This is a genomic window from Nitrosomonas sp. PY1 (genome assembly GCF_022836435.1).
GTDB lineage: Bacteria > Pseudomonadota > Gammaproteobacteria > Burkholderiales > Nitrosomonadaceae > Nitrosomonas.
On the sequence record NZ_BQXC01000001.1, the window covers coordinates 2,422,203 to 2,479,873 of the forward strand.

Genomic DNA, 57,671 nt, shown 5'->3' on the forward strand with positions numbered 1-57,671 from the left:
TACGCGATGGCGAGGGCGCGACCAAATTTATCACAGTGCAAATCGAAAATGGCCGAAATTCAACCGAATGTAGCCAAGTCGCTTATGCAATTGCACATTCACCGCTCATCAAAACCGCCTTTTTCGCATCCGACCCGAATCTCGGCCGAATACTTGCCGCCATTGGTTACTCCGGCATTCAAGATCTCGATGTCAATAACATCCAATTGTATTTGAATGATGTATTGGTTGCAGAAAAAGGAGGCCGTGCGATACATTATCGCGAGGAAGACGGTCAACGCGTGATGCAGCAAGCGGAAATCACCATACGGGTAATATTGAACCGAGGTAGTGCTGCGACTACGGTTTGGACGTGCGATTTTTCCTATGATTACGTCAAAATCAATGCCAGCTATCGCAGCTAGCTTAGCCTTACTTCAATATTACCTATGTCAGATTTTAAAAAATTATCGCAACGGGCGAATAAATTGCTTGATCGCCTGGAAAAATTCCTACCACACGAACAATCAGAGCCGGATTGGCAAGCCGCGCATGCTTTTCGTTGGCGCAAATACAGTAACGCCTACCACACCGGAGGCTACATCCAAGCCGTTCATCATCCACACCCAATCACTTTGGATGCCTTACGCGGTATCGATGAACAAAAGCAACGGATTGAGCAAAACACCCGGCAATTTGTACAGGGATTTTCTGCTAATAATGTCTTATTAACGGGCGCACGGGGCACTGGGAAATCTTCATTGATCAAAGCGTTGTTGAATCAATTCGCACCAGACGGATTGCGTTTAATCGAAGTAGAAAAACACCACCTGGTCGATTTGCACGATATTGTCGAAAAAATTGATCAGCGCCCAGAACGCTTTATCTTATTTTGCGATGACTTGTCTTTTGAAAGCGACGAGCCCGGATACAAAGCGCTTAAAGTCGTGCTGGATGGTTCGATTGCCACAGTTTCGGATAACGTACTGATCTATGCAACTTCCAATCGGCGGCATATGGTACCCGAGTTGATGCGTGACAACTTGGATACCAAGCATATCGGCGAGGAAATTCATCCGAGTGAAACCGTGGAAGAAAAGATTTCCTTGTCGGAGCGCTTTGGTCTGTGGTTGTCTTTTTATCCTTTCGATCAGGATCATTATCTAGAGATCGCTTACTATTGGTTACGCCGTTATGGCATCCATAAAATGACGCCTTCCATCTATGCCGCAGCTTTGCAATGGGCTTTGCTACGAGGCTCGCGCAGCGGGCGTGTAGCGTGGCAATTTGCCCGTGACTGGGCGGGTCGACAACAATCGCTTAAAGCTTCCCGAAACGATTCATGAGCAGCGCATCTGCCGAAACCAAGGCGATTGTAGAAGTTGTTGCGGCTGTGATTATGCGGCCAGATGGAAAATTTTTGTTAACTCGCAGACCGGGTGGCAAATTATATTCCGGTTACTGGGAATTTCCAGGCGGAAAAGTTGAAACCGGTGAAACGCTCATTCAATCCATGGAGCGTGAATTGTGGGAAGAACTCGGCATTCAAGTGATACATGCCCAGCGCTGGATCACCCGTGTCTTTATGTACCCTCACGCCACAGTACGACTTAATTTTTTCCGCATCTTGGCTTGGAACGGCAAGCTTGAGCCCAGAGAAAAGCAAGGACTATTCTGGCAATCTCCAGAACATGTCAACGTATCCCCCATCTTACCGGCCAATACGCCCATTCTGCGCGCGCTGCGGTTGCCACCAATCTACGCCATTACGCACGCTTCTGAAATCGGGATTGAAAATTCCCTGATACAGATTCAAACAGCCTTTCAACAAGGATTACGCTTGCTGCAAATCCGCGAAAAAACCATGGAAAGAACATCGCTGCTAAATTTTTCCACCCAAGTGATTGCCTTAGCAAAGACCTTTCAGGCAAAAGTATTGATCAATAGCGATATCGAATTAGCGCATGAAGTAGGCGCTGATGGGGTGCATTTGCCTGCATCGCAATTGATGTCGATTTCGGAGCGCCCAACCACTACCGAATCATTCTTGTGCGGCGCTTCGTGCCACAATGCAGAAGAACTCTATGCAGCCGAAAAACTAGCTTTGGATTTTGTAGTGCTAGGCCCTGTGCAACCGACTTTAACTCACCCTAACGGGTCGACACTCGGCTGGAATCGATTTGCACGGCTCATACAAAATGCTTCAGTACCTGTCTATGCATTGGGTGGATTGCGTAGAAATAATTTAACCATGGCACAAGAATTGGGTGCGCACGGTATTGCTCTAATGCGCGGAATAGCTGCGGATGAATAGATATATACGACAAGAGCATTACCGCTTTCTGTTTGGCTAAGATAGTAATTCCTATCAAACCGGCAATACTCTTGTGTTCAAACACTATCTACGATTAATCAGCTAATCGATGTAAGGCGTTTTATTCAATGACATTCAAAGAACCAGGCAAGTGGATATTTTTAGGATGGAGTTGGCACCAAATGGTAAATGCACCTACTTTCTCAGCCACAAATGAAATCACTTTGGTTTCACCTGCTTTAATGGTCTCTTTGATTCCATATTCATCTATGGTGAACCCTTCACTGATCGGAGATTTGTTTTCTACCGTAACTTTGACTGAATCGCCTTTTTTAACTACTAAAGCTTCTGGTTCATTGAGCACGTTAAAGGCGCGAATGTTGTTTACAGTTACCCCTTCGACTTTTAATTCAGGAATTGAAGTGTCATAAGCATTCATAACAACTTTAAAATTCCGTTCGGCTGCATGTGTAACACCTGTCGCCAGCATCCCAAGAGTCGCTCCTAACAGCATGATTTTGGTTATTTTCATAGGTATTTCCTTCCCTCTCAAAAAATTATAATTTTAACAAAACAACAACTACACGCCTTGTGCATTTAGCACATAGCAACATCCACTCTAGTGTGGATGCTTACAGATGTCAACATCACATCATTCTAAAATTCAGAACAGATTCTGAGCGTTAGCCCAGCAACCTCAATTGAGCAAGATTATCAGGTTAGCGGTTGAATTTTTGCAAGCTTGCCAGGAATCCTCATGCAAAGCAAAATCTCTCCGAACCCACGTAACAGCTATATCAAACAGTAGCAGTGGAACTAAGTGCCGTGCGTATCTCTTTCAATGCCTGAATCGTTTTCTGATTATTGGATCCGGATTTTAGTTTTTTCTCCAACATGTTGATCAAGAAGCTGAGTTGTTTGCAGACAGAGTCGCGTTCTTTTGCATTGGCATTACCTTCCGTAAATGCTTGATGGTATTTCGTAATTAGCGATCTCACATTCTCTTGCATATCTGCTTGCTCAAAGCTATCTGACCAATAAGCTTGAATTAACGCGAAATCAGCAACCATGATTGCATCCCACACACAGCGATCCGACATAAACCGACCCTGAGCTATCAATAGACCTTTTGTGAGTTTTACTTGGACACCAGCATCATCCTTCTTTAATTTCCCAAGAATCATATCTACCATCAAAGCGTTCATGACAAAATAAGGATTTGGCGAATTCAATGCCTGTTGATGTTGCTCGCCCTGGTGATAGTAATGAGAAGATTTTTCCAAATATTTCGTTATTTCTTCTTCGTTCTCTCCCAGCTCCGCCAAACGCTTGTAGGCGCTTCCCATGATGCTAAGCCGCTCGCTTGTTTCACCAATTTTTAGTAGGTGTTCACCATATTCTATTGCCTTAATCAGCTCCGCTCTTTTGTTTTCTTCTTTTGCAGCGCGCACCTTGATGTTAATGAACTGCTCGACTGCACGCAATGTAGGTTTTTCTTCGTCGCTTTCACTGTGTATAGCGTCTTGGTAATACCGTATGGCTTCGGGGAACAGCTTGAAATTACCATACAATTGACCGAGGCGTTCCTGCACATTAGGTTGCTTAAACCACTCAACGGAAGATTGCTTCTGCAGTTGTTTCACTGCCTGTATAAACTTCTCGGCATCGTCCTGTGTATCCAACTGATCCAATTTAATTAATAATTCATCAGCGCAGACTGGCTCATCCAGACTCGCATCATAATACCCCGACGCGGTATCCAAATGGAAATCCGGATCTCCATAAGCCTGGTATGCGCCCCAAGTATTGGAATTTGGATATTGATTCCAGGTATCGTTACGCGCCTGCCAAACCGCATCACCGAACGATTTCCCTTTGAGCAAATAACTGTAGAATGCCTCCGCAAAAAGCGCTGCCGCCGCATCGTCTACCGGCCATCCCGCCGCAATCACGGCTCGCACGCCGCGCCGGATCAATTCGCGTGAAATACTCGCAGCAAGTTTGTGATAGGGTTGGTTAAGACGCTGATTTCCAGCGGTTTGGTCGATCTGACCGAGATAACAACAATTCAGAAAAACCAACTCGGGAATGGGATCAAGTTTGGCAATCTCTGCCGCTGTAATAAAAATCCCTCCGTTGAGCACGACACCGGCGCGCGCATCAGTAGAACCCAAAGCATTTTCATCATAGTAACCATGCCCGGCAATATGGATGATTCGATACGATGCTGCAAATAAATCGTTGAAAACTCGTATGGCATCAGCTTGATCGGGCGTTTGCTTCACCTCAAACTTTGTCTTTAATAACGCCGCAACCTTATCTGCTTCAATCTGCGCATTTTTGAGCGGTGGAAACTCGGTTGGTGTAGCCGGATTACCCAGTACATAAGCTGCATTCGTTGCGGTATCGCGGACATATGCATCGTAATCGTTCAACTCCAGTTGACGAATCATATGCATACGTATACACAGCGGTTGCTCATCCTCCGCCATTAGCTCCCAAGGATAATTCGCAGTGACATCATCGACAACCAACACGATACGATCTTGATTCAAGAGATTATTTTTCAAATCGATTGGTATCAGCAACTCGAACAGCGTTTTGGATAAATCACGCGCATGGACGGTATCCCGGGTAATCTGTTTCAACAATTGCCCCACTAATTCGGGCTGTGTCGCTTGCACCGTAGCTTCTGCACGCGCTCGATCGGAAAGCGCCAGAAATTTTAATTGGTGTGCTCCATGATTTTCTCGAATCGATTGCTGATAAGCCATCGTCATGAGTATTTCTGTCAACAACGGATCTTGTGTTTCCGGTTGCTCCAAAGCTTTGCGTAACCGGTCTTTCAGCACCGCTGGCAAGCGATGCGGCACACCAGTCGATTCTATCGGTAGCGCAGAAATAGTCCAACGCCGCCAATATCCACGGTTACTCGGAGAAGCCAAGCGTGTTTTAGATCCCTGGCCCCTAATCAGCCAAGGGGTAACAGTAAGCTGCACACCCAATTCATCCTTAAAACGATCTTTCAATCGATTCGTTGCTTTTACGGCATCAACCGCAGTATCCAGATACAACTCAACAAACTCGATATGTGCAATATAGGGGGCTGTTTCATCTTTTTCTAACAATGTCCGATTAGCCAATACGATGCCACGCACAATGGCATTCACGGAGTCTTCCACGGCAATGTTGCTGGATGTGTTCGACCCAATCAATAGACTGCAGATAGTCAATCCATCACTATCCGCTTGATTGATTTTATCTCGGCATTGCGCCGCGTGTAAGGCATATTCCAACCCTGCTTGTTGGACAACCTGTGTTAAACGGGTCGGTGTGAGTTCTCCCCATCGGCCCAGCCCAATTACGATTGCACCATGCTGAATCGCTTGATTCCGTTGGAATTGATTTTGCTGTGCCAGCGCTATCGCTACCGTTCCAATTCGACCGGGATAACGTCCAAGACGATAGCGTTCCGACAATGCGCCCCCCACTAAGTTGTCCACCACTTTTTCCGGTCCCGCAATGGTATCGCTTTCGTAATGGCTGACCATGATAGGATGTTGCGTATGATTAAGATCTCCATGACGAACGAATACCCCGAGTGCGCGAGTAAGTCCGGAATGCGAGGTTAGCTTGGTACGTCGTCCCAACAATCCTGATTCAAAGGATTCTGGGGTCGGGTATAGCACCTGCTCAGGCGTAACATCGAAGGTTTCTTCGAAACCACGCGATATAGGGGGTGACATAGGTAATAAAGTCGTTTCCCCTTGTTCCAATAATTCACGATAAGCTGGAAACGCTGCACTGTAAGATGACAAATCGCCGTGTTCCGCTTCCGCATACCACATCGGCACGTTCGGCAAACGTCCAGATTCATAGGTTACGCGACCATCCCCGGCTGTCGTGGCTTGAAATACTAACTTGTTCGATTCGATTCTCACCCCACTCAGCGTACGCGATGCCTGGCCTGCGACATACCGAATGCATTCCACATGGGGAATTTCTTCATGCAAATCTTCCACTGCCGACTTGGCGGCACTCAGATCTTTATCTCCCAATTGCACTTCTGATGGTGCACAACGCGACAACTTATTCCATTCTGCCAGCGTGAAATAGGACCATTGATTGTTGTCTCTAGGCAGCAATTCAAGCGCACCTTGGAATTGAGCTATGATTTCAACCACTTCTTTCAACGAGTGGTCAAAATCCAAGAAAGCCAAATGCTTGACCGTCTTGGCAACACCCGCCAGCGACGCTACCATATCGAACGAGCCGTGATTTGGCGTACCCAACATCAACACACGCGCACCTTTGCGCTGGCATAAGATATCCCAAAGATCGGGAAAATCTTGAATGAAACGACGCACAACCAGCCCCCCCATGCTGTGAGCAACAAACCGAACAGGTTGATCAGTTCGGTTTACGGCTTTATCAACCTCCTTAGCGAGTAATGCAGCGGCTTGCTTAATGGAGCGACGCCAGTCATAACCAAAAGGAATCACTTCATGCGAATCTGAGAGTGTTGAACAAAGCTGGCGATAATACGAGCCAACGAGCCCTGTTACGGTCACTGCTGGCGCGTTGATAGTCAACTTATCCAAACCACCCAGGGAAAGCCGTAGATAGTTCAACCAAACATCGGTGTCGTCCGCTTTTAATTCCGAGCCCATGATACCTGGCAATACAAACACGACTGGCTGCTTGGATCCGCTGCGCTTTTGCATGGCACGTAGCGTAGGCACAAGTTCAACCTTGCCTTCTTCCAGCGAACGAAACTCCGGTGGCCAATCGGAATTCGATTTATTCAAAGCCTGGACAATCAAGCGCCGTGTACGGGTATTGTCGAAGTAACGAAAATGAGAAACATCAGCACCCTTGTCAAAGATATATTGAGCGGATTCAGCGCGTCTCATGCCATGAAGCATAGAATCTGTATTGACTACCAAATCGTTGTCGCTATTTTCATAAATAAACGTATCCGAAATGAAAACACCCAAGCGTTTTAACCAACCCGATCCTTCGATATCTCCGGCAATCACGCCCAGATCTCCGGCTGCCTGAATCTCAGGATCATTCAACAACGCTACCAATGGCGATGATGGAATCATCGCTTCGATTCCGGGAATTTGCGTTGAGTCCCAACGTTGTTTGATGGCTTCTAAGGTAATACGTTTGATTACTTGATAGATCGGCGACTGTCCCAAAAAAGGGATCAAGCCGATCAAACTGGTAACGATAGAAAGAAATTGATCGGAATTTTCGGAAGCGAGCAGCGTTCCTCGCGAAGGACATGCAACACGAATCAGTCTTTTGATTCGGAACGCTTTGCTCTTCAGTATCTTGGCAAGTTCTGCAAGCTGTTCACGGTCATACTCGTCGATCACTTTAAACAAATCCTGGCGTCGATCGTAGCGATTCAATGCACTCGCCGAGAGGTTCTGAAGACATAATAATTCAGCCACTAGCCCGCCACGCGAATGAGACACGATCGATAAGTTGGCGCCTTCAGGCAGTGCTTTCGCGAGCATCAATGCGTTTTCAATGGGACTCACACTCAAGGTTGGATGTTCTAACGCATAAATCTCTTCAGCAAAAGCTTGTGTCAGTATTTTCCATTCTGAATCAGCCGCATCCTCTTGCAGAGCTCCAAAGCTGCCTTGTGTCGACGAACCTGTTCCATGAATAAACAACAATATCGGTTTTTCTACAGTAATGGACTCAGGCTTGACTAAACGGTCTTCTTTTTTTGAGGCTTTTCTCCAACGGTACAGTCCGGGTGCATTATTTGTGAAAGCCTTTTGTTCAATTAGCCACACAATCAACTTTGCAGCCAATTGCCCGCCCAATTGATCAAATGTTTTAAAGCCATACTTACTGATCCAGTCCGGCCAATTTTTTAGGTTTTTGGCTGTTTTGAAAATTTCATCTGCTTCAAGACGGAGCACTTGAACCACTCGAGCTTTCACATCACTCACCATGCCACGGCTGGTCACTTGATTGTTCAAAACAGGATTAATTTTTAATTCTGTTGACTGAACGCCAGTACCCATAATGCGCTGCTGCTGTTCCTGATAAGCAGCCACCGATATCCAGATCGAGATACCGGAATCTAAAACAAACTCGATGATGTCATCCGTTTGTACTTCCTGCTTAGAAAGCTCAGATTGGCTTTCACGAGCCAACGACGAAACATCAAATACACCAAGCACTTTCACCTTACTTAGCAATTGCGTATCGACTGTATTTTCATTCTGGTACTGGACAATCGCCCCGTTCCTAGCAATAGCTTTCGCAGCCTCTACCTCTAACAAGGTCGATTCTCCAGATTTGAGTAAGTTTTTACCGGGTATAAGCAATTGAATCGACATGTTATCGCCTCAAATTCAAATGTAACTTAAAATATTCTGCATTCACTACCATCCGCATAGTAGTTATACTTTCGCAATCTTCTTCCAGTATATTCCACAGCCCTATCGCATAGTAATTTTAGTGTCATTTCTGTTCGATAAGACTTCTACGCCAACGCTCTTAAAAATAACTGATGAAAAGGGATAAAGTGTTTCGGAGATTAAATTTAATACTTTTCACATCGTGCTCCTTTACTTGGCCATTCCCATTTTATTTCTCGCACTTATGCACTTTCAATACATGCCTCTACTTGCAACTATTTGCCAGTAGTTGGTGTAATTGGCGGAGCTGATTGAGCCGTTGTATTCGATTCTTTCTTTTGATCCTTCTGTTGATTATTCAGCTCTGGCGGAGTGGCTGGCGTTGGTGAACCAGTTGTATCCGCTTTAATATTAGCCAGGTGAGGAATTTCAGCATTAATAAGCTTTTCTGCTGACTCTAGTAGTTCTTTATACTTAGTTTTGTACTCTGCTGCATCGATTTGACCATTCAAATAGGCATTACACAAATGGAACGCGCCGTCTCTATAAAGCTGTAACCCTTGGGAGCGATAAAAAAGTTGTTTTGCAACGGACGAAACTGCAGTCGCTAACTTAGCTTGCACTTCAACATTGCCACTGCTTCCCGATAAAGCTGCTGATAATGACGAAGCTATGTTATCTGCGGCATCGGGTGGCGGCTCGGCACAAAATTTACCGTCTTCATATTTGACAATAGCCAAGCGCCTTTGAGCAACGGTTGCAAGCGTTCCAATCCTTTTGTCATTGGGGTTTGCAATATCACGTCCAACCTTATCTTCAATAACCGGAACAGACTGAGGAGGCGAAAAGAATGCGCATCCACTTACCATACTCACAAGAACTCCTGAAACGATCAGCTTTTTCATTATCTTTCCTTAAAAAATATCCAATAAAAAAATGCATCCATCTTTGATCGTACTATCGATAGCCTTGCGATGAATGTGATTATTGTCACTGATCGACTGTATTCAATGCTCACAGATAATTCGGCTCACTTCGCCAATCTGGCGCATCATCCATTAGAATGATGGGTATTTAAGTCCTGTAAACTTAGCTTTATATTTCTAATTCCAACGCTTAATGCTGCATTATTGAAAATTTTATGAAATCATTGCTTCGTATCCACTTCGTTTTATTCAGCGCTCTGTTTTTTCTCTTTAGCATGGGAGCATTAGCCTCCCCTGAAACCTTTCATCACCAGATGCACATTGTTTTATCTCCCAATACTTCTGAGATTGATGTCAAAGATCGCATTACTATTCCGGAAAGCATGCAAAATCAGCAAGCTTCCGTAAAACTAGATTTCATCTTGCATCAAGATCTGGCGATCAAGGCAGTACAAGGCGCTAACATTGAACCGCGGGAAACCAGCACTACGGCGCGTTTACATCCGAGTCTAATGAAACGCTATACCGTAACGTTGCCACCTCAAGCTAAGGATTTTGCTTTACAGTTTCAAGGAAAAATCCATCACCCGGTACAACAACCAGGAGAGGAATATGCGCGCAGCTTTAGCTACACACCCGGCACAATTTCACCCGAAGGCGTGTTTCTAGCCAACTCTACGGCTTGGTATCCTCAGTTTAATGAAGGCTTGGTATCATTTAAATTGGACATACAAACTCCGGTTGATTGGCATGTCGTCAGCCAAGGTGTTTTGCTGCAAGAGAACCAGTCCGATTCGACGCAATACACCGTTTGGGAAGAAACGCATCCACAAGACGATATCTACATCGTCGCAGGACGCTATCAACGCTACACACAATCATCCGGTCAACTGGACGCCATGGTTTATCTGCGCAGCCCCGATCCCGCACTAGCAGCAAAATATTTGGACGTCACCGCGCAATACATTGCGATGTATAACAAGCTGCTAGGCCCTTATCCGTATCGTAAATTTGCACTAGTGGAAAATTTCTGGGAAACCGGTTACGGGATGCCATCTTTCACATTGCTGGGTTCGAAAGTAATTCGGTTGCCTTTTATTTTGCATTCCTCGTATCCACATGAAATTTTGCATAACTACTGGGGCAATGGCGTATTCGTCGACTATACCCAAGGTAATTGGTCGGAAGGCTTGACTGCTTATCTTGCCGATCATTTGATCAATGAACAAAAAGGCAAGGGTGAGGAGTACCGGCGCGATGTATTACAAAAATATGCTGATTTTGTCGGCAAAGAAAAAGACTTCCCTGTTGCGCAATTCGTTTCGCGACACAGCGCCAGTTCGGAAGCAGTGGGTTATGGGAAAACCATGTTATTTTTCCATATGCTGCGTCAGGAATTAGGTGATGAAATATTTGTGAACGCTTTGCGAAAGTTTTACCAGCAATTTAAATTCAAGCAAGCTACCTTTAAGGATTTACAGACAACATTCAGCACCATCGCCGGCAAAGAACTCGCGCAATCCTTTACGCAATGGATAGAATACCCCGGCGCACCCGACTTAAAGCTTTCACACGTAAGATCAAAACGAACAAATGATGGATACGTACTGACAGCGCAATTGGAGCAAGTGCAACCCGGTCAACCCTATCAGTTACGCATCCCTATTGCAGTTACCTTGGAAGGTGAAAATCAAGCAATTCAATCGCAAATAGATTTGCAGCAAAAAATGCAAACAATCCAATTGCACTTTCACGCTCGTCCTGTGCGCATCGATATCGATCCACAGTTCGACATATTTCGGCGCTTAGACAATCGCGAAATTCCCGCAGCCCTATCGCAGGGCTTTGGCGCAGAAAAACCTCTACTAATATTGCCCGCCCAAGCAAGCCAGCCGATACTGCAAGCTTATCGCTCATTGGCAGAAAATTGGCAAAAAACCCAATCAGGTGATATCGAGATAGTGCTTGACGAAACAGTCTCCGAATTACCATCCGACCGAACTATCTGGATTATGGGTTGGCAAAACAGATTCCGTTCAGAAGTACTAGCAGCGGCAAAGCAACATGGTATTTCCTATGAATCCTCAGATTTAAAATTGAATCAGCAGATCTATCCATCAACTGAACACGCCATTGTAGTCACAGCGCGACAACCCGGCAATTCAGATAAAACCTTGCTGTGGGTGGCTTCCGATCACCCTCGATCGATTGCACAACTGGCAAGTAAATTACCGCATTACCGTAAATATAGTTATCTTGTATTTAAACATGATGACGAATTGACCAACATCCATAAAGGTCAATGGGCAATCACGCAATCGCCGTTAACACAGTGGATAGACCCACAAGAAACTAACCAACCACACCACATCGGCACCTTAAAACCGCGTCGCGCACTCGCCGAATTACCACCCGTATTTTCTGAAAGCCGAATGCTGGAAGACATTCGGCATTTGGCAGATGAATCATTGAAAGGGCGCGAACTCGGCAGTCCAGAGTTGGATATGGCAGCTTCCTACATCGCTGAACAATTTCAAAAAATCGGCTTATTGCCTGGTGGCGATGAAAACGGTTATTTCCAAATTTGGCAACAATCCGTTGGCGAACCCAAAGGAACCATTACCCTGCGCAATATCATTGGCATTTTGCCCGGTACCAATCCACAGCTGGCTGGACAAAGCTTGGTTGTTGGCGCACATTACGATCACTTGGGTATCGGTTGGCCGGACGCCCGTGCCGGGAATCAAGGAAAAATACATTCGGGAGCGGACGATAATGCCAGCGGTGTTGCCGTAATGCTCGAATTAGCACGTCATATTGTGCCAAAATGGCAACCGGAACGCAGCGTCATTTTTGTTGCTTTTACTGGAGAAGAGGCTGGATTACTGGGTTCTCGTCATTATCTTACTCAGACAAAAAAATATCCTGCCGATAAAATCACCGCAATGTTGAATCTAGACACCGTCGGAAGACTGAACAACAGTCCAGTCACGGTTTTTGGCACGGGTTCTGCGCGAGAATTGGCACATATTTTCCGCGGCGCAAGTTTTGTTACAGGCATTCCAGTAAACACTGTACCGGATGATTTTGGTTCCAGTGATCAAGCTGCATTCATTCGAGCCGGCATACCGGCAATACAACTATTTGCCACAGCGCACGAGGATTACCATACGCCTGGTGATACCATCGATAAAATAGACGCTGCCGGTTTGGTTAAGGTGGCAGCAATCCTCAAAGAAGGTGTTGAATATCTGGCCAATCGCATTGAACCACTGACTATCGCTTTACCATCCCGAACTAATGAATCAAAAACTACACCATCACAGGGTAAACGCAAAGCCAGTCTGGGTACCGTTCCCGATTTTTCATATTCAGGCCCAGGTGTTCGAATCGATGATGTAATACCAAACTCACCTGCACAACTCGCACAGTTGCAAAAAGGCGACATCCTGTTAAAACTTGCAGGACAATCCATTAGCAATCTAGCCAATTACTCTGCTGTATTAAAAACATTGACTCCAGGACAAACCGTGGAATTGCAATACCAGCGGGACAGTCAGTTAAAAACCGTTGAAGCCACACTGGTTGAACGTTAAAGGGAGTTTTCTAGAAGCCGACAATACGATTCGAAAAGTAAAACAAAATCAAAGAACACGAGTGCCAAAATTTTCAAAATAAGCCTGATCGACTTCTTCGCGGGTAAATTGATGATTTTGCCCGCCACGATAAGCAATCTTCAAGGAACCCAACAGCGAGCCTAACCGCCCAGTAGCCTGCCAATCCAAGCCTTTGACAATACCGTATAACAAGCCGGCGCGATAAGCGTCACCACAACCGGTTGGATCGACAATTTCACTAGGCTCGACGCAAGGAATCTCGATTTTTTTACCACCCACATAAATCACCGAGCCGCTTGCACCCAAAGTAATAATGAACACTTTATCTTTGTTTACCAAAGACTCGAGTTTGCAACCGGTACGATCTTGCAACAACTGCGCCTCATAATCGTTTACCGCAATGTAATTCGCTTGCTGTATAAAATTCAGTAGCTCATTCCCGTCATACATTGGCAATCCCTGCCCTGGATCAAACATGAACGGGATGCCCATTTCGTGGAATTCTCTGGCGTGTTGCATCATACCGTCCCGCCCGTCTGGAGCCACGATGCCAAGACGAATTTCACGACTATCTTTGACGGAATTGAGATGAGAAAAATTCATTGCACCAGGATGAAATGCTGTGATCTGATTATCATCCAGATCAGTCGTAATAAACGCTTGCGCAGTATAGGTATCAGGAACTTGATAGATATACTCTTGGGATAAATTCAATTGTTCAAAACGTGTGGCATAGGAGGCATAATCATCTCCAACGGTTGCCATCATAACCGGATCACCACCCAGCATTTTCAAGTTATAGGCGATATTACCCGCACAACCACCAAAATTCCTGCGCATTTCTGGAACCAGAAAAGCCACGTTCAATACATGTATCTTTTCTGGCAGGATGTGATTCTTGAAGCGGTCTTCAAAGACCATGATATTGTCATAAGCGATCGAGCCGCAAATCAATGTACGCATGACAATGATAAACTCTGACTACGAAGGTGGATTCCAAGCGAGATCCAATTCTCGCGCAGCTTTGACATCATCCAGTTTACGCACAGGCATGGTATGCGGTGCGCCTTTGATCATATCCGGTTGCGTTTCAATCTCTTGCAGAATCTCTTTCATCGATTGGACAAAAGCATCCAGAGTTTCCTTGGATTCCGTTTCGGCCGGCTCAATCAACAAACATTCCGGCACCAGCAACGGAAAGTACGTTGTCGGCGCGTGATATCCTTTATCCAATAATCGCTTAGCCAGATTCATTGCCGTTACGCCAGTTTTATCCTTGATATCTTTCAAGGTTACAATGAATTCATGACTGGCCCGCCGTGTCGGATAAGCAATTTCAAACCCAGCTTTGCGCAACTCTGCCATTAAGTAGTTGGCATTTAAAGTAGCAAATTCCGCAATGCGGTGCATGCCATGCATACCCAGCAAACGCACATAAATATAAGCGCGCAGCAACACACCCGCATTTCCCATGTGCGCTGATAAACGACCAATAGTCTGTGGACGATCTTTTTCGGTTAACCAACGATAACGATCGCCCTCTTTAGCAACATTCGGTATCGGCAAAAATGGCAACAATCGTTCCGCCACACCTACAGGGGCAGAGCCAGGTCCACCACCACCATGCGGAGTCGAGAATGTTTTGTGTAAATTAATATGAATCACGTCAAACCCCATATCTCCTGGCTTGACCTTACCTAACACCGCATTCAAATTTGCACCATCGTAATACAATAATCCACCGGCTTGATGCACTACGCGACTCATTTCAGCTACATTTTTTTCAAACACGCCCAGTGTCGATGGATTGGTCAGCATCAACCCAGCCGTTTTCGGCCCAACAGCCGCTTTAAGTGCCGCCAGATCAACATTGCCCTCTTTATCGGTCGGAATTTCCACAACCTTGAAACCACACATCACTGCTGTCGCCGGATTGGTACCATGCGCCGCATCCGGAACAATGATTTCAGTGCGCTCAAAATCACCACGCGCTTCATGATAAGCACGAATCATCATCACACCGATCAATTCGCCTTGCGCACCAGCCATCGGAGTCAAACTTACGCCCGCCATTCCAGTGACCGATTTGAGAATTTCCTGTAATTCATAAAGACACGCCATAAAACCTTGCCCGGTATCTTCCGGTGCCAACGGATGCCGCCCCAAAAACTGCGGCAGCATCGCCAAAGAATTGCATGCGCGCGGATTGTATTTCATCGTGCACGAACCCAGTGGGTAAAATTCCGTATCGATTGAAAAATTCTTTTGCGACAAGCGAGTATAGTGGCGCACGGTATCCATTTCGGAGGCTTCTGGCAACAGTACTGGCGACTTGCGCAACAAACCTTGTGGAATCTTCGATTTGTTAGCAACTTTTTCTGGCGATTGTGAATAATTGCGACGCCCTTTGCGCGAGTGTTCAAATATCAGCATGATTGGATTGGATTGGATAAAATGGATGAGCAAATTTGTTGTTATTTATTGTTTCTCAAAGCAGTCATCGCTGCATCGTAGTTGGGTTCATCAGCGATTTCCGGTACCAATTCGGCATGAATAATCTTGTCAGACTCATCAAGAACAATCACCGCACGCGCCGTAATGCCACCAAATGGGCTATCTCCGATTAGAACACCATAATCCTTCATAAAATTAGCACCGCGCATGGTCGAAAGCGTAACTACTTTATCTAAACCTTCGGCATCGGTAAAACGACTCATGGCAAACGGCAAATCCGCAGCAATGATCAACACTGCGGTATTTTCCATATCGCTGGCTTGTTGATTAAATTTCCGGGTCGATAGCGCACATACCGGTGTATCCAAGCTTGGCACAATATTCAACACTTTTTTCTTGCCCGCAAAGTTTGCTAGTGTGACATCATTTAAATCTCTATTTACTAGGGAAAAAGCCGGTGCCTTTTGTCCTACTTTAGGAAAAGTACCTTCAATTTTAATGGGCTTGCCTTTCAATGTAACCATAATTTTTACCTCTATCGATCAGTTAGCAGAATGTATCAGCTTAAAATTTGCTTCAATGCATGCGCATATTGCTGCAAATCCGCTGAAGTTTTAGTTTCGGTAACACATACCAGTAGTGTATTACCTAGCTCAGGATAGTATCCGTGCAAATCCAATCCGCCGAGAATACCTTGTTGTTTCAACTTGGATAGCACATCAGAAACCGTTTTAGGCAATGTCAGCAAAGTTTCGTGAAAAGTCGGCGTGTCGAAAGCTCTTTTCACGCCATTTATGGATTCAAGTTGTTCGACCAGATCCAACGTATTGGCATGCGATTGTGCAGCCACCCGACGTAACCCTTCTGGTCCAATCAAAGACATATAGATAGTTGCAGCCGTCACCATCAATCCTTGGTTGGTACAAATATTCGAAGTGGCTTTGGAACGACGAATATGCTGCTCACGCGCTTGCAATGTCAACACAAACCCTTCTTTACCATCCAAATCGGTCGTGCGACCAATGATACGACCAGGCATCTGGCGCACCAGTTCATTTTTACAAGCCATGAAGCCGAAATAGGGACCGCCGCTAGAAAGAGGAATACCCAAAGGTTGGCCTTCACCCACCGCAATATCTGCGCCTTTACTACCCCATTCACCCGGTGGTTTTAACAAAGCCAGCGCAGTTGGATTAACTACGCCAATTGCAAATCCATTATTGGTATGCGCCCAATCGGTAAGCTCATCGACTCGCTCCAGCACACCAAAAAAATTGGGTTGCGGAATAACCAATGCTGCAAACTCGTCTTTACCAAACTTCGACAAAGACTCAGGTAAAACTTGCCCCGATTGAATATCAAAAGGAATTTCCAAAACTTCAATCTTTTGATTGCTGACAATCGCTCGCACAACTTGACGATAAATTGGATGAACTGTTTTCGGAATCAGGATACGACGCGACGTCTTATGAGAACGTACCGCCATCAGAGCAGCTTCCGCCAGCGCAGTTGCACCATCATACATACTGGCATTGGACACATCCATACCCGTCAATGAAGCCATCATCGACTGATATTCATACAGTAATTGCAATGTGCCCTGACTGGCTTCGGCCTGATACGGTGTATACGAAGAATAGAATTCACCGCGGGTGGTTATCTGCCACACAGCCGCAGGAATATGATGTTCGTAAGCGCCGGCTCCAATAAAATTTTGATAAAAACCGTCTTTGTTGGCACGTTCCATCATCAATCGGGTAATTTCCATCTCGCTCAAACCGGCAGGAACACCCGTTAACTGGCCACTGACTAATTCCTTTGGAATTTCATCAAACAGTTCTTCAATTGTCTTTGCGCCAATGCTGTCGAGCATTTCGGCGACATCTTCTTCAGTATGTGGAATAAACGGCATAATGTATTAATAAGGATAAATTGATACTCAAGCAAACATAGATGCTACGTTGGCCTTAATAGGATTAGTGTTCTTCGTTTTCCACCAATTCAGTATAAGCCGAGGCGCTCAATAAACCGTCAAGTTCTGAAGGGTTGCTCGGTTTGATTTTAAAAAGCCAAGCTGAAAAAGCGTCTTCATTAATTTTTTCAGGTGTATCCGCTAAAGGTGAATTAACTGCAACAACTTCACCAGAGATCGGTGCGTAAACATCTGCGGCGGCTTTAACCGATTCAGCTACTGCACACTCCTCTTTTTGCCTCAAAGTGCGACCGACTTCGGGTAACTCAATAAACACCATATCTCCCAACAATTCTTGAGCATGGCTGGTGATTCCAACCGTCACGGTACCATCATTTTCGGATTTGACCCACTCGTGGGATTTACTATATTTTAAATCTGCGGGAACTTGCATTTATGACTCCAGGTTAAAGGTAATAGTTTGTCGTTATCGAATTAAATCAGCACTTTTCCGTTACGTACGAAAGGATATTTTACCACTTTAGCACGCAGCTTTTTATCGCGCACGACGACATCCACTTCGTCACCAACTGAAACTGCAATGGGCACACGCGCTAAAGCAATCGATTGATTCATTGTGGGTGAAAAACCACCACTCGTGATTTCCCCTTGATGTTCCACGTCGTCGCGCCGCATCACCACCTGTTGATGGCTGCGCAACACACCACGATCTAACAGCGCCAATCCGACAAGATGATGCGTGATTGGAGTATCTGATAACGCCTGCTTGCCGATAAAGTCACGATCCGCTTTCAAATCAACCGTCCAGGCCAAACCTGACTCCATCGGATGCTTGGTTTCATCCATATCCTGGCCGTATAAATTCATACCGGCCTCCAAGCGCAATGTATCTCGCGCGCCCAATCCAGCAGGTGCAACACCGACAGCATGTAAAGCTTGCCAGAATTTCGGCGCTTCAGCAGCCGGTAAAATAATCTCAAAACCATCCTCTCCAGTATAGCCGGTGCGAGCAATAAAATACGAACCCACTTCAACCGATTGGAATTGTTTTAATGTTTCGGTAGCAACTTGCGATCCAGCAATTACTTGCCAGACTTTTTCACGAGCGTTGGGGCCTTGTACCGCAATCATCGCCAAATCTCGGCGCGGTATAATTTCCAAGTCAGTCGCATAATCATCACGCTGTTTTTGTATCCAAGCAACGTCTTTATCCGCAGTACCGGCATTAACTACGATTCGAAACCACGTCTCGGATAAAAAATAAATGATCAGATCGTCAATAATACCGCCCTGTGGCGTCAGCATGCAGGAATAAAGTGCTTTGCCTGGAACAGTCAGTTTATCAACATTATTAGCGACCAACCGACGCAAAAAATCCCGAACATGATTACCTTTGATATCTACCGGTAACATATGTGACACGTCAAACATACCGGCATCCTGGCGTACTTTATGATGCTCATCAAGCTGCGAACCATAGTGCAGCGGCATATCCCAGCCACCAAAATCCACCATTTTGGCGTTCATGTCACGATGGGTTTGATTAAGAGGTGTCGTTTTTAACACGGATTATTCTCCCGAAAAATAAAAAGTCATTACGCTATGACGTAACGCCCCTCTGTCCTTTTTACCTGAGAGATTAGCAAATGATTATCTGCGTGCCCCTTCGGTGGCCAGAAATATATTCTCGGCACTCTCCAGATTGCCTCTTCTGAACGGTTTTTACGGAACGAAACATCGTACCTACCTGAGCGATTCCGGGGGGTTACGCCTTCGGCGGTGCTAAAATAAATACAGCACGCTCTTCTGTTCAGATGGAAATAGCAAAACGCGAACTATACCTTAAGAACAGTGGTTTATTCAAGATGATAAGAAAAACTTTATCCTAAATAACTAGGCATTACGCATGTGATAACGCTCCAGCCAGAATTTGTACTGATCAGGAAGTATTTGTTCAGGCTGTTTAATACCAAGATCGAGAGCTGCTCTGTAAGCCCAATGTGGGTTTGCCAAATGCGCACGACCAACGAATACGATATCCAGGTCTCCATTACGAATAGAAGCATCGGCAAGTGAAGGCGTATCAAAGCCCCAGGCTGATCCGACAGGTATACAGGCTTCTTCTTTTATACGTCTAGCGTAAGGCGCCAGGAAGGCCGGCCCCCAAGGAATTTTTGCTTTGGGTGTTGTAAAACCTATGCTTACGCTCATAAAATCAAGACCATCCTCTTTGAATTTTCTTGTCAAACTAATTGCTTCCTGAAGTGTTTCTTCATCGTGACCATCGAATTCCAGCACACCAAAACGCATCGTAAAGGGCAGATTTTCAGGCCAAACCTTGCGCACCGCTCTCACGGTTTCCAGTAAGTACCGGCCAAGATTTCCTGCTTGCCTGCCATATTCATCGGTACGTTGATTATTGTGACGAGAAAAAAAACTCTGTGCCAGATAACCATGCGCAAAGTGTAATTCCAACCACTCATAACCAACATCCAGAGACCGCCTAGCCGCTGCTACAAAATCATTTTGCACACGGGAAATATCATCTTTTGTCATGGCTCGTGGCACACGGTTTAGCGCCTCGGTTCCAAACGAAACAGCAGAAGGTGCAATCGTTCTCCATGCATCTGGATGATCGGCAGGAATATGATCATCTCCTTCCCAGGGCTTATTTGCACTGGCCTTCATACCTGCATGGGCAATCTGAATCCCGGGAACTGCACCCGCTTTTTTAATCGACTTAGCGATTTTTGCATGCTCAATAGCTTGTTCGTCATTCCATAGTCCTGTGCAGGCATTCGTAATCCGGCCATCCGAGGAAACTCCGGTCGCTTCTACAATAACCAACCCTGCTCCACCTCTTGCAAGCCCTGAATAATGCGCAAAATGCCAGTCATTAGGCACGCCATCAATAGCAGAATACTGACACATAGGCGGCACAGCAATACGGTTGCGTAAGGTTACATCTTTTAACTTAAACGATTCAAACAAAGAACTCATCGTTTTGGTCTCTCTAATTCTAAAACTAATTCGATATACATCATGGACACCATACGTTTATCATTTATCTCTGTCCCCACATACACTCTTACTGCCATAATCTTATCCGCAACAATATCAGTATCACTAATAAATCAAGTAACGCTCATCTATTAGCGCTTTCGTATGTTACTATAAAATGAAAAATGGAGATTAAAAGATGTCTAATGAAGGTTATCATGAACCCATTGATGAGCTATCCGAAAAAACCCGTGACATGCACCGGGCAATCGTATCGTTAATGGAAGAATTGGAAGCAGTCGATTGGTACAATCAACGCGTTGATGCATGCAAGGACCCAGAACTTAAGGCCATTCTCGCGCACAATCGCGACGAGGAAAAGGAACACGCCGCCATGGTCTTGGAATGGATTCGCCGACAAGATCCCAGATTTGATCAAGAATTAAAGGATTATTTATTCACCGACAAAGAACTGGGCGGACATCATTGAACCTGATGTCTATCGGGGTTTATTTAATCTATTATCAATTGGATAAGCCAGAGTTGTAGCGAAAGAGGGAAAATATTACTAAGGTCATAGATAACCGCACTGTTTAATCTCTTAGAGTACTACACAGAAAAAAGCTAGGTTACATTCAAGCTATCCCAACCAACCCTTCTCCGTAAGGCTCACTTTGTTAATTTGAAGGTACGAGCGAATCCTCAATGTTCAGCAATCTACGGATTTCATCCGTTTTAAAGCCAAGCGCCATGGGACAGCGTATCTCCGGCAGAGCAACTACATCATAGAGTTCTCTAACAACACCCTCCATGTGAAACCAATGAACAATATCGCCAGTACGTAAATCGACCACTTGGATACCGCATCGCGCTTCGATCCGGTGCAACCTAAGATTATTGTCCAAAGCCAAGCCACTAAAGGTTCTGTTTTCGCGTGATTTGGATAAACCCACCAATGCAAAATTACCGCAAAAACTCAATCCACGCATATAGCCTGGACAAAAGCACACTGATTCGAACCGCCCAGTATTCAAATCAACATAGCCAAAATCACCAGTACCTGAGTTCAATAACCATAACTTACCTTGATGCCAGCGTGGCGAATGTGGCATCGATAACCCTGAACAAACAATTTCGTTGCGCGCAACATCCATGACGATACCGCCGTTAGCGCGATGATCACGCCAACCATCCACAACATTGCTTTGACTGATCGCAGTAACATATGCAGGTTGTCCGTCTTTCATCGCCAAACCATTCAAATGACAACGGTCTTCCGCTGCTAATTTATTGAGAAAGAACGGCTGCCATATTGGCCTAAAGCTGTGTGTATCACTTAATGTAGCTAAACAACCAAAGAGCGTATTAACGAATATCAGTCGGCCATTGCTATCCACCGCCATATCATGAATATCCAGATCGCCGGTGGTATAACCTATTTGTGGTCTATAGAGTCGATCAAAGCCATCTTGCCGCTGCCCTGCTTGCAATATGTTTTCAAACCGCCATACTTGGTACAGAGCACTCATATACAATCCGTTGCTGGTAGTACACAAGCCCATGCAACGATTAAAACTGCGCTCAAAAACAGATAAAGTGCTATCCGGTTTCAAACCGATGAAATAAACTTTTCCGATTTGGTAAGTGGTAAATGCAATCGATAGACGCTGCTCCGCCAGCCACGATAAAAACTGGCGCGAGCCATTAATCTCAAGTATTGGTGTTGGTATCGTTGCTGAAATAGCTGGGGATTGAGCGGTATCATTTGAACTCACAAGAACTCCGGTTCGGTCTATTGATTGGAATCCAGTATACAGCTGATGATAAAAATAAAAAGCTACGCAACGATTAAACCGAAATCTACCGCGACATTGACCCCCACCAGCAATTGGGCATCTGCATTCGTATAGGTATGATAACCGTTATGAATTCCTTTATCGTGCCACCCATCGTCGGTTACATGCACATAATCGCCTGTATTACCTTCGACGATGAGCTTGTTAGTGGTGTTCGACAATGCTTTTAGCTGGATTTTATTCAAAGTCAAACCATTATCGCTACCGGAAGAGCCATACAAATTAATCTTCTCAATACCTTTAATCTTGCCAGAGAAGTTCGCCAAATCCAGGTTCGCATCGACCGCAGCTATCCCTAATGTATCGCTGCCTCTACCACCATCGACCAATTTGAAATTCAAATCGCTCACGCGAATGTAGTCGTTTCCGTTACCACCCAAATAGCTATCGGCTCCACCTCGTCCGATCATAGTATCGTTGCCATTGCCCGCTTCGAAACGCTCTGCAGCAGCGGTACCGATGAGCTTGTCGCTTTTATGGGTGCCTTTTATAAGCTTTTCAGTTTCTGTATTTGCGAAATCACTGCGGCCAAAAATGACATAGCTGGTTTGTGAACTCATACTCGCCACCATCAGATCGGAAAAACCGTCTTTATTGATGTCGCCTGCTGCACTAACAGCATCTCCCGTGTTAGTCGAACCCAAACGGTCTCCAGCATTCTGTCCATCAATACGGAATCCCGCATTGCTCGCCAAATTCGCCAAATCCAACACTCCAGTAAAACCGGTAGATTTACCGAAAACGACATACACAGAACCCGAATCGGTACCATGATTATCGGCCCCTGACGCCGATATCAACACATCAGAAAAACCATCACCGTTGACATCACCAGCATTGCTGACCGAGCTTCCTAAATAGTCCCTTTCTGCCAGACCGTCCAGACGAAAACCATTGCTACCATCGAGATCGGCCAAATCGAAAGCTGCATCAAAACCAGAGGATTTACCAAACACGACATAACTCGAACCCGAATCGTAGCCATGGATATCAGCATCCGGGGCGCCGATTATCAAGTCATCAAAACCATCGCCATTGACATCACCCGCATTGCTAACCGAATTCCCTGAAAAATCCTTATCTGCCACACCGTCCAGACGAAAACCATTGCTGCCATCGAGATCGGCCGGATTGACCGTTACATCAAATGCAGAGGCTTTACCAAATATGACATAACTCGAACCCTTGGTATTACTACTCGTAGTCCAGAATTCATAAGGCGACCCGATAATCACGTCATCAAAGCCATCGCCATTCATATCTCCGACTCCGCTAACCGAAGCACCTAACGCATCACCACCCAACCCAGCAGAATCATCGCCTGTGCCTTTTACAAAAAAACCGTTAGTCCCATCCAGCGCCGGAAAATACCCACTAGAAAAAACACTTTGACCAAAAACGATTTTGCTCACACCGTTATACGCACCACCGTTATAACCTATAATGACGTCATCGATACCATCGCCATTCACATCCCCAGCACTCCTAACTTGGAAAAAATCAGATTCATTGCCGCTTCCCATTCCTACCGTATCAATCTTAATAAGGCTGTCTTTATCAGCCGGTATCGAAAATATGTCTTCCGTATTCGCACTGAATCCCGATGCCTTACCCAATACTATATAGGCGCTTATATTACTGTACGTATGACCATTCACAAGTACATCATCGAAACCATCACCATTGAAATCACCCGCGGTAGTTGCAAAATTGGAATAACTAGCACGCACCTGAAAACCATTCCCGCCATTCAAAGTAGAGGGATCAAAAACCGCATTGAATGAAGAGCTTTTACCAAAAACCACATAATTCGTAAAATATTGGTTTCCATTATTATCAGACGCATTACCACCGATTACGATATCGCCAAAACCATCGCCATTCACATCCCCAGCGTTACTAACACCATTCCCGGCGTTAGCTACCTTAAAACCGTTACGACCATTGAGCGTCGCCAAATCAAAAACTGTTGTCATATATCACTCTCTCTAAAAAAGATTGATGATCATCGAGAAACCAAATTAACACTGCACAATAAAATCTTCATCGAACGATGCTAATACTTGTCGTCACATAAAAAAATAGTTATTTCATATGAACTTAGTCCTAAGTATTCTTAGTTTTCAGTAATTGTTGTATAGGAGTTAAGTGCTGCCCGCAACGTATTGTGGTTCAATAAATTCGGATTAGAGATTGGATAGTCTAGAGCGGAGTATAGTCAGCAGATTGCACACCTATCGAAGCCGCAGGGTATGCAACTGCCAGATTGGTTTCAAGCTTTCTTGATGATACAATTTTGTCACATCAGAAAAATAAGGACTATAAACGACTTAATCACTTGTTTTATGGGAATCAGGCAACCGAAAAGTGTTATTAACCCAATGTTTAATAGATAATTAATTTTTATCTTTTTAAAACATACCAACAAAAATACCAACAAATTTTTGTGCTGTGACTCTGAGGGTTCAATTTTCAGGTAGTGATTTCATCGAATATAACGAAAGGCTGGCGAAACTTTCACCGGAGGAAATCATGACTAGCGAAACAAACAAAGCCAGTGACAATTTGAAGGTCGTCAAAGACGATATGGTTTCATTTGAAGATTACAAGGAACTTCAAAATGCCATTGAAGATATGGATGCTTTATCACAGGAAGGATTTTACCAAATCATAGCCATATCAAGGTTGATCCTAAAAAGCCTAGAAATGCCACGTAACGATCTGGAGGATATAGCCTATGCCGTCGAAACAATCAAAGGGAAAGCTCAGGAGGTTATGGGTTGCATTAATAGCGCGGCAGAAAATGTCGGCTGCCACTATAGCAACCATGAGTCGTCTAGGAAGCGTTATGAAGCCTTCCGGCAATCTTGTAAGGATGACGCACTCAACTTAAGCCAACAATAGCCGTTATAAGAAATGCGGGTAATACCGCAGTTCATATGTTTCCATACGGCAACCGGAGGGGTAATTTTTATCCTTCCGGTTCTTTATCCATCACGATCCGAAATCAACGAGTTCAAATTTACTATTTCTCGATCTCGCCATAAGGTTATTTCTTCCATTGATGTGGATCAATCCGTAGAGTAAACAAAGAAGACATTATCTTTATAATAGTCAATAATTTTGTTTGTATTTTAATGGACACGTCACAAGAATTTTTCCTGTGCTATCAACTATAGTTTCCGAAAATAAACTATTTTCCAGATGCTTTTTCTTTATACGCATTGAATTGTGGCAGGCTTCTCTAAGGGCTATAGCTTTTCCATAGCGCTTTTCTGGAATTGCAGCTGTTAATTCAAGATCTGGATGGTCTTTCTTAATCATTTGTAAGACAGGAACAATATCAGTATCAGCAGTAATAATTATGGCTTTATCAAATTCTTTCTTCCATGTACGATTCAACAGTTCTACAGCGAAATTAACATCACTCTCTTTTTCTTCGTGACCTATCCATTCTGACTTGCATTGCTTACATGAGCGAGATTTATTCTTAAATTGTCCGAGCTTAATATTCACCCCGACTGACTTAAGAGCCATAACATACTGCTTATGTCTTGCAACTGCATCAGGTAACCAAACTGCATACGCAGAAAAATAATGAATATCTGTTATCGTTTCTTTGGATTGTATGATGAGAGCGTTGACAAGCTTTTTTAAATCTAACCACTTTAGGTAATGGAGTGTTTTCTGATTTTCACGAAGCTCATCAATTGAATGATAAAGATTGAAACCATCAACAAAACAAGCCACTCGTCGTTTTTGATGTTCCATTCCTTTTTCCAAAAAAAAACCGGCAGCACAGGCCGCCGGGGCTGTGGATATCCACAGGTTGACTATCTGTCAGCACTGGCCAACAGAGCCCGTATATATAAAAATACATACGGGTCGAAACCCGTCAGCATCTGCCGACGGGGCTATCCCAATTTCTTAGGATAGGGTGACTAACGGTCACTATATATCAAGGTTTAGGATAAATCAATGCCGATAAGCTTGCACTTAAAGTACTAATCTTCAGTTTTGTTCTTGTGAATCTTGATCTATAGCTTTACATGCTAATTTGATATAATCTACTGATATAGATGATGATTATATGGTGCGTCTTTTTTGAATAAAAGCCGAAATTTCGCTCCTGAAACTCTCGCTTTCCATTGTTTGCGATTTGGTCTGAGCACGGCACTTTGATATAAACATCCAAAGATTTATCACCCCCACTACCTTGTTGATAATTGTCGCCCGCCAGCAAGTGCTCTATCACGCTTAAGATTAAAATCATTTTCGAGTTTCAACTGTGATGCATCGGTACTACCTGGTTCACTAACGTCTATTTTGCCCAATTCCAATGTTTTAAATGCAGCCGCAAGCCTGTCTTTTGCTGGTATTTCAGGATCATTTAAGCAATCCTCGATTGTTTTTAACGCCTGACCTTGTAATTGTCGCAGCTTCTCAGAATGGTAAGCTTTAATGTCATGTAAATGCTGATTGAGTTCTGCACGAAATGCAGGATCGGTGCGCCATTGACTGATTGTTTTTGGTGTCACGTCTAACGCCTCGGCTATTTCTTGGTACGCCTTGCCTTCCGCCATCATTAAAATCGCTTGCTGCTGCTTCTCATTCATAATTAACCTTCCTTAACATTAATTAACGCAATCGTTTATAAATCGCCAATCTACTTTTCAGTCAATAGCAGCATTGAGCAAATGAAAGCGATCAACAATCCTGCTAATTCATAAGCCAACACACCGCCATTATTTGTGAAAATAAAATAAACATGAAGTATCGCAGTGATTACTAAAGAAATAATTAAAATAATTTTTGTCATGGTTGTACCTGTCAGTGTTGCGTATTTGCTTCTTTTAAACCGTGAATAATCGAAAGTAATGTAAAACCATCATACCTCTCTTTTGGTATCAGCATCTCAAAGGTGTAGTGATTCTTGATTGCTATGGTCAGTATTACGCTGCTGGGGTCTATTGAAGCATCAGCAATTATGGCGCGTTGTGTCTCGGGATTTTCTGCCAGTATCGCGAGCACCTTTGCGCGTCGTTGTTCACGTTTAAGCTCTGCAATGATTGCAGGTTTATGCTCGCGTAGCCTTTTGATCAAATCCTCAGTTATTTTTTCAGGTGGAGATAGTTCGAGAAAATCGCCATCGGTCTTGATGGTAAAATTTCGGTCACGTAAGTACTCGATAATTTCAGTAGCTTCCATGTCGTTATATCCTCACGCAATTCACGGCTGGGGGTGTTCTATCCGCAACATTGTCACAATCTAATGCTGGTGCGGGTTTGCGCGTTGCACTTAGATTTTCGCTATGTGCAACATTTTTTCTATCTAAAACATTTGTTTCACTGTTGCACTTAGGATTTTTATCCGCAACATCATCCGCAACAAGCAAAGCCTTATGAATACTGGATTGTGGCAATGTTGCACTTAGAAAAGGGGAATGCGTGTTGTGCGTAAGATATCTTTCAAAAACGTCACTAAACTGATTCAATTCATAACCTCGTGGCGTTTCAAAACCGATTCGGATAGTTCTTGAATTGATTCCAAAGCTTTTAAGCTTATTTGCAAGCTGTTTTGGTGAAAGCGGTTTACCTCGGTTATAGGTTTGCCAGGATTTCTCATCATCTGAGACTAAAGCAGTTATTAAATCGGCTGTGCTCATCTTGCCCACATTTTTTGTTTCAAATACTTCTTGAATATCACTTAACAATTCATTGGCTGTACTTTGTGCGCTATGTGATGCTTGGAATATTTTTAATGCTGCGTTTGTAGCGGTATCTGGCCAATGGTCACCGGCAACGTATGCAATTTGCAGCAATGGTTCAATATTGTCTTGCTCACGGTCTCCAAGCTCATCAGGTAATACTGGGCGAGTTTCTCTGACTTGATTTGAATAATCTTTGGAAAATCTGGCTAACTGTGCCGTTAACCGCTCGAATAAAAGCGGTTCAGCGAATCGTAGGCGGTCTACTTTTTCATTTGGTTTCTTACGTCTTAGTTCAAAAACTATTGATCGACTTGTTACAGTTTCCGCTAACTTAATCGCATTGATTCCGGCGATGGCCTTCATTCCCCAAACGTTAAACCGCTTTGGCTCAAAATCATCGCCAGCAGCAACACTACGCCATACGAAAGCTGAATCTCTTGTGTGGCCAGCATTAAGCAATCCTCTCAAATCCTCGTTATCTTTCAGTACCGTTTCAACCTCATCTATAAATAAAGTGGGCTGATATTTTTCAATCATGCGAAACAGCACACTCGGACTAATTCCGCTTAACTGGGTAGCGCGTGGCGCAAGCTTTGCCAGCAAAGTTAATAATTGAGTTTTGCCACAAGCCCGTTCAGGCGCATTGATCAGTAAGATTGGTGCCGTTTGAATATCATCAGTAGACCAACATACTGCTACCCATAGCGCGGCGATATCTGCTTGGTATTTTTCCAAGACAATAAACTGCCTGATCGTCGCAGATATTTCATTCAGCAATTGCAACGGGTTCACTGGTTCAGCGTATGGCTCAATATTGGCAAATGGTGCGTTATCTTCTACCGATTGTTTTCGTGCTTGCTTAACCGATTTATCAAGTTCAGCAACTCTGCTTAAGCCCAATTTATCAGCTTCATCCTGACGTACCTTGTCATATTCCAAAGGATGAAGTTTTGCAAGCCTTGCAATAGTGTCTTGCAGCGTTTCAGTGGAGAGATCGGCATAAACCGTTTGTTGCTCATGATTTGCCGGAATAGTTTCAAAGGTCATGTCTGATAACCTCCCGTGGCGGTTGAATCACAGTAAAGGCGGATTGATCACGGTTCTCTTGCTTGGCAAGATCGTAATTAAAAAGCACCAGGCACCTTGGTTTTACCTTCAAAATTTCATCGATTAATGCTCTGACCAAATCAGCTTCACTGTCGTGGTGAATGATCTGAACGCCTAAACCCGCGAGGTAGTTGAAATTAAGATTTTCTATAGCGACATCATTAGGAATAACAATACGTGGAAAGATTTTTCCCAATCCCCAATCAGTCGTGACCATGATCCGTTGATTAGGCACCAAGCCCTTACGTCTTAGCTCATCCAATTGTTTACCGTAAGGTGGATATCTTTTGACGATGCTATAATTTACTCGCTTGAAGTTATTCGCGCCCTGTTCCCGCAGGGCGTTCGCATTTGTAGGCATCGTTAAACCTCACGATTAATCAGTGCTAACGATTTGCGTAACTGTCCAACTTGCCAACAGGTGATGCGATTCGATATTTTTATAGGTTTTGGCAGTGTCCCGTTTTTTGACATCCGCCAAACGGAAACTTTTGAACAAGCCAGTAATTCAGCTACCGTGCCAACTCGCACAAATGCAGAATCAGGATATGAATCAAAATTAGTTAAAGAACTGTGAAGTACTGATGATGCTTCTGTGAGTTTCATTGTGATCTATCCTGTTGCTGTTAATGACAGGAAGGATCATAAGAAAATCATTTTTGACTTCCTATATGACATAGTTAAGAAGTCAAAATAAGAGTATTAAAAGTAATTTCCTTCGTTATCGTTTAACTTAATTTTCCTTTTTGAGTGGAAGCCGTTTCTCTCAATTCCTATATCACCTTTTCTCTGTACTTGGTTTCTTCAAATTTAAACTTCGCCAATCGTCTAACCTAAGGGTCTTTAATCCAGCTCTTTCTCTTAAATTGGAAAGTTCATTTTTAATTTTCTTCAAAGAAATTTGATAGTTTCTACTCTCAAACCATTTTACAGCCATACGTTCAGCATCAGATCGGTTCTTCGCTGACCATTGACGCAAAGACTCAATTCGACCTTTCAGGTAATTTATTTCATCAGCCTTATATTCCAGCGCCATTCGTTCCGCATCAGCACGACTTATTACAAGAGAAGTTATGTTTATTTGGTTTTCTAGCCAATCTGGGCTTTCCAATTCATGTAACTTATTCTCAAATTGCTTGACGTGTTCGGCGTTTTCTAGAAAACCGAATACAAGGGTTGCTATTCCCCCTTGGTTTAAATGACGGCGGTTCATGTTAAAAACAGTTATTGGCGGTCTATGGTTTGGCCGAACAGTACCGCCAAGAAGCAGTATCAATTCATCGCATTCGCTAGACGTTAGGTATCTCGGTTCATTTTTTAAAGCTCTTAATTTGCGAAACCATTCCCGTTTAGTTGTCATTCTCTAAAATATTTATCTATTAATCAGCTTCTTAAACTCAATACCTTTGCGCCTTCCGCCAATTCATCCAAGTAATCCGCCCACCAATCCATCATTTCCCGCCGCTTAGGCAGGTGCTCGGCATAGTTATAAGCTGCTACGACAGCATTACGCTCAGCGTGTGCTAACTGTCGTTCAATTGCCTCATGCGGCCATCCATGCTCATGTAGGAGAGTGCTTGCCATTGATCGGAAGCCGTGACCTGTCATTTCTTCTTTTTCATAGCCTAAACGTCTTAGTGCAGCATTGATGGTATTTTCTGACATAGGACGCGATCCGCTTCTGATACTCGGGAAAACATATTGTCCGTGGCCTGTCATTAGCTTGACGGTTTGAAGGATTTCAATTGCCTGTGGTGATAGTGGCACGATATGTTGCTCACGCATTTTCATTTTATGCGCTGCGATTCGCCATTCCTTACGATCAAAATCGATCTCTGACCATTCGGCATGTCTAAGCTCGCCAGGACGAACGAAAACGAGCGGGGCAAGGCTAAGAGCGCACTTCGTAACGAAAGAGCCTGTATAGCCTTTTATGGCGCGAATGAGTGCGCCAATGGCTTTTGGATCGGTAATACTGGCATAGTGTTTGGTTTTAACGGGTGCCAATGCACCTTTTAAATCTGCGCTGGGGTCGCGTTCAGCGCGTCCGGTCGCAACCGCATAGCGAAATACCATACCTGCATATCCTCGACACCTACGCGCTTTCTCATGGGCGCCACGGCTTTCTATTTTACGCAGTGCTGCCAGCAAATCTGGTGCGGTAATATCTTTTATCGGACGATTACCTAACCACGGGAAGATATCCTTCTCAAGAAAACGATAAATGGTCATAGCCGTTGATTCCGTCCAGGTGTGCTGATTTTTTGCATACCATTCCAATGCTATGACTTGGAAAGTGCTTTCCGCCGCGGTACGTGCCGCTCGCTTGTTGAGTGCTTTGGTTACCGAAGGATCGATATCCTTGGCTAATAATACCTTAGCTTCATCACGCTTCTTTCTGGCGTCGATAAGTGATACTGCTGGGTAAACACCTACCGCCAAGGTTTTCTGCTTACCAGCAAAACGATAGTTCAATCGCCAGTATTTGCCTGTGGTATTAATCAAAAGATACAGGCCACCGCCATCGCTGACCTTGTAAGGCTTGTCCTTAGGCTTGGCTTGCCGAATCAGTACATCCGTGATCATTTGTTGGTATCAAAATTGATGGTATCAAATCTACCAACAAAAGTACCATTAAAACTATGGTATGTACAGATACTTTGTGATACAGTCTGAAGCTATCAATTCCTCTTAAAGCCAGTTAATTCAAGGAATTTGATGCGATGTGAAGTCACTTGAAACTTGAGTTTGGTGGCGAATCAGGGATTTGAACCCCGGACCAACGGATTATGATTCCGCTGCTCTAACCACTGAGCTAATTCGCCTGTATCTCAAATGCAGGACTGCGATTTTGCCTACCAATGGATTATCTTGTCAAGACAAGTGAGATAATTTGTTAAAATCATGTTTAGAAAGGAACGATTATTTCGTGATATATTCAGGTTCGCTAACTTACAAAAGATAACTGCAATACCCGTTCCATAGTTGCTCCCGTTCAATTTTAAGTAACCGTGCCTTATATCTCACTATCTCTATGAAATTCGATATCGTTGTTGTCGGCGGTGGGTTGGTCGGCTTATGCTTGGTAGCTGCCCTGAAAGAAAATGGCTTCAAAATAGCTTTAATAGAGCCTCATGCACCAACGTCAATTCCGCAAGATCTTAGCTGGGATAGCCGTATTTATGCAATCAGCCCGGGAAGCGCTGATTTCTTAACGCAATTAGGAATCTGGCAACGAATAGCCAACGAGCGAATTACGCCTGTTTACGACATGGCGGTATTCGGGGATGATCATTGCGCGCAGATTGACTTTAGTGCTTATGAAATCGGTTTACCGCAGTTGGCCTATATCGTAGAAAATCGTCAATTACAAAATTCCGCATGGGATACGCTTAAAACAGCCAGTGAAAATGTGCATATTTTTTCTCAAAAGTGTACTTCAATAGAATTCTTAAATTCGCGTGTTATTCTTCAATTAGAAAACAATAACCATCTGGAATCTGATTTGATTGTTGGTGCAGATGGCATTAACTCCTGGGTGCGCAATCAGACTGATATCTGTGCCTCAAAAAAATCTTACCAGCAGATTGGCGTAGTGGCTAATTTTGAATCTGAGCTATCGCATCGCCATATTGCACGGCAATGGTTCAGACGCGATGGGATTCTTGCGTTTTTGCCACTTCCTGAAAAAAAAGTCTCCATTGTTTGGTCTACCGGTGAACAACACGCCGATCAGCTATGTCATTTACCACCAGAGGAACTGTGCCATCAGGTACAAGAAGCATCCTTTAGCCAGTTAGGAAGAATGAAACTCGTCACACCACCGGTTGGATTTCCATTAAATTCTTTGCACGTAGAACCACTGGTCAAACCCCGCCTTGTATTAATCGGTGATGCAGCACATGGCATTCATCCACTCGCAGGTCAAGGGGTCAATCTTGGATTACGAGATGCCCGAGAACTTGCTCGTGTCTTAAATTCTCAAACTAAACAATCGGATTGCGGAGATTATATGATGTTGCGACGTTATGAAATCGCTCGTAAAGAAGATATAGTGGCGCTTGAATGGGTAACTGATGGATTGCAGAAACTGTTCAACAATTCCAATCCCACAATAGCACGCTTAAGAAATCTGGGACTCGAAATGACCAACCGCCTACCGTTTATTAAGAACCATCTCATGCAACACGCCTTAAACTAAATCTTTTTGGAGAAAAAATTGATCATCATGCGTCCGATCCAACTTATTTGCTTTTTCATTTTACTTTCAGTTGTAGGTTCCCCAATTGCTCTTGCAAATGAAGAAGCAATCAAAAAAAGCGTTCAATCCCATTTTGGTGGGCATAAGATTGATAGCTTAAAAAAAACTCCCTATTTCAATGGAATTTATGAGGTTGTAGTAGGAGATGAAGTTTTCTATACTGATGAAAATGCAAATTATTTCTTTTTTGGACATTTAGTGGATGCAAAAACCCGAACGAGTATGACCCATGAAAGAATCGAACAGATTAAAGCAGCGCGCCGAATCCCATTAGACTCCTTACCTTTAAAATCTGCCATCAAGATTGTCAAAGGCGACGGTAAACGACACGTGGCCGTATTCACCGACCCCAATTGTCCTTACTGTAAACAATTGGAGAAAGAATTCCTAAGCATTACCAACACCACGATTTATATATTGCTTTATCCCGTTTTAAATGGATCCATGGAGGTTTCTAGAAAAATTTGGTGCTCCGACGATCAAATCAAAGCATGGGATGATTTTATGTTAAAGGGTGTAGCACCTTCTGACAAAGAATGTGAAACACCCCTGGAATCGCTCGTTAAAGCAGGTCGAGACAACAAAGTATCAGGAACACCCACATTGATTTTTGCAGATGGCACGATCGTTGGTGGCATGATTCCTACGGCTGCTATTGAGGAAAAGCTGAATAATGCCATGAATTCAAAAGACACAGCAAAAGAAGGGAAGAAAAAATAATTCTAGTGCGACAGATCCCCAAACAATGCACCAAGTGCAGATTCTGCTGTAATACTAATTGCCAGGTATATTCAGATCAATCGTACAGAGCATATAACCGATCAAACCAGTAGAATCAATCGGTATCTTATTATGTACTTAAATAATGGCGCATGTTTTGACATTGGTATCGATGCGCATCAGCATTGGATCCACAACTACCGGAACGACTATCAATGCTCACCATGACCACTTCAGGAGCAAGCGCTCTACGGGATGATGATGAATTTGTGTGGGAGCTTTTGAGATATAAAACAAAAAGGGATCAATATTGATCCCTTTTTGTTTTAAGAAAATGGAAAATTATTCTTGAACGGTTGCTTTCTTAAGAAAACGGTTATAACTCAATTTTGATCCACCCCAAACTGAAGCGATAACAAGATAACTGAAATAAAGAATTACTCCAAGAATAACATCAGAAATAAACCATTCTAAAAATGACAGTTCGAAAAACGACAAAACACCAAAAAACACACCACTTATGATTAATGCAGAGATAGCAAATATTTGACTCGCTTTCATAATTAACTCCTTAAGTTAAATCGATTAAATAAATTTGATTCGTAATTTCTAATTTTATACCGATATGACAACATCATTCACAATAAGTTCACATATTATTTACATTATATTAACATATTATTCACAATTAGTTCACATATTATTTATATAACATTCACAATAAGTTCACATCGACCCAATTATTCGAAACTTAAGCAATTTAATAAACATGTTGATTTTCAAGACATTTAAATGCTCATAACATCAAGATACCGAATTACAAAATATTTTGCTAACACACAAAAATTTATTTCTGCAATGTCGTTTTGTTAATGAAACTGCGGTCATTCCATCTTGAGTCAGTCCAGATTGAAGCAATAACAAGATAACTGAGGTATAGAATCCCGCCTAAAATGATGTCTGAAATAAACCATTCAACTAATGACAACCTGAGAAATGACATTCCACTAAAAAAAATACCGATAATCACTAATGCTAGGATAATGAGTGTTTAATTTACTTTCATTACTGCTAACCCTTTCAGTTAAATTAGATTATTGAAAGTTTCCGCCTATTTGAGGATACTGCATAACACGACCCGATATTATTCATACTCCATTCACAGTTTCTGTGTCATTCGAAACCCGAGCGAAATTGAATAATAAGATATGCGGACTTTAATAGAGCTGAAAAATAACCCTCACTTTATGAGCTAATTAGCGCTTGTTTAAAAAATACAATTAAATTTAACAGTAGTAGCTTTTTTGATAAGACAAATATCGTGACATATTGAATCAAAATTGAAATATGCGTTACGACAGCCAAAAGCAATGGTCACTCCAAGGACTTCATACACCGTCGAGTATAATTCTCAATCCCGATCATCGTTGACTAGGGAATTGCATACCGTGAGATGCGTAACTACTATAGATACTATAATTCAAGGCAAAACCCCAATCCGGGAATATTAGCATCGTGGTCGAAGCAATGATTATAAAATACGTAAATTATCAATTTTGACAGCGCGACATAAATTACCCGTTTCGCAAATATGACAACCCTTGATTTTATTCGCATCGTTTTAAGTCACACCAGCCATCCTGGCAATATCGGAGCAACGGCACGAGCAATGAAAACAATGGGATTACACGCATTGTATCTTGTGAATCCAAGACATTTTCCAAATGAAGAAGCAAATGCTCGCGCATCAAACGCAATGGACATTTTGCAGCACGCAATCACCTGTGAATCGTTAGATCAGTCATTGATAGGTACGGTTTTTACTGCCGCTGTTACGGCCAGACCAAGAGGGCTATCACATGAAGTTTTTGATGCTCGGCAAGGCGCCAAAGAACTACTACGCTATGCGCTACAGCAGCAACCCGTCGCTTTATTATTTGGACGTGAAAATTCCGGATTAACCACAGAAGACGTCAGTAAATGTCAAATTATTATTCGAATTCCATCTGATCCGGATTATTCTTCTTTAAACTTAGCAAGCGCAGTACAAATCATGGCTTACGAGTTACGTATGGGATTATCTGAAAAACCGGCTTTCATTTGCGCTAACAATTTACCTGCTGACTTCAACGAAACCGAAGCTCTTTATGCACACCTGGAAGCATTAATGATTGACAGTGATTTTTTGGACCCACAAAAACCCAAGCTGCTAATGCAACGAATCCGTAGGTTATTTGCGCGCGCGCGACTTGAGAAAGAAGAAGTACAAATACTTCGAGGTATCTTATCCGCTCTAGTCAAACATAGTAAGTGATTTTTTTATTCTTTGATTCCGAATCAAAAATAAGAACATCACAAAAATCATCGTACATCGTAACTTACCCAGCGCCCCTTAACTATGCTTGATCAACGTACCCACACCTTGATCGGTTAGAATTTCTAGCAACAACGCGTGCTCCACTCGCCCATCGATTATATGACAAGATTTAACGCCATTCTTGACTGCATCCAAAGCCGAACTAATTTTGGGCAGCATACCCCCAGAAATGGTGCCATCTGCAAATAGCTCATCAACTTTTTGTGCTGTCAAACCAGTTAGAAGATTACCATTCTTGTCCAATACACCTGCCGTATTAGTTAATAAAATTAGTTTTTCCGCCTTGAGAATTTCCGCTAATTTACCTGCTACTAAATCAGCATTAATATTATAGGATTCTCCCTCGACACCAACACCAATCGGTGCAATCACCGGAATAAAGTCTTGTGTATCGAGTAAAGCAATTAAAGCAGGATCAATCGATTCAATTTCCCCAACTTGACCAATGTTGATCCATTTTCCGGCCGTTTCACGGTCAGCCATTAGCATTTTTTTGGCCCGTATAAAAGCGCCATCCACACCGGTTAACCCTACAGCTTTACCGCCATGGCTGTTAATGAGATTCACGATATCCTTGTTCACTGCACCACCCAATACCATTTCAACCACATCCATTGTTTCTGCATCAGTCACGCGCATACCTTGGATAAACTCTCCTTGCTTACCTACACGCCTTAGCATCTCATCAATCTGCGGTCCTCCACCATGAACTACCACTGGATTCATTCCAACCAGTTTTAGCAGCACTACATCACTCGCAAATCCTTGCTGCAAATGCGGTTCGACCATTGCATTGCCACCATACTTAATCACGATGGTTTTATCATGAAATCGCCGAATATAAGGAAGCGCTTCAGCAAGAATTTTCGCTTTATTTTTAGCAACTGTTGCAGAAATTTCGGTCATATTAACTTTACTGCTCAAACGAACTTTTATAAATAATTAGATTATCCAATATCCCAGAGTATTCTTGCTACAAAGCAATTTGCAGAAATTTCTCTTCACGCATCAATGCAAACAAACTTAACTCCTCCCAAATACGCTCCTCAATATCCTTATATTGTTTACGTATAGTCTCTTTCGCTTTTTTCTTTTCTTTTTCCAACAGGGTAAATTCAGATCGCTCCCGAATACCCAGCATACTATCCACCACAAACCCTCCAGATAATTTTTTATCGAGCGAGGCCAACAGGATTCGCGACTTTGAATTAAGAAGTACTGCCCCGTCACCAAGATAAGCACTCAAATCAGTAATGCCATATAGATTTCCACGTACATTAGCTAAGCCCAAGAACCAAGATTGTGTCAAAGGAATAGCGATTACTTTTGACATATCAACTACTTCGCTGACTTCGCTCATCGGTATTAGATAGCGAGTTTCACCTACAGCAACACCTAATACTGGCGACGAATCTTGAAACTTATTTGCATTATGTTTAGCCTGCACTGTCAACACCCTCGTAAGTTCATCAGATTAATCAAAGTATGCTTTAATATTCACAATTTTATGCGATCGAATACTCGATAACAGGTTATTTTACTGTATTATCTTATTTAAGATTTGCTTTCTGAGGAGCTTTTAATTAAATGAAATATCTTAATTTTTCCTGGTTATCTTTTCCTGTAATCTTACTTACTCTGACCGGTTGTGTTCCAATGTTCACAATAGGCACCGCTGCGGGAACCGGGACGTATATTTCAGAAGATCGTAGAACCAGCGGCATGTTCATTGAAGATGAGGGTATTGAATTAAAAAGCTCAAAACGCATCAACCAACAATTTGGTGGCAATGTGCATATCAATGTTACCAGCTATAATCGCTTGGTTCTATTGACGGGAGAAGCACCTACCGCAGAAATTAAAGCCGATATCGAAAAATTAATTATGGGCGTGGATAACGTTCGAAAAATTTACAATGAAATCGCCGTTGCAAATATTACCTCATTAGCCTCACGAAGCAGCGACACATTACTAACCTCTAAAGTAAAAACACGATTTCTTACAGAGCGTAAATTTCAAATCAATCATGTCAAAATCGTTTCCGAAAATTCAGTTGTCTATCTGATGGGAATGGTTACTCGTCAAGAAGGAGATAATGCGGCACAAATTGCGAGCGGAACTTCTGGCGTAAGTAAAGTTGTCAAAGTATTCGAATACATTAACTAATTGTTATACCGAATACTCATTCATGCTATCTGCAAAATTAATTGCTGCACTACAAGCCATTTTTCCGCCTGAACGTTTTTATAGCGATCCCGCTGACTGTTACACATACGCTTATGACAACAGTCGGAAAATTTTTCCGCCTGATGCTGTTTTATTTCCGTTAACAAGTCAAGAAATACAGCATACCATCGCACTATGCAATCAGTATCAAACACCTCTCATTCCGCGTGGCAGAGGCACTGGTACAGCAGGGGGAAGCTTACCCGAGCAAGGTGGCATTGCTTTATCCATGGAGCGCATGCTCGATATTATTTCTATCGATCCAGCCAACCGTGTCATTGTTACCGAACCAGGCGTGCTGAATCAAAGCATTCAGGATGCCACCAAACCACATGGTTTTTTTTGGCCTCCTGATCCTTCTAGTGCCTCGTTCTCAACCGTTGGTGGAAATATTGCCACTGGCGCAGGAGGGCCGCACGCGGTGAAATACGGTACCGCTCGAGAACATGTTTTAGGTTTAAAAGCGATAACGGGCTCCGGTCAACACATTACCACCGGCTGTTACACAACCAAAGGTGTCGTTGGATACGACTTGACTCGATTGTTAATTGGCTCAGAAGGAACTTTAGCGGTAATTACCGAAGCAACGCTTAAGTTATCAGCGTTACCTATATTGACCGCCGGGGTTACTGCGCACTTTCGAGACTTATCGGGTTGTACAGCCGCCATTGTTAACATTATGTCGCTATCACAATTACCGAGCGCGCTTGAATTTCTCGACGCTAGATCACTAGACTTAATCCGTGGCCGTTACCCTGAAATGTTGCCAAAAGACACACATGCTATGTTAATGATTGAAGTTGATGGTTCACACGCCGACATTCCAGATTCAATCTGCGCAATCATTAAGGCATGCCAGAATAACGGATTGATTTCGGCTGCTCGAACAGACGATACTGCAAGTCTATGGAAAGCACGTAAAGCCTTGTCTCCTCTGTTGCGTGAAATTGCTCCCAAAAAAATCAATGAGGACGTTGTCGTTCCAGTTAGCTCGCTACCGCAATTTTTAGACAGCGTCACGCAATTAAGCACTCAATACAAAATCAACAATGTCAATTTTGGTCACGCCGGAAACGGTAATATTCACGTTAATCTCTTAATAAATCCTGACGATCCTGACGAAGTTATTCGTGCTACACGTTGTCTCGATGAGATTTTTAATTTAGTGATTAAGTTACGTGGCACATTATCGGGTGAACATGGCATTGGAAGTGAAAAGCGAGCTTTTGTCACGAAAGAGATTGATTTTCCTACTTTAGATTTAATGAGAGGAATCAAAAAAGTCTTTGATCCTGCTAATATTCTAAATCCCGGCAAATTATTTCCACAAAATTAGCTGCGAGAGGCACTATAAAATCAAAACCCTACTTGTAATAGCATAACTATTACAAGTAGGGTTAGAATGTTACTAATTAAATTATTAGAAAAAGTAATAATGATCAACTAACAGCGCCACGAATAACAGAGCCAAGTAAAGGATTGAATAACGGAATGCATTTCGCGCCAATTGATCACTGTAGTTTCGATAGATCTCAATCGCGTAATACATAAACACAGCGTTTAAAACAGTAGAACCAACCAAATAAATCAAACCGCTCATTTGGGTAATGTATGGAAGAATAGTCACAATACACAAAATCACTGTATATAATAAAACATGCAATCGCGTAAACTGATCACCGTGTGTAACTGGAAGCATTGGCATACCGATAGAAGCATATTCCTTCTTTCTATACAATGCTAGAGCCCAGAAATGCGGAGGCGTCCATGCAAATATTATTAAAAATAGAAGCAGTGCATCGCTCGTAATCTCTCCGGTAACCGCTGTCCAACCTAGTACAGGTGGCATAGCTCCAGACGCACCGCCAATAACGATATTCTGTGGTGTCAAAGGTTTCAGGATAACTGTATAAATGATAGCGTATCCGACAAAAGTGGCAAGGGTTAACCACATCGTCAATTCATTGATCCAGTGATATAAAATAAAAAGCCCCGTACCACCAACCAGCATCAAGAAAAATAGCGTTTCAGGAACACTCACTTTTCCAAGAGGCAATGGCCTACCTTTCGTTCTTGCCATCACAGCATCCATTTTTTGTTCTACTAGACAGTTTAATGCGGCGGCGGCACCAGCAACCAGGGCTATTCCAATAGTTCCTAAAAATAACGTATCTAAAGGAACCGCACCCGGTACCGCTAAGAACATTCCAATTACGGCAGTGAAAACAATTAGAGATACAACACGTGGTTTTGTTAATCGATAAAATTGATTGATACGAGTTGCAGTATCTTGCCAGGTAATACTTGTTGCCATTATTATTGATCTCCTTTGTTTGTTTCAAGCAGAGCGCTCTACTTGATTAAATTCAATTCTAAATAGAGAAAGTGATGATTTTTTAATGTTCTAACTGCGACACATGCAGCAAGCGCTTAATATCGTGACCCATTTTGGTACCATCGATGTTCTCTGGAAATCTCATCATTAGATTGCCTATTGGGTCGATCAGATAGATATGCTTTGTTTGTATATCTTTGGTTTCTATCGAGTCCAAAATTTCACTTCCCTCAGCATTTACAAAATAGGTACCTTCATATTGTTTCATCAATTCCGAGTCAGGCTGAATTTTGTCGTTAATAAGGAATAGCCTTTCAATGCGATGCTTTTCCTTACCCTGAACCATGCGAACTTGTCGCATAAAATATAACTTATCTTTGCAAATTTCGCTGCAATTACCAGAATCTACTGTCAATAAAACCCATTTACCATGCAAATCTTTCATGCGTAATATTGTATTATCAACTACATTCGTTCCTTTGCCAGAAACCTTAACAATAGGAATCAAATCTCCATAATGCTTACTTTGCGGTCTGTAATCTGTAAAAAACAAAGCATAAGACACCAATATTGGCGCACTCATTAGAGCCAGCAACAATAAAAACTTACGACGATTTGATTTCGCTTTTTGTATAACTTCGTTTGACATTTAATACTATAAATATAATTAATGTTGCAGCAGCTAATGAAAACCACTGAATCGCGTAGCCAATATTTTTACTTGCCCCAGAATCTGACTTATCCCAATCTCTCAACAAACCGTCATTTACATCATTTTTTTGCAACACCAAAATAGGCTGCATATTCAATCCCGTTTCATCTTCATAGCGCTGCAGATCGAACTTATCCCAAATCATTCCCCTAACAAATTCTTCTTTAAGTGTCAAAGCTCTTATTTCAGGGGAAATCACCGTCCCGGTTAATATAACCTCACCTTCAACGCGCTGTATTATCGGTAAAATTAATCTATCTTTACCTAATTCAATCCAACCTCTGTTTATGGGAACATATAAATTGCTAGTCGAAATTTTCATCGGCGTTATAACGTGATAACCAACACGACGTTGATAAGTTTTATTATCTAATAAGATAGTTTTGTCATTCGCAAATTCCCCACGTATCTCAACCTCTCGATATTCAAAGTCTTTGAGTTTAACTAATTCTGTCGGCAAATTTATTGGGGGTTGTTTTGTGTATAACTGAATTTGTTCGTGTTTCTCAGTCTTTTCTTCCGCTCTATTTAGCTGCCACCGTCCCAACGAGCTAAAGATTAAAACAAAAGCAATCATCAGAATAATTGCCCAGACTTTTGGTTTAAAACGATATCCTAATATGCTCATTCTAGCTCACTCATTAGTGATATCGTAAAAGCCATCTATGAAAGAACAGTATTTATTTAAATACAGATTTCATGCAAGAAGATTATTATTTCTCTGAGTTCTTTCTACTACACCACTATTTTTAATTCCAGTTCTCACATTCATTCAAAAAGTCTTATAAAAAACAAAAAATGATGTTAGAACTGGAATTCTCATGGATTATTATTACATTAAGTACACAAAAATAAATAATCCTAGCCATACCACGTCAACAAAGTGCCAGTACCATGCCACACCTTCAAATCCAAAATGATGTTCTGGCGTAAAATGACCAGCTGCACTCCGGAAATAAATTACTGTTAACATGATAGTACCAATGGTTACATGGAATCCATGAAACCCAGTCAACATGAAAAAGGTTGAGCCATAAGCTCCTGATGTCAACTTCAGATTCAAATCATTATAAGCATGCGCATATTCATATGCTTGACACGCAATAAATAACGCGCCAAGGAATATGGTAGCCAGCAGCCATTTTTTAAGGCCTGCACGGTCATTTTTTTTCAAAGCCCAATGCGCAAAGGTTACGGTTACCCCTGAAGTCAACAATAAAAACGTATTAAAAGCTGGCAATCCCCACGCCCCTATTATTGTAAATTCAGGGTGAACACCAGGGCCTGCGGTTGGCCAAATACCGCTAAACGCATTCCAGTATGAGTTACCTAATACTGTGCTTTCTTCTGCCAACCAAGGTATGGACAAGTTACGCATGTAAAATAATGCACCAAAGAATGCACAGAAAAACATTACTTCGGTAAAAATAAACCAGCTCATTCCCCAACGGAAAGAAAGGTCTACTTGATCGCCATATTTTCCAGCCTCGCTTTCTCTGGCTACTGTTCCAAACCAACCAAACAACATATAAATCAGAATAGCAAAGCCTATTGCTAACAATCCGTATCCTAACTCCATTTTATTCATAGTTAATGCTGCGCCCGATCCCATGAATAAGATTGCTGTTGACCCAATGATTGGATACATCGATGGAGCTGGAACGAAATAATGCCCATGTCCAGATTCGTGACTCATTCTTTATCTCCTCCTACTTATGATTATTCAATTTCTAACTAACAACCAATCTCACTACCAGCATTACACACAAAACAAACAATATAGCTCCAATAATTCCACCAATAATAACTTGTGCGGGAGTCAATGATTCCGCATCAGATTCCAGATCGCTTTTTTTTCTGATGCCCATAAAAGCAAACATCACAGCTTTAGCGATTTTCCAGACATCAACCTTTCTTTGCTTTTGCTCAATATTATTATTCGTCATTTTCTAACTGCACTAGCACCATCTGGCAATTCAAAAAAAGTATAAGAGATCGTTACCGTGTGTATCTCTGAGGGCAAATCCGGTTCAATAACAAACTGAACCGGCATTTGCCTTGTTTCATTTGGCTTTAGCACCTGTTTTGTAAAACAAAAACATTCAAATTTCTTCAAGAATTTTTCCAGATTGCGTGGACTATAACTCGGTATTGCTTGTCCATTAATTTCACGATCTGAATTATTAGTAATCTCATACATCACATCGACAGGTTCACCGGGATGAATCTTCACACTAGATTGAAGCGGCTTGAATTGCCATGGCAAACCCCTTGTATTGGCATCAAGCTCTACAGTTACCCAACGTGCTTCATCTACCCGATTTTCTTTAGCCCGAACATCCGGCTGCAGCAAATTATTCACTCCGGTCACTTCACAAAACTTCTCATAGAATGGCACCAGCGCAAAACCAAATACAAACATAATTAATGAAAAAACTAACAACTTTTTTTTCATTAAATTATTTGCTTTTGTATCAGTATTACTCACCATTCTTTCAATATCACCGTTAAATAAATCGCTGCAACCATAATCAACAAAAAGATTGCTGTTTTATATTTACCACGACCTCTTTTTGTTTCTGTTTCTTGTGACGTCATTACTTTTCTCTTTTCTTACCTTTAATTTACAACAGGTGGTTTCTCAAAACTGTGGTAAGGTGCTGGCGATGGCAAGTGTGTCCATTCCAATGTCGTAGCACCATCCCATGGTTTCTGAGGCGCTTTTTCTCCACTACGAATACAACTAATCATAATATACAGAAAAAGAAGCTGCGTTAAACCAAATCCAAATGCTCCGATGCTAGAAACCATATTAAAATCTGCGAATTGCAAATTGTAGTCAGGAATTCTACGAGGCATACCCGCTAAGCCCAAGAAGTGCTGCACGAAGAAGGTCAGATTAAAGAAGAACATGGACAACCAAAAATGCCATTTACCCAATGTTTCGTTATACATGCGACCGGTCCATTTTGGTATCCAATAATATGCGCCGGCAAATAGTGCAAACAATGCGCCTGATACCAACACATAATGGAAATGCGCAATCACATAATAGGTATCTTGAACTTGAATATCAATCGGTACAATTGCACAAATTACACCACTGAATCCACCAATTACAAATAAGAATATAAAACCTATCGCAAATAACATAGGTGTTTCAAATGTCATCGAACCTTGCCACATCGTAGCAGTCCAGTTAAACACCTTAACACCTGTCGGTACAGCAATTAACATGGTTGCGTACATGAAAAACAATTGTCCTACTGTAGGCATACCAGCTGTAAACATATGATGCGCCCAAACCACACAAGACAGAATTGCAATTGAAGCGGTCGCATAAACCATTGATGAGTAGCCAAAAAGCGGTTTTCTAGCGAATGTTGGAATAATTTCCGAAACAATTCCAAATGCTGGCAATATCATAATATAAACTTCAGGATGTCCGAAGAACCAGAAAACATGTTGGAATAACACTGGATCTCCACCCCCCGCAGCATTAAAGAAACTAGTGCCGAAATGTCGATCAGTTAGCAACATTGTTACTGTACCCGCCAACACAGGCATTACCAGCACCAACAGATATGCGGTGATCAACCATGTCCACACAAACATTGGCATTTTCATTAATGTCATGCCCGGTGCACGCATATTCAAAATGGTTGTAATAATATTGATAGATCCCATGATCGAAGAAGCACCCAAGATATGCACTGCAAATATCATCAGATCCACTCCTAGACCGCCCTGCGTAGAAAGCGGCGGATAGAATGTCCATCCACCCGCTGCAGCGCCACCAGGCACGAAGAAAGAGCTAACTAGCAATGTCGCTGCCACTGGCAACAACCAAAAACTCCAGTTATTCATTCGCGCAAACGCCATATCTGGAGCGCCAATCATCAAAGGCACTTGCCAGTTAGCAAACCCCACGAACGCAGGCATGATTGCACCAAAAACCATAATCAATCCATGCAACGTCGTAAACTGATTAAACAATTCCGGTTCCAGTATTTGAATACCTGGCTGAAATAATTCAGCGCGAATTCCCATCGCCAGAAAACCGCCCACCAGAAACATTGTAAAACTGAACCATAAATACATCGAACCAATATCTTTATGGTTAGTCGTAGTAACCCAACGCATTATTCCACTGGGATGATGATCATCGTGTCCGTGACTATGTGCGTCACCATGTACTGCTGCCATAGCTATCTCCTTTTAACCTAATTACTTATTTTCGACATGCATTGATGTTTTAATTGCTGATGTATTTTGGGCACTCACCCATTTCGTATAATCACCAGCCTCCATCACTTCTACCACAATCGGCATGAACCCATGGTCTTTACCACACAATTCAGCACATTGACCACGATAGATACCTGGCTTGTCGGCCGTGAACCAAGTGTCACGAATAAACCCCGGAACAGCATCTTGTTTAATACCTAATGCAGGCACCCACCAAGCATGAATCACATCATTTGCCGTCAAGATAATACGAACTTTTTTACCCACAGGAACCACAACGCGATTATCAACCTCTAACAAATAATCCTTACCCTTGGCTTCCTTATTCTCGACTTGAGCTTTAGGGGTTGACAGCTTACTAAAGAAACTAATTCCCTCGCCCTCACCTTGAAGGTAATCATAACCCCACATCCATTGATAACCGGTAGCTTTAATGGTCATGTCTGGACTTGATGTATCTTTCATCGCTATGACTGTCTTTGTTGCTGGCAAAGCCATCACAACCAGAATAGCAACTGGTATTGCAGTCCAAATAATTTCCACAATAGTACTATGATGAAAATTTGCCGCTTTATAACCTAGAGATTTGCGATGTTTCAGAACCGAATAAAACATCACTCCAAATACAGCTATAAAAATGGCCAAACAAATCCACATCAGCACAATATGCTGATCATAGATATCCTTCGCAATGACACTCTGAGGCTCGGGTAAATTATATTTAGACCCTATCGCCATGCCTGAATACAAAGCGAGAGCGAACACCCCGGTCAGGGCTACTACCGATTTACTTCTCATATTTTCCCCCACATGATTACTGATTTACAGACCCTAGGCTCAACTGTGGCGTTTGTTTGTTTCTAACGCTCACCTGTTACAGCCAGTATACGGAAGCCATATATAACAATCTTGCTTTACAACTATTAGGATTGACGGTTATTAAATTTCTTTGGCTCAATTCCATTATTATCCGCAACTTAGATTTTCTTAGTCATGGATATCATCCATACCCTAATTAATCGAACGGAAATTCTAGCATGCTGACGTCACCCTAACAAGGGAAAATCATGATTTTTATAGCAATAATCCATGACTATAAAATGGTATTGCCACTCATTATCCCCACGTTTAAAGTCATTTTTGGGGACTTGACTCAATATCTATTTTCATGACCTACCATGCCATGTTTATCACCTTTAATTTTCTGGTGCCACAAAAAACCCTCCCCATACCAATCTCACCAACAATTCATCCAGATCATGATATACTGCTCAGTTCGAAGATTTTCTACGGATCAAAAGTTAAAATGGCAAGAATATGCGAAGTAACTCAAAAAAAACCAATGTCTGGTCACAATGTTTCTCATGCAAACAATAAAACCAAGAGACGATTTCTACCGAATCTCCAACACCGTAAATTTTGGGTTGAAAGTGAAAATCGCTGGATTAACCTTCGTTTATCGAATGCCGCGCTACGTACGATAGACAAAAACGGCATTGACACGGTACTGGCTAAATTACATATCAACAAATATAAGTAATTTACTTGTCTATTTGTTATTTTTAATTTCTTCTTCTTGATTCTTTCTTAAGAGAACAATGTAAAGGATTTGCAATGCGTGAAAAAATAAAACTTGAGTCTTCTGCAGGAACAGGGCATTTTTATACAACGACCAAAAATAAGCGAGCTAAGCCAGAAAAGTTAGAAATCAAAAAATTTGATCCGGTAGTTCGTAAACATGTCATTTATAAAGAGACAAAACTAAAATAGCTTAACTTCCCTTCTCTTGATTTAAATAAAAAGAGGCCCGTAAAAACGAGCCTCTTTTTATTCTCCGCGACCGCTTAGAAACTAAGCATAGCAACGTAGGCTTTGCGAGAATGTTCTTAATACCTCAATCCCACTTTCCTCTGCACGTTTGCACCAATCCTCCAATTGTTTTACCAATTCCTCGGTCGATGCGGTTGAACGCTGCCAAATTCCAATCAGTTCTTCACGCATTATATACATCTTATCCAACTCTCTCGCCTGCGTGCTACTTAAAACCTGACTCAATTTTTCCTTTTCATGCGCATGCAATGTTCTTGAATCCGCCATTACCCAACGCTTTAGCGTTGGTTTATCAATACCATACTCCGCAATAGCTCCTTTCAATCCATCCATCTCTTTCGTAAAAGCTTGCTGCAACGATTTAGTATATTTTGCAAGCACTTCGTAGCGGTGAGAAATAACTGCCTGCAATGTATCTAAGTCACAACATTCTTTTTGTTTATTCATTCGCAGCTTAGGCGCTGTTTTTTTAACTTTTGCCAAACCAAATACTTGCAAAATACAAATATAAAGCCAACCAATGTCAAATTCATACCACTTATTGGACAATCGAGCAGATGTTGCAAAAGCATGATGATTATTGTGCAATTCCTCACCCCCTATCAAAATTCCCCAGGGAACAATGTTTCTACTTGCATCTTCCGCTTGAAAATTACGATAGCCCCAGTAATGTCCAACACCATTAATAACACCAGCAGCAAAAATTGGTGCCCATAACATTTGCACTGCCCATATAGTAATACCAATTGGACCAAATAGAATCACATCAATGATCAGCATTAACGCAACACCCTTTGCACTATGCTTGCTATAAACATTACGCTCCACCCAATCATCAGGGGTACCGTATCCATATCGATCCAAAGTTTCTTGGTTTTTTGCTTCCGCCCTATATAGCTCAGAGCCCTCCAGCAATACCTTTTTAATGCCCACAACCACGGGACTATGAGGATCAGCCTCAGTTTCACACTTAGCATGGTGCTTACGATGAATCGCTGTCCATTGTTTTGTTACCATGCCCGTCGTCAACCACAACCAAAAGCGAAAAAAATGACTCGCTATAGGATGCAATTCGAGCGCACGATGCGCAGAATGGCGATGTAAGTAAATCGTAATACTCGCTATTGTTATATGTGTCATAATCAATGTAACGACAACATACCCCCACCAAGGCATATCTACAACGCCCGACAATAAATGAAGAAAATCCGAAATCATTTCACGAAGATCCTTTTAAATAATTCTTAATACTTAATAATCGACCCTGTTTCTATAAACCACACCAGAGCTATTCGAGTCACCCATTAACTACATTTACCCGACAAAAGCTCTGCTCTGTAGAAACTCTAGGCTATTGTTGAGTATGCCAATAACATTTTTAATTCATTTTTATCATAATGCATAATCCCACGCTCATTATGAAATAATCATTCGCTTCCGTTTACCCTTACTAATCTGATAAATTCTAATCGAACTATTCTACATTGATCTTTTCTCTTATAGAAAAAATCGTCAGGGTTAAAATCCCCTTAATTAACCTAATTAGAGTATAGAATTCAATAAATAAAATTACAACATATCCGGATACATTACCATTTTCAGCAACGGCTCAATATCATTTTCATCTTTTTTTATCCACCATACCGAAGATTTCTTAACTTTTAACCCGGCTGGCACATCACGAATCAAATGATGAACGACTTCCCCTAGCGTTGGCTGATGACCAACAATTATCACCGCGCCTTGCTTGTTTGGCCAATCAGCCGCCGATAGAATATCTTGAGCGGTTGCGCCTGGCGCTATGGGATCAATGACTTTAAGATCAAACTCAAGCATTGCAGCAGTCTGCCGCGTACGACTGGTTGGACTAACAAGTACCTCCGTATTTTCCGGTAACCTAGTCCTAAGCCAGTCAGCAATTTGTTTAGCTTGAGTTTTTCCTTTTTCAGTTAATTGTCTTGCAGAATCCGGAAAACCTTCTTCAGCTTCGGCATGACGCCATAAAATTAATTCCATAAATTAATTACAAATATATTAATGCCTGTACATTAATCAAGTGGCTATTCTCTCATCATACAGCACATTAGGATTTAGTCCAGGCTTGCGAATCAGTAATACTTTCTGTCTCGATTTGTTTCCTTCCTTTATTTCTATTTGACTGATTGGAACTTGAAAGCAATCAGCAAGAAACCTCACTAAACATTTATTCGCCCTTCCATCGATTGGTAAGACCGCAAGCTTTATTTTCAGATTCCCAGCATGCAATCCGGTAACAGCCGTATTTTTAGCACCGGGCTGTATATACAATTTCAGAATTAAATGGCTTGAATTGTCGTACCGATACCAATTCACCATAACTTAAACAAACAGGTTAAATCATTGTAGTAATTTCTCGATGAATTTCCATCACTATCATTAATAAAACTTGAATGATAATAAGAGCAAAAAGAGGCGATAAATCTACATTTGCCACGAGCGGAATACGATTACGAAAAACATTTAGAAATGGGGAAGTAAGGCCATCTAATAAAGGTGCTAATGGGCTATGCGGATTAATCCACGATAAAATAGCTTGTAAGATAATAGCAATCAAAATAATGTAAAGCGACATCTTAACAATTTCCACCATACCCAATAACAGCATACCAGGCAGTGCCGTTTCCATATTAACGCTAAAATCATAGCCTTGTAACATAAAGGTACCGAACAAAATAACGCATTCCAGTAACCACGCCAGTAATAACGATGACAGATCGATGCCCCCCCATCCGGGAATAAACCTTCGCATCGGCCGCACCATGAAACCGGTAACAGCAACAAGGAATTGTGAAATCGGGTGGCGGTATGGAAGACGAAAAAACTGGAAATAAAAACGTAACAGCAAAGCTAATGAGAAGAAACCGATTACTGTGTTCAGCAAGAAAACAAAAATTTGATTAGACATAAACGCTTCCTGAAAAATAATACCCAGCAAAGAATATAATACTCATTTACATTACACAGCTTCTAACACCGTATTCCTTCATAGATTGCTATATTCATCGCTTATTTGACAAGAGCGTTGCGCAGCAGAATGAACAGCCATTAAAATTTTTTCTTGAACATTCTCTTGCTCCATTGTTCTGATAGCCTGCTCAGTTGTTCCACCTTTTGAAGTCACCTGCGCGCGCAAAACAGCGGTATCTTTATCACTCAAGCTTGCCAGTTTGCTCGCACCAACAAAAGTTTGCAAACTCAGTTGCCTGGCTTTTTCAGGTGACAAACCCAAATCAATAGCGGCTTTCTGCAAAGATTCAATAAAATAAAAAACATAAGCAGGTCCACTACCAGAAATCGCTGTAACCGCATGCAGCATATCTTCATTTTCAACCCAGAGCGTTAGACCTACCGCCGTCAGTATCGACTCTGCAATCTTTCTATCTTCTTCATTCACATTTGCAGCAGCATACAATCCAGTCATTCCGCATTGTATAGATGAAGGCGTATTTGGCATTGCACGGACTATCCGAAAATACCCTTCCAGCCAACGCTCAATATCACCAACACAAATTCCAGCAACAATTGAAATAATGAGTTGATGCTTTAAAAAAGGAGAAAGCTGTTGCGTCAAATCATGCAAGTGCTGTGGCTTAACGGATAACACAATCACGTCAGTATCAATCACTCCACTTTCAAGATCAGCCAGCGCAGACACCCCAAATGTATCTTTAATCTTTTCGCGGTTTTCTGCATTTATTTCTACCACATGAAGTTGTTTTGCCAAATAGCCCTGCTGCAATAATCCATTGATTAACGCAGAAGCCATGTTGCCGCCTCCAATGAATGTAATATTCATAGTTATCAAGATTTCCTTTCCATTCTAGAATAACCAACGAAACATTATGATTATTCTAATGTTGGCATTTTGTACAATAAAAACTGGAACGTTGGCCTTGTTTCGTTTGCTTGATTATATGAGTACACTTTTTGCAATTCTGATCGCCACGCGCATATACCCAATATTGATACTGAAAATATCCTTTATTGCCATTGCTATTAACAAAATCACGCAAAGAACTACCACCAGCTGCAATAGCCTGCTTTAGAAGTATTTTAATCGTATCAACCAATTTTTCATAACGTTTCAAACCAATTCTTCCCGCTGCTATTTTGGGATTAATTCCCGCCAAAAACAACGCCTCATTCGCATAAATATTTCCGACGCCAACCACAATTTGATTATTCATCAGTGTTTGTTTGATATTTACGCGCGATCCTCGAGTTTGTTCAATCAAATAGCTTGCATTGAAGTTTTCCGTGAGTGGCTCGGGTCCCAAGCTCCTCAAAAGTGGATGTTGTAAGACATCCCCTTCATGCCACAACACAGCTCCGAAACGTCTAGGATCCCGCAATCTCAATATCGTTTGATCGTGTAATACTATATCAAAGTGATCGTGCTTTTCCGGCAAATCAATAGAAGCATTTCTTTTGCCTTGTAATATCCGCAAACTTCCCGACATTCCCAAATGAATCAGTAATGTTCCTATACGACAGTCGAACAGCAAAAATTTTGCCCGCCTTGAAATGTTTTGAATGATCATCCCAGGTAATATCAACGGAAGATTATCAGGTATCGGCCAGCGCAATCGCGGATTTCTTATAACAATCTGCTCGATAGAACGCCCTTCCAAATAAGGTGCAATACCTAACCGAGTAACCTCAACTTCGGGAAGCTCTGGCATATGTTTCGATCACGCTAAAATTTGGAACTTAATAAATGAACAAACTACTACCCTATACACAAAAAATTTAAGTAGTTTATAGATACTAGAACAAAAACTCATATATTGAGAAAAAATACAAAGTTCCTGCATACTTTTAATGCTCTTCTATCATTCTAAAAACGAATATTTGTCAATTCTAATAAACAAAATCAATTTGTTATAAAATATTACTGTATTGGAAGATTGTAAAAAACCAATCAATATTCCCTCTGTTGTTTTGCGTATACTATTCTTCACCTTATCGAATAAAAAAATTTGGCTAGTTTCCAAATCGACACAAACAACCAAATTCGTTGCAATTTAGCAACACCCCACCTAAGAAAAACAACAAATTATCGTATAATTGAACAATGAAAAGCACGAAGTAGTACAATCAGGCTGACACTAAAATACTCAATGCAGCTCTCATACACGTTAATAGTAATTTTAGAATCGTATTTTTATTTTAAAGGACAACAGCATGAAGAAAATGTCTATCCCAAAAACACTCATTGGAATGACTTTCATACCAATGTTACTTTCCGGAGCCATTGTAGCGCAAGCTGCCATGCAATCGGGTGTCGACCAAGATCCTTCCTTAAACAAAATCGACGCATATGCGGTTGATGATCGCGGCATAGTCACCAGAAATACAACTGGTTTGTGCTGGCGAACTGGCTATTGGACACCTGCCATAGCCATTCCAGAATGCGATCCCGAGCTATTCAAAAAACCTGAGGTTGCGGTAGCTCCACCACCGCCTGTATCTAAAAAAGTTACTTTCTCGGCGGATGCTTTGTTTGATTTTGATAAAGACACCTTAAAGCCAAATGGAATTCGTTCATTGGATGAGTTTATAAGTGGGATTCACACAGTCAGATATGAGCGCATACATGTAGAAGGCCACGCGGATCGTATTGGTTCTGATGAATATAATCATCGACTTTCTCACAGACGTGCTGATGCAGTAAAAGCATATCTGGTATCGAAAGGAGTTGATCCAGCAAAAATTACAGTTGAGGGCAAAGGGGAAGCCAACCCAGTAACCGGTCATACTTGTGACGGCATTAGAAATAGCAAAGAGCTAAAACAATGTCTTGCACCTGATCGTCGGGTTGATATTGATACAACAGGAATACAGCAACAGTAGTTTTTTTATAAAAAACCCTCTGCTTCGGCAGGGGGTTTTTTATTTAATGCGTTTCTTTCTACATACGACGTGAATGCATCCCCTAAGATACTTAGAGACCTCGTATAAAATCAAATCGCTTGTCGATTCCAGGATCAAAAAATATGAATCATTACGATGGAGACAGAACTAACGCTGATCCACTCGAACTAGAGAAATTTAGTCAATTAGCTCATCGCTGGTGGGATCCAAATAGTGAATTCAAACCACTGCATGAGATCAATCCACTTCGCCTCAATTATATTGATGAATTAGCCGGGCTCTTCGAAAAAAAGGTTCTTGATGTAGGTTGCGGTGGTGGCATCTTATCAGAAGGCATGGCATCCAAAGGCGCTCACGTTACCGGTATCGATCTCGGCGAGAAAACACTTAAAGTTGCGAAGCTTCACTTACTTGAAAGTAAATATCGAATTGACTATCGCAAGGTCGCTGTTGAATCTTTAGCAAAAGAACAACCGCATCAATTCGATGTAGTGACCTGTATGGAAATGCTTGAACATGTACCAGATTCAATGAGCGTAATTCGTGCCTGTGCTGAGCTTGTCAAACCAGGTGGTTGGGTATTCTTTTCAACGATCAACCGCAATCCAAAATCCTACCTGTTTGCCATCATTGGTGCAGAGTATCTGCTAAAACTACTGCCACGTGGCACGCACGATTACGCAAAATTTATCAAACCTTCCGAACTTGCGCGCATGGCACGTAATGCAAACTTAACTGATGCAAAGCTAATCGGCATGACCTATAATCCAATCAGCAAAACCTATGCGCTAGAAAATGATACCGATGTTAACTACATCATGGCTTATCGCGGCTAGTTTCAAGTCTCACCACAATACTTCGTCACAATGATCAAGGCTGTTTTGTTTGATTTTGATGGAACTCTGGCCGATACAGCCCCAGACCTTGGTTATGCACTGAATCAACAGCGTATCATACGCGGATTACCTGAATTAGCCATTGAACAAATTCGTCCAATTGCATCGGCCGGATCACGTGGACTTCTTGAGCTCGGCTTTAACATTAAACCCGGTCACCATAATTACGAAGCCATGCGTGATGAATTTCTGGGTTTCTATACACGACGACTATGCCACGATACACGTCTATTTCCCGGTGTCAGTGAATTATTAGAGCAATTACGGCTCCGTAATCTTCCTTGGGGTATTGTCACCAACAAGCCAGCACGTTTTACTCGACCACTCTTAAAAATACTAGGACTCGACCAGCAAACTGCCTGTGTCATTTGCGGCGATGAAGTCAATCATACCAAACCGCATCCTGAATCCCTACTTAAAGCCAGTGAACATATAAACATCATCCCGGAAGAATGCCTTTACTTAGGAGACGACATACGAGATGTTCACGCCAGCCTAGCTGCGGGTATTCTTCCGATCGTTGCTCGCTATGGTTACTTAGGAGGGAAAGAACCGCCAGAAAAATGGGGCGCGAAATATTTGATCGACCACCCTCACGAATTACTTGCCTATTTATAGGTTTATATATTTATCAGCGCTTCGGTCAAATCTGCTAAAATGACAAGGAAGATTTGAACCTTTCAATCTCATCATTATCAAAACAAACGCCGGGGACGATCTGGTTTCGACGTGGGTTGCAAAGCAGCGCAGGGCATACCGAGGATCAGATTACCTCGTAAATCCATCTGAAAACAATAGTCGCAAACGACGAAAACTACGCTTTAGCCGCTTAATTCGGCTAGCCTCTGCACCGATGGGCCTCAACGCCGGGTCTGGCAACAGACAGCAGAGTCACTAACGAGGATCGCGTTCCGTAGGGTCACTTTACAGAACGTTAAACAATAGGTGACTCGCCTGTCATCAGCTTGCCAATTGGCGGTTGCCAGGTTAAAACAAATAATATGGCTAAGTATGTAGAACTGTCTGTAGAGGGCTTGCGGACGCGGGTTCGATTCCCGCCGTCTCCACCAAACACCGGTCTAACCCAGACCACTCAGGATCGACTAAGACCAAGATAAAACAAGGTCTTAGTTCAAATCCATCAAACGCACCATCAGTCTCGGTAGGTCTGCATTGGCCTCAGTTGTGGCACAAAAATGACACAAAATTGCCACAAGTCGTTTTTTCCGATGAGCGCACTGTCGCTTACGGCACAGAAGATTGTCATCGCATGCGGCGGCACATTTTCACTGAACTTTATCCGATTACCGGGGATTTAGCGGTTCGCTATGTAAAAACTGCTGAACGTGAAAGTTTCGAACAAGCCAACTTTGAATTGCAAGATATTTACCATCAGCTACGCATTGCGGATTTAAACCTATGCGCTGACAGTGAAGAATTATTCAAAATGGCCATACGGCTCGCCAACAAATGCGACACAGCAAGACAGCGTACACTATCCCCTATCAATGCCTATGAAACATGTAGCCGCATAGTTGGTTTTTACCAAATCAAAGCGCCCTGCATCAAAGACGATAATCCGGAACCGGCTTTGAATAGAATGTGCAGTCCAGGCTGGTGGAACCGTCGCATCCACATATTGCGACTGCGCAAAATCGAGACTATCGCCCGCAATATCGAACTAGTCAACCGCTTGCGTGGCACCTATGCCAGCGACTATACCGTGCATGTTAAGCGCAAACAAAAGGAACGAAACCGTGAGTATCTAGCCACAAACTTCGTAAGCAACCAGAACGGCGAGATTTTTTCCCTGCAAAACCTAGCCGACCGTTCGGTATCCAATCCAGTCGTTCGTCGCACCGAATTAATGACACGCATCCGTGGTTTTGAAATGGTCGCGGAACACCTGGGACACGTCGGAGAATTCTATACGCTCACCACACCTTCCCGCATGCACGCCTGTTTGCATACCGGCAGGGCGAATCCAAACCATGACGGCACCACTGTATTGCAAGCGCATGAATACTTAGTCCACCTTTGGGCATTGATCCGCGCCGAACTCGATAGGCAAAATATTCACCCTTATGGTTTCCGTGTAGTCGAACCGCATCATGACGGCACACCGCATTGGCACCTGTTGCTGTTCATACCAGAAATGCACCGTGAAGCCACGCGCGCAATCATGCGTCATTATGCACTGATGGATAGCGGTAATGAACCGGGCGCACTGAAACGTCGCTTCGAAGCTGTACCCATCGATCCAGCGAAAGGCTCTGCTACTGGCTATATAGCCAAGTATATTTCCAAAAATATCGATGGTTATAAACTGGAACAAGATTTATATGGCAACCCTGCCGCCAGTGCCGCCGAACGCATTACAGCATGGGCCAATACCTGGGGTATTCGTCAGTTTCAGCAAATTGGTGGTCCGAGTGTCACGGTTTGGCGTCAGCTGAGAAAACTGGACAAAACCGAAGACCCCGAATTAGAAACTATCCGGAAATCAGCAACCGCCAGTGACTGGGCGGCCTTTATGTTGGCGATGGGCGATCCTGAGACTTCACATCGTTCGCATTGTATCCGGCCATTTTATGACGAATCCAAACGACTCAATCCTCTCACCGGAGAGATTTATTCTCCTGCAACTAGTCGCTATGGCGATGCCGTCCCACTTCGGGCGACGGGTATTGTCTGGAAAGGCAAAAACTATAGCACTCGTAAGCATGTTTGGATGCTCTTGAAAGTCGATAGCGAGGACGTGACATTACGGAGCGAGGCGCAAGCCGAGCGCACGTCATGTCACGACGCAGCTGTTTCCCTTGGACTTGTATCAATAACTGTACCGCCCCCTTTTTATGATCAGAAAAT

The 57,671-nt window shown here is 42.6% G+C and carries 55 protein-coding genes, 1 tRNA gene, 1 other RNA gene and 1 riboswitch (2 of these 58 cut by a window edge); of the genes, 18 read left to right on the top strand and 39 right to left on the bottom strand.

Going from position 1 to position 57,671, the window contains the following annotated elements; translation table 11 throughout:
- The 3 genes in view from argJ to W03_RS11270 are tightly spaced (at most 24 nt apart) and all read left to right on the top strand, a layout consistent with a single transcriptional unit that may run on beyond the window.
- Window positions 1–404, top strand: the final stretch of a protein-coding gene (gene argJ / locus W03_RS11260) for a bifunctional glutamate N-acetyltransferase/amino-acid acetyltransferase ArgJ (RefSeq protein ID WP_244073371.1). Its footprint begins 823 nt before the window's first position; the window shows 404 of its 1,227 coding nt (coding positions 824–1,227); the start codon falls outside the window, past its left edge; its stop codon occupies window positions 402–404.
- A gap of 24 nt (window positions 405–428) precedes the next feature.
- Window positions 429–1,325 carry an ATP-binding protein gene (locus W03_RS11265; protein ID WP_244073373.1) on the top strand — a complete coding sequence of 299 codons (897 nt, stop codon included), beginning with the start codon at window positions 429–431 and terminating at the stop codon, window positions 1,323–1,325.
- Complete coding sequence (locus W03_RS11270; RefSeq protein ID WP_244073375.1) at window positions 1,322–2,293, top strand: Nudix family hydrolase; 972 nt, start codon at window positions 1,322–1,324, stop codon at window positions 2,291–2,293. The genes W03_RS11265 and W03_RS11270 overlap by 4 nt, the downstream gene beginning before the upstream one ends.
- Before the next feature lie 121 nt (window positions 2,294–2,414).
- Here W03_RS11270 and W03_RS11275 read toward each other — a convergent pair whose 3' ends face one another.
- From W03_RS11275 to W03_RS11285, 3 genes are all read right to left on the bottom strand, one after another.
- Window positions 2,415–2,825 carry a nitrosocyanin gene (locus W03_RS11275; protein ID WP_244073376.1) on the bottom strand — a complete coding sequence of 137 codons (411 nt, stop codon included), beginning with the start codon at window positions 2,823–2,825 and terminating at the stop codon, window positions 2,415–2,417.
- A gap of 265 nt (window positions 2,826–3,090) precedes the next feature.
- Entirely contained in the window at window positions 3,091–8,661 is a 5,571-nt protein-coding gene (locus W03_RS11280) for a CHAT domain-containing protein (protein ID WP_244073377.1), read from the bottom strand.
- A 296-nt stretch (window positions 8,662–8,957) separates the two neighbouring features.
- On the bottom strand, window positions 8,958–9,587 hold the full coding sequence (locus tag W03_RS11285; RefSeq protein ID WP_244073379.1) for a hypothetical protein: 630 nt from the start codon (window positions 9,585–9,587) through the stop codon (window positions 8,958–8,960).
- Between the two features lie 236 nt (window positions 9,588–9,823).
- On the opposite strand from W03_RS11285, the gene W03_RS11290 reads away from it, so the two are divergent.
- A complete protein-coding gene (locus tag W03_RS11290; RefSeq protein WP_244073380.1) occupies window positions 9,824–13,204 on the top strand; it encodes a M20/M25/M40 family metallo-hydrolase in 3,381 nt (1,126 codons plus the stop codon).
- 48 nt (window positions 13,205–13,252) lie between these two features.
- Here W03_RS11290 and W03_RS11295 read toward each other — a convergent pair whose 3' ends face one another.
- From W03_RS11295 to W03_RS11325, 7 genes are all read right to left on the bottom strand, one after another.
- Entirely contained in the window at window positions 13,253–14,188 is a 936-nt protein-coding gene (locus tag W03_RS11295) for a carbohydrate kinase family protein (RefSeq protein WP_244073382.1), read from the bottom strand.
- 18 nt (window positions 14,189–14,206) lie between these two features.
- Window positions 14,207–15,658, bottom strand: coding sequence for an aminomethyl-transferring glycine dehydrogenase subunit GcvPB (gene gcvPB, locus W03_RS11300; protein WP_244073384.1), 1,452 nt, complete (start codon window positions 15,656–15,658; stop codon window positions 14,207–14,209).
- 41 nt (window positions 15,659–15,699) lie between these two features.
- Window positions 15,700–16,203 carry a thiol peroxidase gene (gene tpx / locus W03_RS11305; protein WP_244073386.1) on the bottom strand — a complete coding sequence of 168 codons (504 nt, stop codon included), beginning with the start codon at window positions 16,201–16,203 and terminating at the stop codon, window positions 15,700–15,702.
- Between the two features lie 35 nt (window positions 16,204–16,238).
- Complete coding sequence (gene gcvPA / locus W03_RS11310; protein WP_244073387.1) at window positions 16,239–17,591, bottom strand: aminomethyl-transferring glycine dehydrogenase subunit GcvPA; 1,353 nt, start codon at window positions 17,589–17,591, stop codon at window positions 16,239–16,241.
- Between the two features lie 64 nt (window positions 17,592–17,655).
- Window positions 17,656–18,045, bottom strand: a complete 390-nt coding sequence (gene gcvH / locus W03_RS11315; RefSeq protein ID WP_244073389.1) for a glycine cleavage system protein GcvH — start codon at window positions 18,043–18,045, stop codon at window positions 17,656–17,658.
- A gap of 41 nt (window positions 18,046–18,086) precedes the next feature.
- Window positions 18,087–19,178, bottom strand: a complete 1,092-nt coding sequence (gcvT, locus tag W03_RS11320; RefSeq protein WP_244073390.1) for a glycine cleavage system aminomethyltransferase GcvT — start codon at window positions 19,176–19,178, stop codon at window positions 18,087–18,089.
- A gap of 42 nt (window positions 19,179–19,220) precedes the next feature.
- A riboswitch (glycine riboswitch) is annotated at window positions 19,221–19,323 on the bottom strand.
- 182 nt (window positions 19,324–19,505) lie between these two features.
- On the bottom strand, window positions 19,506–20,612 hold the full coding sequence (locus W03_RS11325) for an NADH:flavin oxidoreductase/NADH oxidase (RefSeq protein ID WP_244073392.1): 1,107 nt from the start codon (window positions 20,610–20,612) through the stop codon (window positions 19,506–19,508).
- A 199-nt stretch (window positions 20,613–20,811) separates the two neighbouring features.
- On the opposite strand from W03_RS11325, the gene W03_RS11330 reads away from it, so the two are divergent.
- Entirely contained in the window at window positions 20,812–21,102 is a 291-nt protein-coding gene (locus W03_RS11330) for a ferritin-like domain-containing protein (RefSeq protein WP_244073394.1), read from the top strand.
- Between the two features lie 187 nt (window positions 21,103–21,289).
- On the opposite strand, the gene W03_RS11335 is transcribed toward W03_RS11330, so the two are convergent.
- Together W03_RS11335 and W03_RS11340 are read right to left on the bottom strand one after the other, a co-directional pair.
- Window positions 21,290–22,387: a TIGR03032 family protein gene (locus tag W03_RS11335; RefSeq protein ID WP_244073396.1), complete on the bottom strand. Its 1,098-nt coding sequence runs from the start codon at window positions 22,385–22,387 to the stop codon at window positions 21,290–21,292.
- 62 nt (window positions 22,388–22,449) lie between these two features.
- Window positions 22,450–24,444 (bottom strand): integrin alpha, encoded by a 1,995-nt coding sequence (locus W03_RS11340; RefSeq protein WP_244073398.1) that lies wholly within the window; start codon window positions 24,442–24,444, stop codon window positions 22,450–22,452.
- A gap of 556 nt (window positions 24,445–25,000) precedes the next feature.
- Here W03_RS11340 and W03_RS11345 point away from each other — a divergent pair.
- The gene (locus W03_RS11345) at window positions 25,001–25,372 is read left to right on the top strand and encodes a hypothetical protein (RefSeq protein ID WP_244073399.1); all 372 of its coding nucleotides are present in this window, start codon (window positions 25,001–25,003) and stop codon (window positions 25,370–25,372) included.
- Window positions 25,373–25,582: 210 nt separating this feature from the next.
- Here W03_RS11345 and W03_RS11350 read toward each other — a convergent pair whose 3' ends face one another.
- The 10 genes from W03_RS11350 to W03_RS11395 all read right to left on the bottom strand — a co-directional run bounded on the left by W03_RS11350 (window position 25,583) and on the right by W03_RS11395 (window position 32,110).
- Entirely contained in the window at window positions 25,583–26,239 is a 657-nt protein-coding gene (locus W03_RS11350) for an NYN domain-containing protein (RefSeq protein ID WP_244073401.1), read from the bottom strand.
- Window positions 26,240–26,679: 440 nt separating this feature from the next.
- Window positions 26,680–27,084 carry a helix-turn-helix domain-containing protein gene (locus tag W03_RS11355; RefSeq protein WP_244073403.1) on the bottom strand — a complete coding sequence of 135 codons (405 nt, stop codon included), beginning with the start codon at window positions 27,082–27,084 and terminating at the stop codon, window positions 26,680–26,682.
- Window positions 27,085–27,134: 50 nt separating this feature from the next.
- A complete protein-coding gene (locus W03_RS11360; protein ID WP_244073405.1) occupies window positions 27,135–27,287 on the bottom strand; it encodes a hypothetical protein in 153 nt (50 codons plus the stop codon).
- Window positions 27,288–27,298: 11 nt separating this feature from the next.
- Window positions 27,299–27,676, bottom strand: a complete 378-nt coding sequence (locus W03_RS11365) for a hypothetical protein (protein WP_244073406.1) — start codon at window positions 27,674–27,676, stop codon at window positions 27,299–27,301.
- Window positions 27,677–27,680: 4 nt separating this feature from the next.
- The gene (locus tag W03_RS11370; protein WP_244073408.1) at window positions 27,681–29,225 is read right to left on the bottom strand and encodes a DUF3631 domain-containing protein; all 1,545 of its coding nucleotides are present in this window, start codon (window positions 29,223–29,225) and stop codon (window positions 27,681–27,683) included.
- Window positions 29,215–29,646, bottom strand: a complete 432-nt coding sequence (locus W03_RS11375) for a hypothetical protein (RefSeq protein ID WP_244073410.1) — start codon at window positions 29,644–29,646, stop codon at window positions 29,215–29,217. The genes W03_RS11370 and W03_RS11375 overlap by 11 nt, the downstream gene beginning before the upstream one ends.
- 2 nt (window positions 29,647–29,648) lie before the next feature.
- Window positions 29,649–29,891 carry an AlpA family transcriptional regulator gene (locus tag W03_RS11380; protein ID WP_244073412.1) on the bottom strand — a complete coding sequence of 81 codons (243 nt, stop codon included), beginning with the start codon at window positions 29,889–29,891 and terminating at the stop codon, window positions 29,649–29,651.
- A gap of 172 nt (window positions 29,892–30,063) precedes the next feature.
- A complete protein-coding gene (locus tag W03_RS11385) occupies window positions 30,064–30,645 on the bottom strand; it encodes a hypothetical protein (RefSeq protein ID WP_244073414.1) in 582 nt (193 codons plus the stop codon).
- A 23-nt stretch (window positions 30,646–30,668) separates the two neighbouring features.
- On the bottom strand, window positions 30,669–31,871 hold the full coding sequence (locus W03_RS11390; protein WP_244073421.1) for a tyrosine-type recombinase/integrase: 1,203 nt from the start codon (window positions 31,869–31,871) through the stop codon (window positions 30,669–30,671).
- Between the two features lie 163 nt (window positions 31,872–32,034).
- Window positions 32,035–32,110, bottom strand: a tRNA-Met gene (locus tag W03_RS11395).
- 209 nt (window positions 32,111–32,319) lie between these two features.
- Between W03_RS11395 and W03_RS11400 the strand changes: the two genes are divergently transcribed.
- Window positions 32,320–33,486, top strand: coding sequence for a UbiH/UbiF family hydroxylase (locus W03_RS11400; RefSeq protein ID WP_244073424.1), 1,167 nt, complete (start codon window positions 32,320–32,322; stop codon window positions 33,484–33,486).
- A 6-nt stretch (window positions 33,487–33,492) separates the two neighbouring features.
- Entirely contained in the window at window positions 33,493–34,266 is a 774-nt protein-coding gene (locus W03_RS11405) for a DsbC family protein (RefSeq protein WP_244073425.1), read from the top strand.
- Window positions 34,267–34,608: 342 nt separating this feature from the next.
- Here the strand turns inward: W03_RS11405 and W03_RS11410 are convergent, their stop codons facing one another.
- Complete coding sequence (locus tag W03_RS11410; RefSeq protein ID WP_244073428.1) at window positions 34,609–34,827, bottom strand: C4-dicarboxylate ABC transporter; 219 nt, start codon at window positions 34,825–34,827, stop codon at window positions 34,609–34,611.
- 1,030 nt (window positions 34,828–35,857) lie between these two features.
- Here W03_RS11410 and W03_RS11415 point away from each other — a divergent pair.
- Window positions 35,858–36,580, top strand: coding sequence for an RNA methyltransferase (locus W03_RS11415; protein ID WP_244073430.1), 723 nt, complete (start codon window positions 35,858–35,860; stop codon window positions 36,578–36,580).
- 78 nt (window positions 36,581–36,658) lie between these two features.
- Here the strand turns inward: W03_RS11415 and argB are convergent, their stop codons facing one another.
- Both argB and W03_RS11425 read right to left on the bottom strand, forming a co-directional pair.
- Window positions 36,659–37,549 (bottom strand): acetylglutamate kinase, encoded by an 891-nt coding sequence (gene argB / locus W03_RS11420; protein WP_244073432.1) that lies wholly within the window; start codon window positions 37,547–37,549, stop codon window positions 36,659–36,661.
- Window positions 37,550–37,616: 67 nt separating this feature from the next.
- The gene (locus tag W03_RS11425) at window positions 37,617–38,090 is read right to left on the bottom strand and encodes a chemotaxis protein CheW (protein WP_244073434.1); all 474 of its coding nucleotides are present in this window, start codon (window positions 38,088–38,090) and stop codon (window positions 37,617–37,619) included.
- 140 nt (window positions 38,091–38,230) lie between these two features.
- Between W03_RS11425 and W03_RS11430 the strand changes: the two genes are divergently transcribed.
- Both W03_RS11430 and W03_RS11435 read left to right on the top strand, forming a co-directional pair.
- Window positions 38,231–38,809: a BON domain-containing protein gene (locus W03_RS11430; RefSeq protein WP_244073443.1), complete on the top strand. Its 579-nt coding sequence runs from the start codon at window positions 38,231–38,233 to the stop codon at window positions 38,807–38,809.
- A 22-nt stretch (window positions 38,810–38,831) separates the two neighbouring features.
- Window positions 38,832–40,205 (top strand): FAD-binding oxidoreductase, encoded by a 1,374-nt coding sequence (locus W03_RS11435; protein WP_244073445.1) that lies wholly within the window; start codon window positions 38,832–38,834, stop codon window positions 40,203–40,205.
- 84 nt (window positions 40,206–40,289) lie between these two features.
- On the opposite strand, the gene cyoE is transcribed toward W03_RS11435, so the two are convergent.
- The 8 genes from cyoE to coxB form a co-directional block, all read right to left on the bottom strand.
- Entirely contained in the window at window positions 40,290–41,183 is an 894-nt protein-coding gene (gene cyoE / locus W03_RS11440) for a heme o synthase (RefSeq protein ID WP_244073447.1), read from the bottom strand.
- Window positions 41,184–41,265: 82 nt separating this feature from the next.
- A complete protein-coding gene (locus tag W03_RS11445; RefSeq protein WP_244073449.1) occupies window positions 41,266–41,853 on the bottom strand; it encodes a hypothetical protein in 588 nt (195 codons plus the stop codon).
- Window positions 41,810–42,544: an SURF1 family protein gene (locus W03_RS11450; RefSeq protein ID WP_244073451.1), complete on the bottom strand. Its 735-nt coding sequence runs from the start codon at window positions 42,542–42,544 to the stop codon at window positions 41,810–41,812. The genes W03_RS11445 and W03_RS11450 overlap by 44 nt, the downstream gene beginning before the upstream one ends.
- 204 nt (window positions 42,545–42,748) lie before the next feature.
- A complete protein-coding gene (locus W03_RS11455) occupies window positions 42,749–43,612 on the bottom strand; it encodes a cytochrome c oxidase subunit 3 (RefSeq protein ID WP_244073453.1) in 864 nt (287 codons plus the stop codon).
- Between the two features lie 34 nt (window positions 43,613–43,646).
- Window positions 43,647–43,862 carry a DUF2970 domain-containing protein gene (locus W03_RS11460; RefSeq protein ID WP_244073454.1) on the bottom strand — a complete coding sequence of 72 codons (216 nt, stop codon included), beginning with the start codon at window positions 43,860–43,862 and terminating at the stop codon, window positions 43,647–43,649.
- Window positions 43,859–44,407, bottom strand: coding sequence for a cytochrome c oxidase assembly protein (locus tag W03_RS11465; RefSeq protein ID WP_244073456.1), 549 nt, complete (start codon window positions 44,405–44,407; stop codon window positions 43,859–43,861). Before W03_RS11465 ends, W03_RS11460 begins: the two co-directional genes overlap by 4 nt.
- 128 nt (window positions 44,408–44,535) lie before the next feature.
- A complete protein-coding gene (ctaD, locus tag W03_RS11470) occupies window positions 44,536–46,122 on the bottom strand; it encodes a cytochrome c oxidase subunit I (RefSeq protein WP_244073458.1) in 1,587 nt (528 codons plus the stop codon).
- A gap of 21 nt (window positions 46,123–46,143) precedes the next feature.
- Window positions 46,144–46,962, bottom strand: coding sequence for a cytochrome c oxidase subunit II (coxB, locus tag W03_RS11475; RefSeq protein ID WP_244073460.1), 819 nt, complete (start codon window positions 46,960–46,962; stop codon window positions 46,144–46,146).
- Between the two features lie 508 nt (window positions 46,963–47,470).
- Between coxB and rpmB the strand changes: the two genes are divergently transcribed.
- Both rpmB and rpmG read left to right on the top strand, forming a co-directional pair.
- A complete protein-coding gene (gene rpmB / locus W03_RS11480) occupies window positions 47,471–47,704 on the top strand; it encodes a 50S ribosomal protein L28 (RefSeq protein WP_244073744.1) in 234 nt (77 codons plus the stop codon).
- Between the two features lie 74 nt (window positions 47,705–47,778).
- A complete protein-coding gene (rpmG, locus tag W03_RS11485; protein WP_244073462.1) occupies window positions 47,779–47,934 on the top strand; it encodes a 50S ribosomal protein L33 in 156 nt (51 codons plus the stop codon).
- Between the two features lie 81 nt (window positions 47,935–48,015).
- Here the strand turns inward: rpmG and W03_RS11490 are convergent, their stop codons facing one another.
- The 6 genes from W03_RS11490 to mutM all read right to left on the bottom strand — a co-directional run bounded on the left by W03_RS11490 (window position 48,016) and on the right by mutM (window position 52,715).
- Window positions 48,016–49,212, bottom strand: a complete 1,197-nt coding sequence (locus tag W03_RS11490) for a fatty acid desaturase (protein WP_244073463.1) — start codon at window positions 49,210–49,212, stop codon at window positions 48,016–48,018.
- A gap of 351 nt (window positions 49,213–49,563) precedes the next feature.
- On the bottom strand, window positions 49,564–50,010 hold the full coding sequence (sixA, locus tag W03_RS11495; protein ID WP_244073471.1) for a phosphohistidine phosphatase SixA: 447 nt from the start codon (window positions 50,008–50,010) through the stop codon (window positions 49,564–49,566).
- Window positions 50,011–50,046: 36 nt separating this feature from the next.
- Entirely contained in the window at window positions 50,047–50,349 is a 303-nt protein-coding gene (locus tag W03_RS11500; protein WP_244073472.1) for a DUF167 domain-containing protein, read from the bottom strand.
- Between the two features lie 16 nt (window positions 50,350–50,365).
- Window positions 50,366–50,938 (bottom strand): YggT family protein, encoded by a 573-nt coding sequence (locus W03_RS11505; RefSeq protein WP_244073473.1) that lies wholly within the window; start codon window positions 50,936–50,938, stop codon window positions 50,366–50,368.
- Window positions 50,939–51,016: 78 nt separating this feature from the next.
- Window positions 51,017–51,829: a pyrroline-5-carboxylate reductase gene (gene proC, locus W03_RS11510; RefSeq protein WP_244073474.1), complete on the bottom strand. Its 813-nt coding sequence runs from the start codon at window positions 51,827–51,829 to the stop codon at window positions 51,017–51,019.
- A gap of 55 nt (window positions 51,830–51,884) precedes the next feature.
- Window positions 51,885–52,715 (bottom strand): bifunctional DNA-formamidopyrimidine glycosylase/DNA-(apurinic or apyrimidinic site) lyase, encoded by an 831-nt coding sequence (gene mutM, locus W03_RS11515; RefSeq protein ID WP_244073475.1) that lies wholly within the window; start codon window positions 52,713–52,715, stop codon window positions 51,885–51,887.
- A 502-nt stretch (window positions 52,716–53,217) separates the two neighbouring features.
- Between mutM and W03_RS11520 the strand changes: the two genes are divergently transcribed.
- The 5 genes from W03_RS11520 to W03_RS11540 form a co-directional block, all read left to right on the top strand.
- A complete protein-coding gene (locus W03_RS11520) occupies window positions 53,218–53,886 on the top strand; it encodes an OmpA family protein (RefSeq protein ID WP_244073476.1) in 669 nt (222 codons plus the stop codon).
- A 143-nt stretch (window positions 53,887–54,029) separates the two neighbouring features.
- Window positions 54,030–54,743 carry a bifunctional 2-polyprenyl-6-hydroxyphenol methylase/3-demethylubiquinol 3-O-methyltransferase UbiG gene (ubiG, locus tag W03_RS11525; protein WP_244073477.1) on the top strand — a complete coding sequence of 238 codons (714 nt, stop codon included), beginning with the start codon at window positions 54,030–54,032 and terminating at the stop codon, window positions 54,741–54,743.
- Between the two features lie 30 nt (window positions 54,744–54,773).
- Window positions 54,774–55,421 (top strand): HAD family hydrolase, encoded by a 648-nt coding sequence (locus W03_RS11530; protein WP_244073478.1) that lies wholly within the window; start codon window positions 54,774–54,776, stop codon window positions 55,419–55,421.
- A gap of 91 nt (window positions 55,422–55,512) precedes the next feature.
- Window positions 55,513–55,873: a transfer-messenger RNA gene (gene ssrA, locus W03_RS11535) on the top strand.
- Between the two features lie 137 nt (window positions 55,874–56,010).
- On the top strand, window positions 56,011–57,671 hold the 5' portion of the coding sequence (locus W03_RS11540) for a replication endonuclease (protein WP_244073479.1). It continues 28 nt past the right edge of the window; the window shows 1,661 of its 1,689 coding nt (coding positions 1–1,661); its start codon is at window positions 56,011–56,013; the stop codon falls past the right edge of the window.

Bases quoted from the DNA above. Each gene is read 5' to 3' on its own strand.
- W03_RS11265 (WP_244073373.1), top strand. From the start codon at position 429: ATGTCAGATTTTAAAAAATTATCGCAACGGGCGAATAAATTGCTTGAT.
- W03_RS11270 (WP_244073375.1), top strand. From the start codon at position 1,322: ATGAGCAGCGCATCTGCCGAAACCAAGGCGATTGTAGAAGTTGTTGCG.
- W03_RS11275 (WP_244073376.1), bottom strand. From the start codon at position 2,825: ATGAAAATAACCAAAATCATGCTGTTAGGAGCGACTCTTGGGATGCTG.
- W03_RS11280 (WP_244073377.1), bottom strand. From the start codon at position 8,661: ATGTCGATTCAATTGCTTATACCCGGTAAAAACTTACTCAAATCTGGA.
- W03_RS11285 (WP_244073379.1), bottom strand. From the start codon at position 9,587: ATGAAAAAGCTGATCGTTTCAGGAGTTCTTGTGAGTATGGTAAGTGGA.
- W03_RS11290 (WP_244073380.1), top strand. From the start codon at position 9,824: ATGAAATCATTGCTTCGTATCCACTTCGTTTTATTCAGCGCTCTGTTT.
- W03_RS11295 (WP_244073382.1), bottom strand. From the start codon at position 14,188: ATGCGTACATTGATTTGCGGCTCGATCGCTTATGACAATATCATGGTC.
- gcvPB (WP_244073384.1), bottom strand. From the start codon at position 15,658: ATGCTGATATTTGAACACTCGCGCAAAGGGCGTCGCAATTATTCACAA.
- tpx (WP_244073386.1), bottom strand. From the start codon at position 16,203: ATGGTTACATTGAAAGGCAAGCCCATTAAAATTGAAGGTACTTTTCCT.
- gcvPA (WP_244073387.1), bottom strand. From the start codon at position 17,591: ATGCCGTTTATTCCACATACTGAAGAAGATGTCGCCGAAATGCTCGAC.
- gcvH (WP_244073389.1), bottom strand. From the start codon at position 18,045: ATGCAAGTTCCCGCAGATTTAAAATATAGTAAATCCCACGAGTGGGTC.
- W03_RS11325 (WP_244073392.1), bottom strand. From the start codon at position 20,612: ATGAGTTCTTTGTTTGAATCGTTTAAGTTAAAAGATGTAACCTTACGC.
- W03_RS11330 (WP_244073394.1), top strand. From the start codon at position 20,812: ATGTCTAATGAAGGTTATCATGAACCCATTGATGAGCTATCCGAAAAA.
- W03_RS11340 (WP_244073398.1), bottom strand. From the start codon at position 24,444: ATGACAACAGTTTTTGATTTGGCGACGCTCAATGGTCGTAACGGTTTT.
- W03_RS11345 (WP_244073399.1), top strand. From the start codon at position 25,001: ATGACTAGCGAAACAAACAAAGCCAGTGACAATTTGAAGGTCGTCAAA.
- W03_RS11350 (WP_244073401.1), bottom strand. From the start codon at position 26,239: ATGGAACATCAAAAACGACGAGTGGCTTGTTTTGTTGATGGTTTCAAT.
- W03_RS11355 (WP_244073403.1), bottom strand. From the start codon at position 27,084: ATGAATGAGAAGCAGCAGCAAGCGATTTTAATGATGGCGGAAGGCAAG.
- W03_RS11360 (WP_244073405.1), bottom strand. From the start codon at position 27,287: ATGACAAAAATTATTTTAATTATTTCTTTAGTAATCACTGCGATACTT.
- W03_RS11365 (WP_244073406.1), bottom strand. From the start codon at position 27,676: ATGGAAGCTACTGAAATTATCGAGTACTTACGTGACCGAAATTTTACC.
- W03_RS11370 (WP_244073408.1), bottom strand. From the start codon at position 29,225: ATGACCTTTGAAACTATTCCGGCAAATCATGAGCAACAAACGGTTTAT.
- W03_RS11375 (WP_244073410.1), bottom strand. From the start codon at position 29,646: ATGCCTACAAATGCGAACGCCCTGCGGGAACAGGGCGCGAATAACTTC.
- W03_RS11380 (WP_244073412.1), bottom strand. From the start codon at position 29,891: ATGAAACTCACAGAAGCATCATCAGTACTTCACAGTTCTTTAACTAAT.
- W03_RS11385 (WP_244073414.1), bottom strand. From the start codon at position 30,645: ATGACAACTAAACGGGAATGGTTTCGCAAATTAAGAGCTTTAAAAAAT.
- W03_RS11390 (WP_244073421.1), bottom strand. From the start codon at position 31,871: ATGATCACGGATGTACTGATTCGGCAAGCCAAGCCTAAGGACAAGCCT.
- W03_RS11400 (WP_244073424.1), top strand. From the start codon at position 32,320: ATGAAATTCGATATCGTTGTTGTCGGCGGTGGGTTGGTCGGCTTATGC.
- W03_RS11410 (WP_244073428.1), bottom strand. From the start codon at position 34,827: ATGAAAGCGAGTCAAATATTTGCTATCTCTGCATTAATCATAAGTGGT.
- W03_RS11415 (WP_244073430.1), top strand. From the start codon at position 35,858: ATGACAACCCTTGATTTTATTCGCATCGTTTTAAGTCACACCAGCCAT.
- argB (WP_244073432.1), bottom strand. From the start codon at position 37,549: ATGACCGAAATTTCTGCAACAGTTGCTAAAAATAAAGCGAAAATTCTT.
- W03_RS11430 (WP_244073443.1), top strand. From the start codon at position 38,231: ATGAAATATCTTAATTTTTCCTGGTTATCTTTTCCTGTAATCTTACTT.
- W03_RS11435 (WP_244073445.1), top strand. From the start codon at position 38,832: ATGCTATCTGCAAAATTAATTGCTGCACTACAAGCCATTTTTCCGCCT.
- cyoE (WP_244073447.1), bottom strand. From the start codon at position 41,183: ATGGCAACAAGTATTACCTGGCAAGATACTGCAACTCGTATCAATCAA.
- W03_RS11445 (WP_244073449.1), bottom strand. From the start codon at position 41,853: ATGTCAAACGAAGTTATACAAAAAGCGAAATCAAATCGTCGTAAGTTT.
- W03_RS11450 (WP_244073451.1), bottom strand. From the start codon at position 42,544: ATGAGCATATTAGGATATCGTTTTAAACCAAAAGTCTGGGCAATTATT.
- W03_RS11455 (WP_244073453.1), bottom strand. From the start codon at position 43,612: ATGAGTCACGAATCTGGACATGGGCATTATTTCGTTCCAGCTCCATCG.
- W03_RS11460 (WP_244073454.1), bottom strand. From the start codon at position 43,862: ATGACGAATAATAATATTGAGCAAAAGCAAAGAAAGGTTGATGTCTGG.
- W03_RS11465 (WP_244073456.1), bottom strand. From the start codon at position 44,407: ATGGTGAGTAATACTGATACAAAAGCAAATAATTTAATGAAAAAAAAG.
- ctaD (WP_244073458.1), bottom strand. From the start codon at position 46,122: ATGGCAGCAGTACATGGTGACGCACATAGTCACGGACACGATGATCAT.
- coxB (WP_244073460.1), bottom strand. From the start codon at position 46,962: ATGAGAAGTAAATCGGTAGTAGCCCTGACCGGGGTGTTCGCTCTCGCT.
- rpmB (WP_244073744.1), top strand. From the start codon at position 47,471: ATGGCAAGAATATGCGAAGTAACTCAAAAAAAACCAATGTCTGGTCAC.
- rpmG (WP_244073462.1), top strand. From the start codon at position 47,779: ATGCGTGAAAAAATAAAACTTGAGTCTTCTGCAGGAACAGGGCATTTT.
- W03_RS11490 (WP_244073463.1), bottom strand. From the start codon at position 49,212: ATGATTTCGGATTTTCTTCATTTATTGTCGGGCGTTGTAGATATGCCT.
- sixA (WP_244073471.1), bottom strand. From the start codon at position 50,010: ATGGAATTAATTTTATGGCGTCATGCCGAAGCTGAAGAAGGTTTTCCG.
- W03_RS11500 (WP_244073472.1), bottom strand. From the start codon at position 50,349: ATGGTGAATTGGTATCGGTACGACAATTCAAGCCATTTAATTCTGAAA.
- W03_RS11505 (WP_244073473.1), bottom strand. From the start codon at position 50,938: ATGTCTAATCAAATTTTTGTTTTCTTGCTGAACACAGTAATCGGTTTC.
- proC (WP_244073474.1), bottom strand. From the start codon at position 51,829: ATGAATATTACATTCATTGGAGGCGGCAACATGGCTTCTGCGTTAATC.
- mutM (WP_244073475.1), bottom strand. From the start codon at position 52,715: ATGCCAGAGCTTCCCGAAGTTGAGGTTACTCGGTTAGGTATTGCACCT.
- W03_RS11520 (WP_244073476.1), top strand. From the start codon at position 53,218: ATGAAGAAAATGTCTATCCCAAAAACACTCATTGGAATGACTTTCATA.
- ubiG (WP_244073477.1), top strand. From the start codon at position 54,030: ATGAATCATTACGATGGAGACAGAACTAACGCTGATCCACTCGAACTA.
- W03_RS11530 (WP_244073478.1), top strand. From the start codon at position 54,774: ATGATCAAGGCTGTTTTGTTTGATTTTGATGGAACTCTGGCCGATACA.